This window comes from Nonomuraea recticatena, from assembly GCF_039533245.1.
In the GTDB taxonomy this organism is placed as follows: domain Bacteria; phylum Actinomycetota; class Actinomycetes; order Streptosporangiales; family Streptosporangiaceae; genus Nonomuraea; species Nonomuraea roseola.
On the sequence record NZ_BAAATE010000027.1, the window covers coordinates 1 to 56,655 of the forward strand.

Here is a 56,655-nt window from a genome sequence, read left to right on the forward strand (position 1 = left end):
CAAACACAAACAGCATGGGGTGAACGTGCAACTGCTGGCCGATCCGGTGGGCCGGCTGGTGTGGGCCTCGCCGGCGCTACCGGGAGCGGTGCACGACATGAGTGCTGCTCGGACGGTCGGCCTGATCGACGCCCTGACCAGTGCCGGCGGCACGATCCGGACACCGTTCAAACGACATCGCCATCGGCCCGGGCTCTCCCGCAGCCAGCGAGACGTCAACCGCGCCCACGCCCGCATCCGCGCCATCGGCGAACGCGCCGTCGCGACCTTGAAGAGTTGGAAGGTGCTGACCAAGCTGCGCTGCTGCCCGCATCGAGCGACCGCAATCGTGCAGGCCATCCTCGTCCTGCAGCTCATCGAAGAGGGCCGCTACTCAGGATGAAAAGGGCTCAGTGTGTTCGCGTTCCTGGCCGAGCATCGCCAGGCATTGTTCCCGGCGGAGATGTTCGCGGACATGTACCCCTCGTCCAACGGGCGTCCCAGCATGCCGCCGCAGGTCCTGGCGGCTGCGGTGGTGTTGCAGACGTTGCACGGGCTGTCGGACGTCGACACCGTAGCGGAGTTGCGGTGCGATCTGCGGTGGAAGGCGGCCTGCGGGCTTGGGCTGCACGACACCGCCTTCGATCCGTCGCTGGTGACCTACTTCCGGCGGCGGCTGGCCCGCTCCAAACGGCCGAACCGGATCTTTGAGGCTGTTCGTGAGGTGATCGCGGCGACCGGGGTGCTCAAGGGCCGGCAGCGGCGGGCACTGGATTCCACGGTGCTGGATGACGCGGTGGCCACCCAGGACACCGTCACCCAGCTGATCGCCGCGATCCGGCGGGTGATGCGCCAGGTGCCCGGCGCCGCGCAGGTCGCCGCCGCCTGCTGCACCGCCCACGACTATGCCGATCCAGGCAAACCGCGCATCGCCTGGAACGACGAGCAAGCCCGGGCCGTGCTCGTCAATGCCCTCGTCACCGACGCCATCCGCCTGCTGGCCGGTCTGCCCGAGCAGCCGCTGGACGAGCAAGCCGCTACTGCGGTGGGCCTGCTGGCTCTGGTCGCCGGCCAAGACGTCGAACCGGCCGAGGACTCCGACGGCCGCGACGGGCGCTGGCGCATCGCTCAGCGCACCGTCCCCGACCGCGTGATCTCCACCGTCGATGCGGAATCGCGGCATGTGCACAAGACCCGCAGCCACCGCCAGGACGGCTTCAAAGCGCATCTGGCAGTCGAACCCGAGACCGGCCTGTTCACCGTGGTGGCGCTGCGGCCAGGATCCGGTGCCGCCCACCACGAAGCCGCTCTGGCCGCCGATCTGCTGGCCGAGGAAGACGACGCTGTCGAGGTCTTCGGCGATGCCGCCTACTCCACAGGAACCTGCCGCCAGACGCTGACCTCGGCAGGGCATCGTCTCGTGATCAAACCCGCCCCGTTACGGCCGGCCGTGCCCGGCGGGTTCGACCTGGACGACTTCGCCATCGACACCACCGCCGGCACCGTCACCTGCCCCGCCGGACACGCCGCCGCTTTCACCGGCAACACCGACAAGAAACGCGCCACCTTCGGCCGACTGTGTGAGGGCTGCCCGATGCGACACCGGTGCATCACGGCCAAGAACGGCCGCGTCGTGCGGAGCCGTCCGAACCACGACCTGCAGGCCGCCGCGCGCCGCCAAGCCGCCACCGACCTGGACTGGCAGGCCGGCTACCGCCGCTGGCGGCCACCCGTCGAACGCGCCGTCGCCTGGCTCGCCGCTCGCGGCAACCGGCGCTTACGCTACATCGGCACCATCAAGAACAACCCCTGGCTCCACACCCGCGCCGCCGCCCTCAACCCGCGCACCCTGATCAATCTCGGGCTCACCCGCACAGACAGCACCTGGACACTGACCTCAGAGCTCAGCTGACAACACAGGTCTCACACCAGAGCCACAGGCCGTCAGAACAAGATCTTCACTGGCCTTCTAGGCAACGGCCGCGGGACGAGTCCGCTCTTCGAATCGCGACGCCGAAGATCCCTAGACGACAACCCCGCACTATGCGAATATGTGTTCGATTAGCGAAGATCGTCAGCGGAGGCGAGTCCCGTAGTCATGTCGGAGTGCTCACCTCTCCTCTTCTCCTCCAGAACGGAGTGCCTGTGCGCCCATCAACCTCTGCCCATACTCCCGTGTCTCGCCGATTAGTTGCCTGGGCGGGGACCCTGCTCCTGACGGCTGTCCTGCTCGTCACTCAGGCGCCCACCGCCGCGGCCGGCGCGACCGCCGCGACCGTCATCGACCTCGGCGTCGCCGCCGACAGGGGCGGCGACGTGGTGGGGCACAACGGGAAGATCTTCGTCGCCGCCGACGATCGGATCGTGGTCACCAAAAGCGACGGCGCGCTCATCGACACGATCAGCGGTCTGTCCGGTGCCGTGGCCCTGTCCGTGGCGGACAACGGCAGGAAGGTGTACGCGGCGCTGCGCGATTCGCATGAAGTGATCGAGATCGACATCACCACGCTCGCCATCACCAAGCGGGTCGGCCTCACCGCCTACCCGTGCCCGTCCACGCTGGCCCAGTCGTACGAGCGGCTGTGGGTCGGCTACGGGTGCGGACAGGCGGGAGAAGGAGGCGTCGTCGCCCTAGAGATGTGGAGGTCGACACCCGCCCTCGTCCCTGTCGGGTCTGGCGCAACGCAGCCTCCGCTGGTCGCCGTCGCCGGGAGCACGCTGGTGGCGGGAGAGCCGGGAGCCGACCCCACCTCGATCAGCGTGTATGACGTCAGCACCGCTCAGGCCACCCCGCGCGGTGAGATCCGCGCCGACACGTCCCTGCGGGACCTCGCCCTCGCCGACTACGGGTCAGCGGCGCTGTCGGCGCTGGCCGACACCCACCGGTTCGACGCCTGGGACACGACGACCAACGCCAAGACACGCGCATACGACAGCGGCGAGCTGAGCGAGCACGGCCTCCCCACCGCCGTCGCGGCCAGCCCGAACGGCGCCTACGTCGTGGGCGGCTGGAACTCCTCCGCGGGCGACGCGGCGGAGCTCGTGGTGTACGACCCCGCCACGGCGGAGGTGATCTACTCGGCCGACCACCAGGGGAAGACGCTGGTGGCAGGCAGCATCGCCTTCTACGGCGTACTCACCTATGCGGTGCTGAAGGAGCCCGACACCGGGCGGATGCACCTGTGGCGGCTGCCGCATTCGCCTTACCATGCCTCCACCCTGACCATGACAGCTCCCTTCGAGGCGACCGCGCTCAAGCAGCTGACCTTCAGCGGGCGGCTCACGCTGAGCACCGGCGCGCTGCCCGGCGTGCAGACCCTGGAGCTGTACCGCTGGCTCCCCGACGGCACCTCCCGGCCCTTCCAGGAGATCACCACGGCAGCGGACGGGACGTATCAATTCACCGACGCCCCGCCGTCCACGGGAGCGTTCAAGTATCAGGTGTACTGGCCGGGCAACTCATGGTTTCGGGGTAGCGGCTCCTCGGTGACCGTCACGATGGCCAAGTATCAGCCGACCCTCACCGTGACCGGACTGGCGACCGGCAACGTCGGCGAGCGACTCGAATTCAACGGAACCTTCGGCGCCGACGGCATCACCTTCCCGCAGACGATTATCACCGTCTCTCGCAAGGTCGTCAGCCCGGACGGCACCGGCACCTCGACGGGCCTGGTGAAGTTGGCCCCCGCCGCCGACGGGTCGTTCAGCTTCTCCGATACGCCGACCACGGCCGGCGAACACACGTACATCGTCAAGTTGTTCGGCAACTCGACCATCGAGCCAGCGAGCACCACCCACGTGGTCACCGTCCTCCAGCCGCCCGCGTAGCATCCCGACGCCCGGGTGACGGCGACCCGACTCGCCGTCACCCGCGTCTCCCGTCCCACCGCGAAGGACTGACAGAGGCTCCCGACGACCGGCAGAGCGATCGCTTGCCCGCGTCCGGTGCCGAGTTCCAAAGTCTCCTGACGCGATCGGCCAAGGCCTGCCCGCACGATCCACACCCACATCCACATTTACCACCTCGCATGCCCACCGCATGCGGCCAGCGTGACGGCGTGCGCGAGCGCTTGTCCGGCGTGCTGGTGCAGCACCATCCCCGCCGTCCTGGCTTGGCGACGTACCGCGCAACGGGCCGAGCGGGGGATCAGCGTGCGTGGCGGCGCCGTCGTCCTCGCCAAGGTGACTGGCCCGGTGTGACAGCCTCGCTGGTCGACCCGCCGAGGCCTTCAGTAGCGGCGTTGCCCTGGCCAACTCGTGACCCGTCGCTCGCCTCGCCGCAGCCCAGCGCTCGGACGACTGCGACCCCGAACTCCGCAACCCGACCAGCTTTGCCCGGCGTCCGCCCGTGCTTGTCGCCGACCGACCCCTGACCGGCGCCTGCCTGGCCGTCATCGACTCCTTCAGAGGGATCGGCCGGATGCTGCGTGTCTGGACGCCGGCCACCGTGCCGGCCTCTGCGGCCGCCACCAGAGGCCAGACCGGCTCCGATGTGCTGGTCGCCCCCCGGGCCACTGAAGTCGCCGCTCCTTGGGCGGCCGGTAAGAATCGCGCCACACAGCCCAAACGAGTGGCATCGCCCCAGATCACGGTGTGCGACTGCGCCACCCGTGCCCGCCCCTCTTCCCCAAAGGGACCTGTGCCGGATAGTGGTCAGCGCGGATGCGGGGGATGCGTGCGCTCAGCGTCCTTGTGGCCGGGGGTCGGCGGTCAGAGTGAGGCTGCCCGGCAGGGCGACGATGGGGTCGTGGAAGCGGGCGGCGAGCTCTGGCACGCACGGCGGGTCCCCCGCTTCGGCCGCCCACCCGTTGACCGCGACCCGCCACGCAGCCACGAGCATGTCGCCCGCCAGCCGGGTCCGCGGATCGTCCGGCAGATCGAGCTGCCGGTGGAGGAGCTCCACCACGGACCTCATGGTGGATTCGCAGAAGTGCAGGTTGTGCGCGTCCATCGAGGGCGTCTCCTGCGACAGGCGGTAGCTCAGTACGGCCCGCCCCGCCCACGCCTCGTCGGCCACCCGCTCCAGCGTGTGGGGCTCAAGAACACGATTCGTCGCCAGCGCCGGGGTTCATCGCCTGGTCGGGCCGGGCGCTCCTGGGACAGCGGGCGACTGGTGTTCGGGTTGCCTGGGATCATCTTTCGTGCTCTTGTCCACGGTGTACGCCGTCACTCGACGTCTGCTGTCCCTGCCCGCGCTGTTGTTTCGCAGTGACGTCTCCAAGGAGGCGGAATTGCTGGTGCTCAGGCACGAGAACGCGGTTCTGCGCCGTCAGGTCCCACGGGTGCGCTATGAGCCGGCCGATCGCCTGTGGTTGGCGGCGCACCTGCTTGGTGTCACCGCCAACCCCACGGGCGAATGGACCACCCAGGTTGCCCGCAACTTCCTCATGGACACCGACCTGACGAACATCAAGTTCCTGATCCGCGACCGTGCCGGCCAGTTCACCGATGCCTTCGACACGGTCTTCGCCGACGCGGGCCTGCGCGTCCTCAGGAGCCCGCCACAAGCCCCGAAAGCCAACGCACACTGCGAAAGAATCATCGGCACCCTACGTCGCGAACTCCTCGACCGCACGCTCATCCTCAATGAGCGACACCTACACCGAATCCTCACCCGATACCTGGAGCACTACAACACCGCCCGACCCCACCGCGGCCTCGGCCAGCTAAGCCCCTCTCAAGCTGAAACCGGACAGCCATCGCCAGTCGACCTGGCAAGCCATCGGGTCCACCGCAGGCCCATACTCGGCGGTCTCGTCAACGAGTACCAGATCGCCAGCTAACGCTACCAAGAATCCGCAGGTCAGACATCGGATCCTATTTTTGAGCCCCACAAGTTCTTCGACGGTGAGTCCGAGGCGATCAGCTACCCCCGCAGGCTTGTCGATCCGCAGGACCCCCGTCTCGGTCTTGCTTCGTCCGAGGATCACCCGTCGGCCAAGCCCGCAGTCCTTCACGATGAGCAACGCGGCTTCGTACTCCACCGTGTCGCCGGCAGCAGACGATGCTTTTCTGACGGCCCAAAGGCGCCGCTCGTGGGACTGTAAGAAGAACGGCTCTGTCTCGTAATCGGTGGTGGCGCTGAGTGATCACCTGCCAGCCTGAGCCGTGCTGAAGATCAACGATCTAGTGGGCGTGGTGTTCTCGGGGCTGTCTGACCTGGTCATCGAGGATGTAGTGGACGAGACCGACCTCATTCGGGTCTTGGCCCGCACTCGCGATGAGCCTGTGCCATGCCCGGTGTGCGGGGTGCTGACCGACCGTGTGCACGCCTTCTGCGGCCGGACAGTCACGGACGTCCCGGTCGACGGGCGGAGGGTAGTGGTGTCGGTGAGAGTACGGCGCCTGGTCTGCCCCGCGCTGGGATGCCCACGGCAACGTTCCGTGAACAGGTGCCGGGGCTGCTGGAGCGCTACCAGCGGCGCACCAGGAGGCTCACAAGCCAGCTGGGAGCGGTGGTGAGAGAGCTCGCGGGCCGGGCGGGCGCTCGTCTCTCACAGGCGCTGGACGTCGCGGTGTCCAGGTCCACGGCGCTGCGGCTGCTCATGCGATTGCCGCTGCCGCCACCGCGGATCCCCCGGGTGCTCGGGGTCGATGACTTCGCTCTCAAGCGCCGCCACCGGTACGCCACCATTCTCACCGACGCCGAGACCGGCGAGCGCATCGACGTTCTCCCAGGCCGTGGCGCCGATGCCCTTGAGGCGTGGCTGCGTACCCATCCCGGAGTGGAGATCGTCTGCCGGGACGGGTCAGGTGCCTACGGCGAGGCGATACGGAGAGCGTTGCCCGACGCGACGCAGGTCAGCGACAGGTGGCACGTGTGGAAAAACCTCTGCGACAAGACCCTCGCCGAGATCCGCTCCCACAGCTCCTGCTGGGCCACGGTCAACCCGGCCCGGCCCGCCGGTGTCCGGGAGCAGACCACCCGGGAACGCTGGCAGCAGATCCATCACCTGCTGGACAAGGGCGTTGGCCTGCTGGAATGCGCACGCCGCCTCAATCTGTCCCGGAACACCGTCAAACGCTACGCCCGCACCCGTGAGCCCGAGGCCCTGCGCCGCGCTCCACGCTACCGGCCCACCCTCGTCGATCCTTACCGCGATCACCTGCGGGAGCGGCGCGCCGCCGATCCAGCCGTCCCGGCCCTCCAACTGTTCTGTGAGATCAAGGAACTCGGTTACACGGGCAGCCTCAATCTGCTCTACCGCTACATCACCCAAGGGCGAGCCGAGGGCGATCGGCCCGTCATCACACCACGGCGTCTCGCTCGGCTCCTGCTCACCCGCCCCGACAAGCTGCGTGAGGCCGACACCAAGCTGCTGGAGGAACTCGCGGCTACTTGCCCCGAACTGGCCCAGCTCGTTCGCCTGGTCCGTGCCTTCGCTGAACTCCTCCTCCCGGCCGAAGGCAACGACGCCAAGCTCGCTGCCTGGCTCACCGACGCCCGGGCCGCTAACCTGCCCCACCTGCACGGCTTCGCCAACGGCCTCGAACTCGACCGCGAAGCTGTGAACGCCGGCATCACCTTGCCGCATCACAACGGCCGAACCGAAGGCGTCAACACGCGAACGAAGAGAATCATGCGGCAGATGCACGGCCGGGCTGGGTTCGACCTCCTGCGCCACCGCGTCCTGCTGCAGTGAAGATCACCCAGCGCCACCACCGATTACGAGACAGAGCCGTTAACTGGACAGACCCCTCCGTCCTAACCGGATGCGTCCTGAGGCACCCCGAGCAGGACCAGGTACTGGCCGACGTGTGCTCGGGGCCGCTAATCGGTCAGGCCGACCTTGCCGCTGCTGGCGTGCTCCCGGTCCCGGAATCAGCGACGAGGCCGCCGAAGCCAACGCAAGATGGTGCCTGGCCTCTTCCTGACATCTGATCTTAATCCGCGGGTCCGGGATTCGAGTCTGTTGCGTACCGGCTCTGCTCAGACCCGAACCCCGTCTGTGGGATCGGGACTGAACTGTGCTAGCGCCGAGACGAGGCTGGCTGGGGCGAGTGACACGGATGGTGGCTCAGCAGGGGTGCAACAGGCCGGGTAGCCCGGCATTTGAGCCGCATGTCGGCGGCTGTTGCTGCCGGGAACTGCGAGATATGCAATTGCCCGAACGACGTCATGTCTTCCTGATGCGCCCGTCTTGCAGATGAGGAGGAGGGCAAGATGGGTGAGCCGGTGGTGTACAAACGGTGTGGTTGCTCAGCTCAGGACAGGGCGTGCCCCGACCTGGCTGACGAAAGTCACGGTTTGTGGTACTTCGCGATCCAGGTGCTGGGCCCAAACGGACGTAAGGAGCGGGTGCGGCGAGGCGGCTTCCAGACAGCGGGGCACGCCACGCAAGCTGCCCACGAACTCGCTGCCGCCGATAGTCCTGGTGCGGTGAGCGCAGCGTGCACCATGGCGCAGTGGCTGCGCCGCTGGCTGACCACCCTTCAACCTGTCCGCGAACGTACAAGGCAGGGTTATGCCGATCATGTGCGGATCCACCTGATCCCGGGGTTGGGTCGGATCTCGCTCGCGGAGCTGGCACCAGTCGATCTACGGCGCTTCTTCGCCGACCTAGCTCAGCGGCGTAATCGGTACGGCAAGGCACTGTCGCCGTCCACCGTGCAGAGGATCCACGCCACCTTGCGGGCCGCACTCAACGAGGCGATCCGCGAAGGTCTGATCGACACGAATCCGGCACGCCGGTTGCGTCTGCCGCCCACCCGGCGTCCCCATGCCCAGGTCTGGACCCGGAGCCGGGTAGCGGTGTGGCGGGCCACGGGACAGCGTCCAGCGGTGACAGTGTGGACGACCGAACACCTGACGGCGTTCCTGGACTACGTCCGCGAGGACATGTTGTACCCGCTGTGGTGGCTGGCCGCGCTGCGCGGTCTGCGCCGCGGCGAGCTCGCCGGCCTGCGGTGGGTGGACATCAGCCTGGAGACCCGCGAACTCACCGTCGTCCAGCAGCTCATCCACGTCAACGGCCGGCTACAAGTCGTCCCGCCCAAAAGCGAGGCCAGCCAGCGCACGATCGCCCTGGACGCCGAAACGATGCGTCTCATGCGCTGCCATCAACAACGCCAGCGTCTGAGCGGGCTCGATGCCGCGGGCTGGGTGTTCACTCGCGAAGACGGTCAGCCGATCCGACCGGACTACTTGACCTACCGGTTCCGCAGGCTCGTGACCGCCAGCGGACTGCTTCCAGTACGGCTACATGACCTGCGCCACGGCGCCGCCTCCACAGCGTTGGCCGCGCATGTGGACCTGCGGACGGTCCAGGGCCAGCTCGGGCACGCCAGCATCGTGCTGACCTCCGACACCTACGCCTCGGTGCTGCCCGAACTCCATCACGAGGCGGCCGAGGCAACGGCACGCCTGGTAATGACCACAGCGCGGAGAACAGGTCACAGGCTACGGAAGCGGACGATTCAACTCCGGCGTCGCCCAACGACCCGCCCGCCCCGATAGGTGTTTTGTCGGGAAACGTTCGCGGTGTCGGTTTGTCCCAGGCGTGACCCAAGTATGACCCACCTCTTGATTCTTTGACCAAGGGGTGGGTGAATCTGCAGGTCAGAGTGGTAGGGCGCCCGGGGCTCGAACCCGGAACCTACGGATTAAAAGTGGATCTAGCCATTAGCGGCGAGATGTTTCGTGACCTGCGGTCCGCCCCGCTGGTGATCGGTTAGCCGAGCAGCGATTCCGCGCATATTCCGGATCTTCGTGGAGCGGCGTGGCTTACACGTAGGGGTAGAGATGCTCTGTTGAGCCGACCAGGGCAGTTTGTCCGTAACCGGCACGTGGCAAGTGAACGCCTGTGGCTCGTTCCGCGAGGGCCAGGGCGGCTGAGGTGGGCTCATTGATTCCTGGCTCGTCGCCGTCGATGGCCATCCCCAACTCAACGACGTCGGCCGCGAGGCGGTCTGGATCGGTGCCCTCACGATAGCGGTAGCTGTACAGGCCGAAGGTAGTGATCAGGCGGCCGTCCTCGTAATAGGCGAAGTCAGCTCTATTGATCGTTACGTGTACGGCTGCAGCGGATGAACCCTCAGACAGGATGTCGGATTCGTTGTGGACAATGCCTCCCCAGCCTTGTTCGATCAGGACTGTTCCGCCACGTGCTGAACATGCTGCGACGCCGAATCCCTCTCCGACCAAAGGACTGCCGGGGATGACGTTGATCCGTTGCAAGGCTTCTTCGGGGGACAGATCCCGTACGAAGCTGACGCAGAGCCAGGTCTCTCCCACGCCATCTGTGAACTCCTGATAGAGCCACTCGTAGGTCGCCGCCGTAGCCTTACTCATGGACGTGAGCCTCTCATAGCTGGGCAATCTCGACGATCTTTCCAGACGTGCACGACAAACTCGCCCGGGATCTGCCCCGACTTCACCTGTCTGATCGTCCCGTCACCGTCGTCCCACCCGTCAGGGAAGCGGGCCGGGGGCCAGAGGTGAAGGTGGAGCTCCCCACTGGAAGAACGACCTTCACCTCTGGCCCCTGGGCTGCTGGGCATGTCCTGGGGCGATGGTGACGGGACGATCAGGCTTCCACCTCAGCCACTGACAGCCTGCCGCTCGTCGCGATCATCCTTGATCTCGAGGCCCCCGCCGGAGGCATCAGGTTGAAGCTGTATCGGCTGAGAACCGAGAGGGTAGAGCGGCCGACGTCAATGCGAAGCCCTCGGAAGGGCCGCGTAGCGGTTGGGTCTGGCGGAATGCTCGACCTGACCGTGATTGCCGTTGGATCTGGACGGTGTATCTCCGTCAGCGCGGCCCGAGCACGGGCGCGCGCGAGAACGGCCCCCAGGCCGCACGCGCAGCGTGCGGCCCGCAAGCTCGGGCCGCGTGGCGGCGCGGAGCGCCGCCCTTGATTACTATGAGCTCAATTCGGCAAGTTCGCTGAGTGCGCGTTTCCACGGGTAGGTGTCGAACTGCTCCCCGCCCGTGCTCGGTGCGTGTGGCTCGAACTGGCCGGGGCCGAACAGGACGCGCACTCCTTCGGCGCGTAGGTCTTCGACGCTGCGCAGGAACGGGGCTCGCGAGGCACGTGCGCTGTTCACGAACGGCAGGACTACGACCGGGATACCCAGACCTGGCGCCTCCGATAGCAGACCAAGAGCGTAGGTGTCGGCGATGCCTTGGGCGAACTTGTTGATCGTGTTGTACGTGGCGGGGGCCACGATGATGGCGTCGGCTCGGGGCGACTTGGGCTCGGACGGCTTGCGGTACTGGCTGCGTATAGGACGGCCGGTCTGCTGCTCCAGCTCTGGCGCGTCGATGAAGTCGAGTGCCGGTGGGGTGGCGATGATCTGGACAGTCCATCCGTCGTCCTGAGCCAGGGCGACGAGGCGGCCGACATCTGCGGCCGGTCCGGCGGCGCACACGATGATGTACAGGACCTTGCCAGGCTGGGTCACGCGATGACTCCCACAGATTCGGCGTACTCACGAGCTTCGCGCCGCACACTGATGGGCGCTGTGGCCAGAATGTCACGGACCAACCGCAATGCCGCTTCCCGCCCTGAGACCTCCTCGGGCGCGATCTCTCCAGCGGCGCGCAGGATGTGCAACGCCTGCTCGTGCTTGCCGCACATCAGAAAGGCGCTGGCGGTGTCGAGGAGAAGCGTGGCCTTGCGCTCGTTGATCGGTAGCTTGTCGATCTCCACGTGTCGTGCGTGCTCGATCGCGGTTCCCGCGTCGCCCAGTCGCAGCGCGATGTTGACGCGGTGGCACAGCACGTTGTTCGGCCCGAAAGCGGTCCACATGTGGTTGCCGTCGTGTCCGAGTCGAGTGCCTGCCTGTGCGGCCTCGTCGAGAAGTTCGGCGATGTTGTGCCGATCGCCGCTCTGTGCTGCGGCGACCGCTCCACGGAGCAAGAGCGACCCGTAGATGGACAGGTCGTCGGGTGATGGGTCACTCATGTCGGCGTCCATGCGTACGGCTGCCGCACGTGTCGCTTCGGTGGCTGCCCGGTGGTGCCCGCCGTCCATCAGAGCGTGGGTGATGATGCGAGAGCTCGACCCGATCATGAGTGGGCTTCCGCTGGCATGCGCGGCTTGAATGCTGCGGTCTGCGGCGAGCCAGGCGAGGCCCTTGTCGTCTTGCTTGAGCAGGATGGAGGCGGCCACGTGATGGGCCTCGGCTGACAGGGCATGAGCCTGCAGCTGGGCGTCGCCGTCCGACTGGGCGCAAGCGACGCGGAGACTGCGGAGAAGCGCGGGCAGAGCCTCGGTGACCTGCGCATATCGGCAGGCTTGATAGTTCTGCTTCGCCGCCACGACAGCAGCGGAAAGGGATTTCAAGTCAACCGGCCCGTTCATGGGCGTGGAGTAGTCGGTCAGAACGGTAGCCAGCTTTTCGATATGGCGGCTGGTGTCCAGCGGCTTTTCCGGCTGCCCCAGGACGGCGCTGAACAAAGCGGCCCCTGTCAAGCCGACGAATTCACGGCGTCGCACGCTGTCATTCTCCTCACGATTGGCGAGGTTGACCGTAAACGAGCTGCTGCGCCGAGTCGGAACAAAACCCAGGTCTTCGGGCTTCAGTCCGGTGACCTCGGCGATCGCCTGGCGGTACGGCTCGCGAGGCCACCTGACCTCGCCGGCCTCCCAACGCCTGATGCGCTCCTCGTCGCAGGCCAGCTTGTGTTTGACCCCGCTCGCGCTGAGGATGACCATTTTTGCCATTTCGGCTCGGGTCAAACGCGCGTTCTCTCGCCATGCGCGGAGTTGAACGTTGGGCGTCGCCTCTGCCATATCCAACCTGCTTTCCGAGGGGGGCGAAAAGGGGCTAAGAGGGGGGCCGCTCGGGGGTCCTGCATATCTCTGTTTGCCGGTGGACTTGCCATCAATCAACCACGGTACGTCAAGCGGCCTCCCGCCACAGGGAACGCCGGATGGACGAGGAGATGGCGACGGTGATCCGGCCAGACGAGATGAGCGAGACACGCCCTTGCCCTTCGTGTCGGGGCGTCGGGTCCAAGCTGCGCATTTCGCGTCGTGCGCTGCTCGTGGCGCAGGACGGTACGGATCAAGAGATGGGTGGGGAGCGGGCGTGTCTCGACTGCCTCGGAGACGGCCGGGCCGAAGGGAGCGGAACGTGAATTCGATCATGGCCATGGCGATGGGTGATCTGGCGAAGCAGGACGAGACGAACAAGCTCGTTCGACTGCGGGACCACCTCATCGATCACGGCATCAATGCCGAGCTGCGAGACGGCAACAGTGCCCTGCTGGTGCACACGCCCGAGCCGGGACTGCCGGTGATGGTCTTCGTCGGATACGGCGGCCTGTACTACTCGTGGCAGAACGCCAACAAGCGCTACAGGGCCGATGACCCGAAAGGCGCGGCCATGGCTCTGGCCGACCACATCAAGAGCCACTAGGACGGGCGCGGCGAGGCGGTGTTGAGCCGCAGGGAGGGGTTCCTGCGATGTTCCGGGTGCCCGCCTCGTCGCGCCTCCTTCTCCCCGGTAGGCAGGCCGTGGCCCATCCCACGCCTGTACGGCGGTGCCTCGTCGTCTGCCTACCGGGGTTTCTTGCTCTGGCGAGGACGCCACATGGACATGCGCATCGGAGCGGGCTACGCTCGCACTTGGTAAAACAACCTGTTGGGTGCAGGACGGTCATGATGTCACTAGAGTCCGTGCCGCCGAAGTATGCGCAGCTCGTGCAGACCCTTCAACGGCGTATCGAGTCGGGGGAGTACCCTCCGGGCTCCCTCCTTCCCAGCGAGAACCAGCTGATCCAAGAGTTCGGCGTCTCGCGTCCCACCGTGGTCGCCGCTCTGCGCATGATGCGCGAGCAAGGCTGGATCGACTCCCAGCAGGGCAAGGGCCGCTTCGTGCGGGGCCGTCCGGCGATGGACTCGGTCGAATCCAACCGCCCCGGCCAGGCGTACCTCACCACTCCCGAGGCCGACACTCCCGGCGAGGTGCTCGAAGCGGGCGCGGTGGCCGTGCCGAACCGGATCGGCGCCTTGCTCGACGTGCCGCAGAAGGCCAAGGCGTTCCTGCGGCGGCGGCTGATCGCCCGTGACGGCGGGCCGACTGAGCTGGTGTCGCTGTGGCTGCCTCTGGAGCTGTCCGAAGGGACCGACCTGACCAGCGGGGAGCCGCTCACGCAGGGGTTGCGCGAGCATCTCAAAGCGCGTAAGGGTGTCCGCTTCGATCATGTCGTGGAGCAGATCACCGCGCGCATGCCGTCGGCGGATGAGGCCAGGAAGCTCGCCATGCCGAAGAACACGCCGCTGCTGGCGGTCTTCGGGGCGGTCCGGGATGCGGCCGGCCGGCCTCTCGTCGTGGTGGAAATTCTCCTCCCGGCCGACCGTCACGAGTTGGAAGACGCCTACGCGCTCACCTCATAATCGGCGCCATGAAACATGTCCGCATCGAGCCCGATGAGTTCGGCTTCAGCCTGGACCCTCAGCCATATCTTGAGGTGCTCCCCGGCCTGGCCGGCGGGATGCCTGCCGGTGCCCGGGAGTTCGCTACGGAGCCAGGTCACTACGACTTCAGTAAGTCTCGCTGTGTCAAGGATCTGGCGCTTGAGGGGATCGAGTTCGGCGAGAGTGATTCCCTGACTCTTCGCTTCCGCCACAACTGCTGGAAGCACGAAGAGGATTTGATCATTGGCTATATCGGAGTAACCGACTATCACGTAAGCGTGGAACTGGATGGCGGGCGGTCCCGCCTGCTCCTCGACGAAGTCCTTCCCGATAGCGGCGGTTGCCGTCATGAACTGGTCTTCCGGGACGGCACGATCGCGATCACTTGTGGTGACCTCGTTGCAACCTGGATCGACGCGGAGTGCCCGGACAAATAGCTCACCGGATGTGGCAACAAGGGTAGAGAGCCGTCACTCTCACCTAGGCACTTGACCTAGCAAGTTTGCCCGCCGTACTCTCAGAGCATAATCACTTGACAGGTTAAGTGCCTGTCTCTCAAGAGAGGAGCCGTCATGGCTCTGCAAGGTCCCATCCCCGTCACCTTCCCCATGGTGTTCCCGCACGGCTGCTACATCGTCGGCGAGGTCGAGCCCGTCAAGGACTTCGACGCCTCGACCAACGGCCGGTTCGTGCAGGCCCGCGACAAGCAGACCGGAGAGCTGGTCTGGCAGGTCGCGGTCATGGACGGTGACCCGACCCTCAAGCCCGCTCAGAAGACGGTCGCGGTCAAGATCCTCAGTCCTGTGCAGCCGGTGCCTCCCGCGCCGATGCCGGGACTGCCGTTCACCCCCGTCCAGTTCGACGGGCTCTCGGTCACGCCGTACGTCAACGGCAACGGCCGCCTGGCCTTCTCCATCAAGGTCCGCGAGATGCACGCCCCCCGCCACGCCGCCCCGAGCAAGGCCCAGGCCGGAAAGGACGCCGCTTAGTGACGCGCCGCCGTACCCCTCGAACCAGCGTGATCCGCCTGACCACCGGCCAGGCCGCGCGCACCCTCCGCCACCCCTACTCCCTGCACCCGCCCGTCCTGGCGCTCGACTTCGGCGCCACCTCGGTCCTGATCACCACAAGCGGACCGGTCACGGTGGACGACCTGAAGTTCGCCCGCCAACTCGCCCGCGAGGCCGCGCACTTCGTCCTCACGCTGGAGCGCCACTTCAGCCTGAGCCACTGTGAGCACCGGCACGCCGACCAGGCCACGGCCACCACCGGCAAGGCGGCCTGACAGCAAGCGGGGCCGCTGGAAGCGGCAACTTCCGGCGGCCCCTGGTTCTCCCACGACTTCCGCATCACGAGAGGTTCCAAGCTTATGTTCAAGCGGCTGCCCGGTGACGAGGCCCGCAACCTCGTCACCACCACGCCGGACACGGCCGTCGTCTTCCAACCGGCCGTGCTCAAAACCCCCGCCATCCTGACCATCCTCATCTACCTGTGGCGCGTCCTCGTCGCCCTCGTCCGTACCGTCTGGCGTCACCCGGTCGCGGTCGCCATCCCGCTCGCCCTGGGTGCCGTCTGGTACTTCTACGGCTGGCCGCTCGCCGCGAGCGTCTTCGGGTTTGTCGTCCTGGCTCTGACCGCCTGGGCGTTCGTCGATCGCGCCTCCTTCGCCCGTCTGGTCGGCTGGCGGCTGCTGGCCTGGTGGCGGCTCGTGTGGATCTACCGGCGTCACTGGCAGTCGGTCACCTTCGTCTCCGGGCTGGCCAAACGCATCAACGGCCGCGACTACCTGCCCTACCTGGTCCGCGTCCGCTGCGACGACTGGGCCGACCTGGTCACCGTCCGCATGCTCAAAGGCCAGGCGGTCAAGGACTGGACCGACCGCCTCGACAACCTGGCCCAGGGCTTCGGCGCCACCTCCTGCCGGGTGGCGCTGATCAGGGGCGGACGGCTACTGCTGACCTTCCCTCGCCGCGACCCGCTGGCCGCTCCCATCCCGGCGCTCCCGATCCCGGACGAGCCCACGGTGGGACCCGTGGAGATCGGCAAGCTGGAGGACGGGAAGCCGCTGCGCCTGAAAGTGCTCGGCACCCACGTCCTGATCGCAGGTGCCACCGGGGCGGGCAAGGGCTCGTTCCTCTGGGACACCATCCGCGGGCTGCTGGCGGCCATGCGGGCGGGCCTGGTGGAGATCTGGGCGCTCGACCCGAAGCTGATGGAGCTGTCCTTCGGCCACGAGTTGTTCACCCGCTACGCCGCTCACCCCGGCGACTGCGCCGACCTGTTAGAGGACGCGGTCGGCGTCATGCAGAAACGCGCGGCCCGCTTCGCCGGCCAGCAGCGCAACCACACCCCCACCACAGAGGACCCGTTCGTCCTGGTGCTCGTCGACGAGGTCGCGTTCCTGACCGCCTACCAACCCGACAAGCAACTACGGCAGCGCATCTCCGCCGCGCTGGCCACCCTCGCCACCCAGGGCCGTTCGGTCGGGGTCGGCGTCATGGCGGCCTTGCAGGACCCCCGCAAGGAGGTGATGAACATCCGCAACCTGTTCCCCGACAAGATCGCACTCCGGCTCGACGAATCCGAGCAAGTGGACATGGTCCTCGGCGACGGCGCCCGTGATCGCGGCGCCCTGGCCGACCACATCTCACCCGTCCCCGAACTCGGCGCCGGTGTGGCCTACATGCGGCTCGAAACGAGCCCCGAACCCGTCCGCGTTCGGGCGGCCTACGTCTCGGATGCCGACATCCGCGCCATGGTCGCCGAGTACGGGGAGGCTGCATGACAGATCGCTTCCTGCCTCGAGCAGTACGACTGGCCATGCCCCAGGCCCGCGAGGTCCTCGTCGAGGTCGCCAAGCTGCACGGCGTGTGCATCCGGCCCGTCCCGCTCAAGCGGCTGGACACCCACACCGGTCAGTGGGAGATCATCGACGTCCCCTTCGGCGCGACGATGGACAGCAAGTGCCCGCCGTGCGCCAAGCGCAACAAGCAGCTGCGGATGGCCCAGTGCCGCGAGGGCTGGCACCTCGACGAGGAACCCGCCATCACTCCCGACCCGGCCACCGAGGAGCAACGCTGGCTGGTCGAGTTCCGCGCCGACATCCAAGCCCAACGCGATCAGGCCGACCGCCTCGGCCAGGACACCACCGACCTGGACGCCGTGATCGTCGGCCTGGACGAGGAGATCAACGAGGCGGGCATGCGCGGCAACGTCCTGGGCCGCACCGCTCCGAAGCGCTCCCGCTCGACCCGACGGCGTCAGGACGCCCCAGAGCTGCCCAAGCGCACGATGACCAACACCACCCTCGGTCGCACCTTCACCGGCTCGGACGGGAAGGTCTACCGGCCGTCTCTGTTTGTCACTCTCACCCTGCCGTCCTACGGCAAGGTCATGAACGGCATCCCCGTCGATACCGAGAGCTACGACTACACGCGGGCCGCTCGTGACGCGCTGCACTTCTCCAAGCTGATCGACCGGTTCGTGCAGAACCTGCGCCGCGTGGCGGGCTACGACGTGCAGTACTTCGCCAGCGTCGAACCACAAAAGCGGCTCGCCCCGCACCTGCACATGGCCATCCGGGGCACCCTCCCACGCGCGGAGGTCAAGCAGATCGCCGCCGCGACCTATCACCAGGTGTGGTGGCCCCAGATCGACACGGTGAAGTTCGAGGGCGATCACCTGCCGGTCTGGGACGAGGAAGTCGGCTACCTCGACCCGGCAACCGGCGAGGTCCTGCCCACCTGGGATGAGGCCCTCGACCAGCTCGACGCCGATGAGGACGCCCAACCGGCGCATGTGATCCGCTTCGGCGACCAGATGGACGTCAAGGGCGTGCTCGCGGGTACCCGTGATGCCGACCAGTGCATCCGCTACCTGTCCAAGTACCTCACCAAGAGCCTCGACCAGGCCCTCGACGGCCAGGCCCAACGCGAGCACGCCGCCCGCTTCGTCGATGCCCTCCGCTACGAGCCCTGCTCGCCCACCTGCCCCAACTGGCTCCGCTACGGCGTCCAACCGAAGGGTGCCCGAGAGGGGATGGCTCCCGGCCGATGCCGGGGCAAGGCCCACAAGCCCGAGCACCTGGGCTACGCCGGTCGCCGCGTCCTGGTCTCCCGTAAGTGGAGCAACAAGACCCTCACCGAACACAAGCAAGACCGCCGCACCTGGGTCCTGGAAGCACTCGGCCAGGCCGACCAGTCAACCGACCCGCACCGCTACGTCTGGCGCCCTGTTCCGGCCGGCGACGCCAACGTGGAGCCCCTGACTGTCCGGCTCCTCAGGTCCATCCATGAACGACAGCGCTGGCGCGCACACCTACGCGAGCTGGAAGCCCAAGCAACCGGACAAGATCTTCCGGCAACTGAGGCGGTGGCGGCGTGAAGAGAGACGAACTCCTCACCGTCGCCCAGGTCCTCGACGAACTCGGCGGCATCTCCCGCCGCACCTTCTACCGCTGGCGCGAGATCGGCAAGGCGCCGCAAGGCATCCGCCTGCCCAACGGCGAACTCCGCATCTACCGCAGCGACCTCAACGCCTGGCTCGAATCCCTCCGGAGTGCAGCATGAACACCTCGTACAAGGTCAAGTTCTGGGACATCCGCACCAACACTCGCAACGACGGCAAGAGCAAGAAGCCCCGCGTCATCTCCCACACCGTGCGCTGGACGGTCGGCAACCGGGAGAGATCCTCCACCTTCAAGACCAAGGGCCTGGCCGAAAGTTTCCTGTCGGAGCTGCGGCAGGCGGCCAAGAATGGGGAGGCGTTCGACGAGGACAGCGGCCTCCCTGTGTCGATGGTCAAGGCCAAGGACCTGCGCACCTGGTACTCCTTCGCGGTCGCCTACGTCCACGCCTGGTGGCCTCACGCCGCGCCCAAGTCCCGCGAGGGCATGACCGACACCCTGGCCAACATCACCCCCATCCTGAGCACCGACGCTCCGGGCCGTCCCGAGGATGAGGTGATCCGGAAGGCGCTGCGGGAGTACGCGTTCCTCCCGCCAGATCGTCGCCCCGTCCCATCACCCGAGATCGCCAAAGCCATCCGGTGGATCGAAGCGGCGTCGCTGCCCCTGAGCGCCTTGAACGAGGCCAGGCACACGCGGGCCGTCCTGGAGGCGCTGTCGCTTCGCATGGACGGCAAGCCTGCGGCCACCTCGACCTACCGGCGCAAGCGTGCCGTCTTCCACCACGTTCTGGAGTACGCCGTGGAGCTGGAAGAGCTTTCGGCAAATCCGCTCCACAAGGTGAAGCTACGCAAGATCAAGTCAACGGGGGAGATCGATCGTCGCTCGGTCGTCAACCCGGGCCAGGCGCGCGAGTTGCTCGCCGCCGTGACCTACGTGGGGCGGTCGCGGGGTCAGATGATGATGGCCATGTTCGCCTGCATGTACTTCGGCGGCCTGCGGCCCGGTGAGGCGTCGGCACTGCGGAAGAAGGACTGTCACCTACCTGAGAAGGGATGGGGTCTGCTGACGCTGGAGAAGACTTCGCCCGAGACCAACAGCCGCTACACGGACTCGGGGGAGAGTCACGACGAGAGGGGCTTGAAGCACAGGGAGCAGAAGGCGACGCGCCCGGTACCCATCCCGCCCGAGCTGGTGAAGATCCTTCGGCAACACATCAAAGATCAGGGAGTCGGCGAAGACGGGCGGCTCTTCCGGACCAGCACAGGCAAGCCGTTCCCCGGCTCGACGGTCTCGAAGGTCTGGAGGGAGGCGCGTACGTACGCCTTCACCCCTGATCAGGTCACCTCGCCACTGGCGGGCAGGCCGTATGACCTTCGGCACGCTGCCGTCTCCCTCTGGCTCAACGCGGGCGTCCATGCACCCGAAGCGGCTGAGCGAGCCGGGCATGGCGTCGATGTCCTGCTGCGCGTCTACGCCAAGTGCATCGACGGTCAACGTGCGGTCGCGAACCAGCGCATCCTCGATGCCCTCGCCGCATGACACAGGGTGCTCGTCACCAGGACCCCGGGGAACACTCGGGGTCCTTCGTCGTTCGCGGCTGCGGAATGCGCCGTGGAAGCTTCCGAAACGCGCGGCCGACCTGGGCAAACGCCCCAAGATCCATTCCGCGTATATTCCGGGAGGCGTGGCATCCGGCTGCTTTCGGCGGCATTCAGCCGCCTACGTAGCTCATGCCGTACAGGAGAGAAACCCCAGCTCAAGCAGGGGATTCGAGGTGGAGAGTGGTAGGGCGCCCGGGGCTCGAACCCGGAACCTACGGATTAAAAGTCCGCAGCTCTGCCAATTGAGCTAACGCCCCTCGCAAGATGCAGGGTACAGAGAGTACAGCCCTGCGCGCGACGTCCGTAGCCTCACCGGTACGCCGACAGTCCCGTCAGGGCCTCTCCCAGCACCAGCGTATGGATCTCCTCCGTCCCCTCGTACGTCAGCACGCTCTCCAGGTTCGTCATGTGCCGGATCACCGGGTACTCCAGGGTGATCCCGTTCCCGCCGAGGATCGACCTGGCCTGCCTGGCGATGTCCAGCGCCGCCCGCACGTTGGAGAGCTTCCCGAAGCTGACCTGACGTGGGGAGAGCTCCCCTGCGTCCTTCAGCGACCCGAGGTGGAAGGCGGTCAGCGAAGACTGTGCCAGCCCCACGTACATCCACGCAAGCTTCTCCTGCGTCAGCTGGAAGCCGCCGATCGGCTTGCCGAACTGGACGCGCGTCTGGGAGTAGGAGATCGCCGACTCGAGGCAGGCTCTCGCGGCGCCGACCACGCCCCACAGGATGCCGAAGCGCGCCTCCGTCAGGCAGGAGAGCGGCCCGCGCAGGCCGACCACCTCAGGCAGGACGGCCGAGCCGGGCAGGCGGACGTCGTCGAAGTACAGGGAGGAGGTCACCGAGGCCCTGAGCGACATCTTCTTGTGAATCGGGGGAGCGGAGAACCCGGGCGTGTCGGTCGGGACGACGAAGCCGCGCACGCCCTCGTCGGTCTGCGCCCAGACGACGGCCACGTCGGCGACAGAGCCGTTGGTGATCCACATCTTGGAGCCGTTGAGTATCCAGTCGGATCCGTCGCGCTTGGCGTAGGTGCGCATGGAGGAGGGGTCGGAGCCGTGGTCGGGCTCGGTCAGGCCGAAACAGCCGATGGCCGACCCTGAGGCCATGCGGGGGAGCCACTCCTCCTTCTGCGAGGGTGACCCGTACTTCCAGATCGGGAACATGGCCAGGGAACCCTGAACCGAGACGAACGAGCGCAGCCCCGAGTCGCCCGCCTCCAGCTCCCTGCACGCCACGCCGTACGAGGTGGCGTCGGTTCCTGCGCAGCCGTACCCCTCGAGATGCATCCCGAGCAACCCCAGCTCGCCCAGCGCGGGCGCCAGCTCGCGCGCGGGGAAGACGGCCTCTTCGAACCAGTCGCCCACGTACGGCAGGACGCGGTCGGAGACGAAGGATTTGACGGTGTCCCTGATCAACCGCTGGTCGCCGGTGAGTCGGTCGTCGACGCGCAGGATGTCATCCATACCCCAGGGTTCTACCAGGGGGAATCCCGATGTGGAAACGCCTGGCTGAAGGGCAGTCTTGAGGCATGAGCGAATCGAACATCAAGCAGCTGCGCAGGACCCGCAACGGCAGGATCGTCGCGGGCGTCTGCTCGGGCATCGGCGACTACATCGGCATCGACGCCAACCTGGTCAGGATCGGCCTGGCCATCGCCTCGCTGTTCGGCGGGGTCGGTGTCGGCGTCTACGCGATCGGCTGGCTGCTCATGCCCGACGAGGGCAAGAACACCTCGATCGTCCAGGACCTGATCAACAACAGGCAGGTCAAGACCAACACCTGGCAGCAGGAGACGCCTGACTACAGCCCCACCGCCGGCTGGGAGCGCCAGGAGCCCACGGTTCCCGGTGACCAGAAGCCGCAGGCGTGATCAGGCGGCAGCCTGGGCGCGCACCCTGGCGACGATGTCGCCGCGAGACTCGGTCCACATCATGGCCAGCACGGCCGCGACCGTGACCCCGCTGATGCCCGCGAGCGCGACGACGGGCTCGGGGCCGAGTCTCTCGGCGGCGAAGCCGCCGATCAGGATGCCGATGCCCTGGGCCGCCATGAGCCCGGACTGCACCAGGCCGAACGCCTGGCCGCGCCGTTCAGCCGGAACGCACTGCACGAAGGCGGCATTGGCCGCCAGCTGGTAGGCGCCGCCGATCCCCGACAGGATCCACAGCGCGAGCACCACGATCAACGGTGGCCGCATCGCGCAGACGATCAGCGGTGCGCAGGTCAGCATCGACAGCCACCCCATCGCGCGCAACCGCCCCGACGGCGAGACGAACCTGCTGAACAGCAGCGCGCCGATCACCGTCCCCGTCGGCATCGCCGCCATCAACAGACCAGTGATCACCGGCACGGGCAGCGTCGTCCCGGACGCCAGCTGCGCCGCATAGGGCACCGCGATGCCCTCAGGCAGCACGTAGAACCCGCACAGCCAGGCGAAGAGCACCAGCGTGCGCAGCTTCCTGTCGCCGAAGACGAGAGAGGCGCCGGCTCGTGTCATCGTCCACATCGACGGCTTCGATCCGTCGGTACGGCCGGCGGCGGGCCTTCGCCGTACACCTGAGACGATGATCAGCGCCGAGGCGAGGAAGGTGGCCGCGTCCAGCGCCAGCGCGCGGTAGGGCCCCATGAAGGCGATCATCGCGCCGCCCGCGGCGAAGCCGAGCATCTGGATGGCCTGGTTGGTCATGTTCTGCAGCGCAGAGCCTGCCACGTAGCGGTCGCCCAGCAGGATCTCGGGCAGCAGCGCCGCCCGCGCCGCCGAGAACGGCGCGCTGAGCAGAACCACGAAGAACACCAGCACGCACAGGGCGGCGAACGGCATGCCCGGCACGGCCATGACGGCCACCAGCAGCGCGCGCAGCAGATCACACACGATCATCACGCGGCGGCGCGCGAACCGGTCGGCCAGGCCCGAGAGCAGCGGGCCTCCGACGATGGACGGCAGATAGGTCAGCGCGTAGACCGCGGCCGTGGCCAGCGGCGACCCCGTTCTGTTGAACACGAGGACGGCCAGCGCCACCTGCGCCAGCTGGTCGCCGAGCAGGGAGAGCCCCTGGCCGTACCAGAGCGCGCGGAACTCTCGTATGGCGACGACCTCGCCGTACGTGGCTTGTCGTTCGGAGGCACGTCTGTGCCGCCCCGGAAGCCTGGCCCCCATAGGTCCCCGCTGAACCTGACTCAGAGTGCTCGCTATGTCACCTAAGGTGCCTGCCGGGAACCTTCAGCGCAACCTAAAGCAGTCAGGCCTTTGCAAAGTGTAATCAGGAGCGGGGTCTACCAGCCGAGTTGGTGGAGTCGGTCGTCGTCTATCCCAAAATGGTGGGCTATCTCGTGGATGACCGTGATCCGCACTTCCTCCACCACGCGAGCTTCCGTATCGCACATCTGGCATATCGGATTGCGGTAGATCTCGATCCGGTCGGGCAGAACCGCGGAGTACCAGTCGCCGCGCTCGGTGAGGGGAACACCGGTGTACAGCCCGAGCAGATCCGGCTCCGGTGGATCGTCGACGACCACCACCACGACGTTGCTCATGACGCGCGTCAGCTCCGGAGGGATCGTGTCCAATGCTTCGGCCACGAGTTCCTCGAACTTCTGCCGGGACACCTCGATCACGGTTGCCATTCTGCCCCGTCCGTCGGGTAAGCAAGAAAGCGTATGAACTTCATAAGAACAGTCATACGGTCCCGCGCCGCGCGCATCGCTGCGGTGCTCCTCGTGTCCGCGGTCGGCGCCTGGCTCGGCATCATCCTCAGCGGGACGGTCCGCGCGCAGGTGGGGCCCGTCGAGACGGGGATGTCGCTGAGGCCCGCATGGACCGGCGAGACCGTCGTCGACGCCCACCCGCTGGGGACCCTGCGATTCCGCAGCCACGACGCCCCGCTCCAGCTGCGCATCACGCTCGAGAACATCGACCAGGAGAAGGCCAAGGCGCTCATCGACGATCCGCGCATCGCCAACAGGCTGCCCGAGATCATCGAGAACGACCTGCGCTCAGGCGTCGAGGCCCTGGTGATCCGCTCCCTGCTGTGCGCCGCGGCGGGCGCGCTCCTGGCCGGCTTCGTCGTCTTCCGAAGCCCCAGGATCGCGCTGTACGGCCTGCTGGCCGCCGCCGTCGCCCTCGCGGGGACCGGCGTGTTCGCGGCCGTCACCTTCCGCCCCAGCTCCCTCGTCGAACCGCGCTACTCGGGGGTGATCGCCGTCGCGCCGTCCCTGGTCGGCAGCGCGCAGTCGATCGTGACCAAGTTCGAGTCGTACCGCCAGCAGCTCACCAAGCTCGTCACGAACGTCTCCAAGCTCTACGACGCGGTCAACGCCCTGCCCACCTACGACGCCGACCCGGCCTCGATCAAGGTGCTGCACGTGTCGGACATCCACATCAACCCCATCGCGTGGAACGTCATCCGCTCGCTCAAGGAGCAGTTCAAGGTCGACCTCATCGTCGACACGGGCGACATCTCCGACCACGGCACCAAGGCGGAGAACGCCTTCATGGAGGAGATCGGCAAGCTCGGCGTGCCGTACGTCTTCGTCAGGGGCAACCACGACTCGCGGACCACCGAGAGGGCCGTCGCCAAGCAGAAGAACGCCGTGGTGCTCGACAACGCGTCCGCCACCGTCGCGGGACTGCGCATCTACGGCCTGGGCGACCCCCGCTTCACGCCCGACAAGTCGGTGCCGGTCAACAACGACCCTGCCCACATGCGCGACTTCGGCCGTCAACATGCCGTACGGCTGCCGCGTCCCTCGCCCATCGACCTCGTGGCAGTCCACGACCCCGACGCGGCCAAGGGCTTCTCCGGCGCCGCTCCCATGGTCCTGGCGGGCCACTCGCATCGCCGATCGACCACGGTCCTGCCGACGGGAACCCGCGTGCTCGTCCAGGGCTCCACGGGCGGCGCGGGGCTTCGCGCGCTGGAACACGCCGAGCCGACCCCCGTCCAGGCCTCGGTTCTCTACTTCGACAGAGCCAGCCACAGGCTCCAGGCCTGGGACGACATCACACTCGGCGGGCTGGGGGAGCAGTCTGTTCACATCCAACGTCACGTCGAGCCGGACCCTCGACGTATGATTTCCCCAGAGCCAACGACAGCCCCGTCGCCAACGGGAACCGTCAGCGGAACTTCCGATGGATAGCCACTTTGGCACTGGGGCCGATCGTCCCCTATGCTTCAGAGGTCTCCAACGGAAGACGTCAGGAACAGGACGCAAGTCCTGAGCCCCCATCGTCTAGCGGCCTAGGACACCGCCCTTTCAAGGCGGCGGCACGGGTTCGAATCCCGTTGGGGGCACGGCTTCACCGGAAGATCGGCAGGACGAAGTCCTCCGAAACACTGGTAAGCTAAGCGAGGCGCTCCGGCCGAAAGGCCGGAACGAAAGCAAGGTCCTGTAGAGCAGTTTGGAGTGCTCGCCACCCTGTCAAGGTGGAGGTCGCGGGTTCAAGTCCCGTCAGGACCGCTCTGGGTCAGGTAGCTCAGTTGGTACGAGCGTCCGCCTGAAAAGCGGAAGGTCGGCAGTTCGACCCTGCCCCTGACCACCCTTCTTGAACAGCAAAAACGCCCCATCCATGATCGCATGGACGGGGCGTTCGTGTGTCTGCGTGTCTAACTGCGTGACTAAGACTCCGAAGTCAGTGGAAAGATCTCATCCATCACGGTCGCTCCCTCCTGCATGACGGGCCTGATCTGCTTGCGGTAGACGGTCTCTGTGACGACCGTGTTGGTGTGCCCGACCAACCGTGAGATGTGCTCGATCGGGACATCGTGAGCGGAGAGCAAGGACACGAAGCTGTGCCGCAACTCGCGGGGCGTCCACTCCGCCGGGTTGATGCCGTCAGCGCCCTTGAGGGCGATCCGGAAGTCTCGCCGTACGTTCTCCGCCGTCATGGCGGTTCCGTTCCTGGTGCCGAACACTAGGCGCTCGCTGAGCTTCTCTGCGCGCTCACCTTCTGCTTGCTCGGCCAGCAGGGCCTTGAGGGCAGTCACACAGCGGGTCGGAATCCGCAGGGAGCGGCGCGATTTCGTCGTCTTGGTGTCTCCTGACTTCCGCACAGAGCGCCAGACGTAGATGGCGAACTGTTCGTGTTCCCACCCTGCGTCCGTGACGGCCCGCCAAGTCTTCCTGTCGGCGTCGTAGGCCACGACGTGATCCCAGCGAAGATCTCGCAGTTCCTCGGTTCGCGCGCCGGTGAGCAGCGAGACCACGATGTAGGCGCGCATGCGGCGCGTCGCGGTCTCGGCGGTCCTGAGCACCGCTTCCGCCTGATCGATTGTGAGCGCCTTGGAGGGGCGCCCTGACCGGCCTTCGGGTACCTCGCATAGCTCCACGACGTTGCGCTTGACCAGGTCACGGCGCATGGCGTTACGTACCGAGCGGTCCAGGATGTTGTGGATCAGCTTGAGTGAGCGGGTGCCGAGAACGCCAGTCTTGCTCGACAGCCAACGGTCCACGTCTTCCACCGACAGCTTGCTGAGCTTGCGCTTGCCGAGCGCTGGGATCACATGGGTGTCGGCGTACCAGGTGTAGGTCCTGATCGTCTTCTCCGATCGACCCTTGAGTCCGTTGGCTAGCCAGTACGTCACCGCGTCCTTGACGGTGCTGTCCGATGTGGCCACGGCCAAGCCGTCTTCGTAGTCCCGCAGCACCTGCTTGAGCTTGGCCAGGGCTTCGGTCTTGGTCTTGCCACTCCCGCGCTTGACGATGCGCTTGCCGTCGGGGCCGTAGCCGAGACTTGCTGTGGCGATGAACCGCTGGCGTTTAGCATCCCATGGCCCCGTCCACGAGAACACGTACGGTTTCGACGGCTCGGAGAGAGACTTGATCGAGCGTGGCCTGATCCCCGCCGGATACCTTGATCCCTTGAAGGCCCGCATCCTGCTTCGCCTGCTTCTCTCCCCTCGGGTGCTGACACCGCTCGCATCGGTGAGACGTTCGCGGCAGTCAACGGGCGCGCCTGAGCTGCAAGGAATCGAGGATCATCACCATGCGAGCCCACGAGCTGACCTTGGGGCGCACGTTCGGCGTGACGTTCGACCATGGCGACGACTTCATGACGGCGCTCTCCGACTTCTGCCGCGAGAACGGCGTCCGTCAGGGCTACATCCCCATGTTCCTCGCGGGCTTCGCTGAAGCGGAGATCGTGGGCACGTGCGAGAAGCTTGAAAACCCCGACGCTCCGGTCTGGTCTAAGGTCCACCTGGCCAATGCGGAAGCCATGGGATGCGGGACCATCGCGGCGGACACCGAGACCGGCGGCATCCTGCCGCACATCCACACCACGCTAGGGCTCAAAGAGCGGTCCGCAGTAGGCCACACGAGCCACCTGCTATCGGCTCGCGTGCAGTTCCTCACGGAAATGCTCGTGGTCGAGGTGACCTCACCATCCATGACGAGGCCCCGCCAGCCGCGCCTCTATGACGTCCCGCTCCTTACCTTCGGAGCTTGAGGGCGTGATCATCACTAGGGACTGGAGATTCATTCTTCGCACCCTTGTTGGAGGCGAGTAGGCGTCCCTGATGTCCCTCCTGTCTCTGAATGGAGGTTGACCTGCAGAAACGTCTCTGTAATCGAGGGACAGTCCAGGGACAGCCTGTCGGGAGTGTCCCTGACAGTCGTAGAAGGGTAGAGAAGCTCTGTAACAAGATTAACTTCTGTTCGGATGTAATGGATATGAGGATGTGCGCGTTGCAGCCTCTCCATCACGGCGGTGTCCTGGGGCTTCGTCTTCAACAGGTGTGATCTCAAGGTAAGTGGCCGCAAGAGGACAGTTTGAGTGCACTTACGGTTTGGGTAGGGCACTGGATACTACGTGACCGGTTGATCGTTGGCCACCTATACTTCTGTCGGTGAGATATGACAACTTCAAATTACGAGATCGGCCTAAACGCAATTACAGAGCTAGCTGCAGAGTATTCCGCCTCTTCGCCACAATCTAGAAACGAAGCTACCACTCGCCTGCAGCTTATTGACCGTATCTTCTTCGACGCGCTTCAGTGGCCGCGAGAACAGTGCCTACCAGAAGAAAGCCACGAAGGAACATATGTTGACTATGTACTTGGTCTTCCCAGGCGCCAGATTATCGTCGAAGCAAAAAAAGAGGGAATATATTTTGAGCTACCCCTTGATGCTGACTCGCGCATCATAGCACTTCCGGCTCTTACTCGTAAGAACGGAAATCTGGATAGCGCACTTCGTCAGGTGGGTTCATATTGCATGAGCCGAGGAGTGCCTATAGCAGTGGCGTGTAACGGGCATCAGCTAGTAGCTTTTAGTGGGAGCCGGGTGGATGGAGTGGCACCCACCACGGGAAAGGCGATCGTCTTTCGCACTCTAGGGGAGATGGCTAGCGATTTTATCAATCTTTGGAATTGTCTCTCTTATCCTAGCATTACACGGGGCTACCTACAGAGCCTCCTAGTAGGTGAGACACTTCCCCCTGCCCCAGAGAAATTGTCGCGTCGGCTCATTTACTTTCCCGGCGTCAAAAGGCGTAATGAACTAGAGCATGAGTTGCGGATTTTGGGCGAAATTTTCCTGCAAGATCTCGTTAAAGATCCCAATCTGGAGCGCGAGTTTCTGCGCGAATGCTACTGCAGCAGTGGTGCGCTTTCGCAATATACTCTTATAAGTAAGGAGATCCTCAAAAATCGGTACGTCGCATGGGCGGATGGCCGTTCCAAAACGGTAACCGCTGCTACCGATAAGACCGGCGCTTCCAAGGACCTACTGGATGCCGTCGCAGCGAAGAGCGTGACGCAGCGCCCAGTGATCCTCCTCGGGGACGTAGGGGTTGGCAAGACTAGCTTCATTAAGCATCTTGTGTCAGTCGAAGCGAGGGAAGAATTAAAAAAGGGCATTGTTCTTTATGTTGATTTCGGGCGAGAACCTGCTCTGAGAACTGATCTCCAGAACTATGTGCTCGACTCCTTCGAGAGACAACTTAAAATAGATCATGGTATCGACCTCCAGAGTGATGCATTCGTGCGTGGCATCTACCACGGAGATCTTCTCGCCATGAGGACAGGCATCTATGGTTTTCTTAGAGAGGCTGACCCTGTCGCCTATCGAATGAAAGAGGTGGAGCTCCTAGCCTCTAAGATGGAGAACAAAGGGGGCCACCTTAAACGTGCGGTCGAGCATCTAATTTCTGGGGAGCGTAGAACCATCGTAGCTTTCCTTGACAATATCGATCAGCGGCCGGACGATTTTCAAGAAGAGGTTTTCCTCATCTCTCAAAGTTTGGCTGAAACGTGGCCGATAACGTGCTTCGTTACACTTCGGCCTTCGACCTATAACAAGAGTAGAAGGCAAGGCTCGCTTAGCGCATATCAGAATCGAGTGTTCACTATCTCCCCTCCCCGTATTGATTTGGTTGTCCGCAAGAGGCTGGAGTATGCATTAGATAAGCTCGTCAATAGCGGAGGGCTCACATTGGGGAGCGAGGGCATAACGGTCGAAAGTCGGCTATTGCGCGAGTATATTGAAGTTATCGTACAGTCCATGCAGCGGAATGCGAGCTTGGCAGAATGTATCGATAACATCAGTGCGGGCAACGTTCGCGATGCACTCGACTTGCTCACGAACTTCGTAGGTAGCGGGCATGTTGACACTCGCAAAATCTTGGACATCAAGCAACAGACTGGCTCGTATTACATCCCCCTGCACGAGTTTCTCCGAGCCGTAATCTACGGCGACAATGAGCACTATTCACCCGATGCATCTTTTGTGGCCAACATGTTTGACATAATCAGCGTCCAAGCAGAAGAGCATTTTTTGATGCCATTTATGATTGACTATTGCTTAAGATCTTCGCAGCATCGGTCAGCCGCTCATGGATTTATCCCCGAAAGCGAAGTGGCAGATCACTTACATTCATTGGGGTATCGTGATCAGCAGATATCTGCGGCACTAGCAAGATCGGAACAGGGCAAGCTCCTCGACTTCGTACCAGCAGATCAATCCTTTCCGATTCGCGTGCGAATCACCCAACGGGGGGCGTATGTCCTCCGTAAGCTGATGCCCACTTTCGTGTATTTGGATGCAGTCGTCACCGACACTCCGATAGTAGACAGAGGCTTCAGGGAGCTACTCTGGGATAGTCGCGATATATACGAGCGGCTTGCGCGCGCACAGCACTTTCTTGGATATTTGGACACATGTTGGGAAGACGCTCCCCGAGTGTCTGGCGGCTTCCAGTGGAGTGACGCATCGCAGCAAATACAGCGCAACATCGAGAACATTGAAGAGCGACTCAGCGCTAAGGAGAAGCGGCAGGCCGAATGAGATGCGTAGGCTGTGAATGGGCTTGCCTGCAGCTATCCCTGTGGCCTCCAAGCGCCAGGTGGAGAGGTTGGACTCAACGGCGCTACGCGCGTCTCATGCGCGCTGCGCGCGATAGTGCTGCAACATGGTTAGGGGCTTCTGCGCTACACGTCAGCCCCGTGCGCGCTGCCCGCGATCGAGAGCCCCCAACATGTTGCAGCGCTGGTCCGTGCGAAGCACGCCCTGGCAGGGCGCGCGAAGCGCCTTCTTTGTCTCCATAGATGTGAGTGACCAGCTGCGTGACAACCCCAAAAATTGACCACAAACGTTGGTGGACGTCGATGGACAGCCAAGAGCAGGTCCCGAACCTCTTTGGCGTGATCCGTACACGCGTTCAGGTTGCCTGAAAAGCGGAAGGTCGGCAGTTCGACCCTGCCCCTGACCACCATTCATAAGCTGCAAAGAAGCCCCGAAGCGATTATCGCTCCGGGGCGTTTTTGTGTCCGCTGACGACAACAGGCGTGGCGGTTGTACCTGAGCAGCTGCCAGAATCACATGCGAGCCGGACCGACAACACGATGCGGTTGCGCATCCAGCAGCAGGACGGCCGCCGCTCCAGGCACGATGTTGGCGGGTCCTACGTGGGCATCGGTGCGGACACGAACGTCGCAGAGCGGAAAGCGCGACAACGCGTCAGATTATCTCTGCTACGGGGCGAGGAGCCGGAGCCGACGAGGCACCGCCACAGCGAGAAGTGGCACTACTAGGGAGCAGGAGAAGCGCCCCAGGAGATCCCGGCGGTAGGGCGTGGGTCAGATCAGCTCAGCGCGTCGCCCAGCTTTCCGAGGGCCATGCGCTTCTCGTCGAGGAAAGCGTGAGCGTCGACTTGACGGACTGGAGGCAGCCGCCGACGCGCTGAAAAGTTGTCCAGCCAACGGCATACCCCCATTTTGATCGTTATTGGGGGCTCAGGTTCAGGGATCCTCCGGCGTCTCGATGTCGTCGAAGCCTCGGGTTCGGTGGCGGGCCTCTGTCAAGATCGTCACATGGTGCGATTTACCGCGACACTTCTGGCTGTGGTGCTGCTCCTCGACGGCAGCTCTGGTCTGACTGGACCGCGCGCGTTCGAAGAGATCGCCGCACAAGCTGTCTCGACCTGGCGGACCAGCGCTGCCGCGGCAATCTGGCGCACGGGTTTCGTCCCCCTCGAGGACCTGAGCAAGATGCCCCGAAAGGTGAGCAAGCAGATCGGGCACGATGAGGAGTACGGCTGGGTTGTGGCCGGATCGCTCCCCGCTCCGCCCGCCGCGGCGCAGGTCCGCTGGGACGACGGGTCCACGATGCGGGTTCCCGTGATCGGGGCGCGAGAGGCGCTGATGGCTCTGTCCCCCTGGCCTGAGGAATACACCTTCCCCGACGGCAAGGCCTACAAGCTGACAGGCGCTACATTCACGACGATGCGGCTGAGGACTGTTCGCGGCATGGCGACCGTGCCCGCATGGCGTCTGTACTTCTCGAACCTTCCTGGCCCGATTGACCGTGTCGCGGTCGATCAGGAGGCGGTTGGTACCGTCCAAGACGCCGTCGGTGACCATCTGCCAGGCGGCGAAGAAATCACCGACTTCGAGGTGCTAGGAGACGGCCACAGGCTGCTGGTGAGCTACGAGTACGGCTCCTGTTACGGTGACCCGCTCGACGTCAGGATACGAGTCGGCGAGGAGCCGGATGTGGTGGTCCTGGGGCTCAGCCTGCCCTACCAGGGAACCGTGTTGTGTGCAGGCACCGGCCGGTTCGGCCATGATGTCGTCAGGCTCGACGAGCCGCTGGGTGATCGCGTCGTGTTGGACGCGATAAGCCGGCTTCCCGTCCTATGTCATCGTGCGCGAAACGCATGCCGTGCTGGGAACGGGTGACGCCCGGAGTGTCCGCCCCGAAGAGGTGTCGACGTGGCGGGCGCGGGGCCATGCGCAACGTGATCAAGCAGGGTAAGAGAGCCGATCAAGGCGTTGAGGAGTGAAGGCCATTGCTCAAGCTGAAGGATCATCACTCTCCGAAGGCGGATGCCGGGGTGGAGCTTGTCGATCTTGCTTGCGCGGTTGCTGCAACGGTCCCGAACAACCGTGGACGCGGGTGGACGACGAGTCGGCCGCGTGAGGTCCGGCCGGCGCCGGACGGCACAAGCGGACTCGTGTACGACCTGGAGGTCTCGTGATGAAGAGAAGCTGTCGGAGGCATGCCCGGCGCTAAGGTTCAGGTCATGAAGCGTGCGATCGTCGTCGCGGTGCTCGCTGCCGGCTGCGTCGCGGGCGGTGCTGTCGCCATAGATGTTGCGGGCGTCCGCCATTTCGTGCGAGACCGCCTTGTCTCGCTGGTGCTCCCCAAGTCGTTCTTTCCCTACAAGTGCACCGACGACGACAAGCGCTTCGCTTCCTCCCTCGCAACGCTCGCCGTCCTCGATGTGCACCCAGTCGATGCGAAGCCGTACGAGGAGCGCGATGGGGGATGCAATGACGACGATCAGCTTGCGTATGCCGGACAGTCCTACCGTCTTTCGGGCTCGCGCGCCGATGCGCTGTCCTTCTACCGTAAGGCTGTGATCAAGGACGGCTGGAAGCCCGCCCCAGAGGATATGGGGGAGGGCTGCCTCGTCAAGACCATCGATGGCCGGAAGGTGTACCTCTCAGTGGGGTTCCCAGATAGGCCGGTAGAAAAGCACGTCAATGACTTCTACGTGCAGGTCAGCTCTGCCCCCAATGGGGGCGGCCTGTGCTGATGCCCGAATGTCGTCTGCGCGGTATCGGCCCTGGGGCCTGCGGCTGATGACAACGATGACGACAACGTCGGCCACCACGAGCAACCGGCAGCGGCCGTGTGCCGGCATCTGACCTTGTGTTGGTCGATTCGAACAATACGGCTGGTCCGCCTGGCTCGAAATCGGTCCGTCAGTGGGCAGGGTTGCCGATAGCGACGATGGTGCGTTTCGTCCTCGGTGTCGGGCGAGGCGTCGGTAGCGGTCGCCGGGGAACGTGCCCGCGCGTGAGGGGGTGGCGACGATCTCGCCGACGGTGGCGGTGATCACGGGTTGCCCTTGCCGGTGGAACTACCCTTCCTGCGCCGGGTGGAGTTCTTGTCGATGGGCGCGAACTTGACCCAGGAGGCCAGGTGGGCCGCAGTGGGAATCGGCTCATGTCCACGCCGATCTCGGCGATGATCTCTTGAGCGACCGTCCCGACTCCGGTGATCTCATCCAGTTGGGCCACCGCGGCGGCGTACGGTCACCGTTCACCTGCCGGGAAGGTACGCCGCTGGAGGCGTCCACGAGGTTGGGAGCGCGGTCGGTGGCGGCGTCGTGGGAGGGGCGTGGCAGCGTCTTGGGTGGTCCGGGCGGGCGCATGCGGCTTATGTGTAATTTGGGGCCATTTCTTGATCGCTTGTACAGACAGCCTGATCGTCACGCTGATACGTTTTTTCTGTCTGTTTGATTCGTTCTGGGGGCCAGCGTGAACCAGCCATTAGTGGAGGACGATCCTCGGAGGCTGGGTCCGTATGACATCGTGGCTCGCCTTGGGCAGGGGGGGCAGGGCGTCGTCTACCTGGGGCGGACGGAGTCCGGCGAGCAGGTCGCCGTCAAGCTTCTGCATCCTGGCCTGCTGACCGACTCTGACGCGAGGAGCAGGTTCCTTCGCGAGGTGGAGATCGCCCGGCGCGTGGCCAGGTTCTCCACCGCCCCCGTGCTGAACGCCGACCTCGCCGGCCAGCGGCCGTACATCGTCAGCGAGTACGTGCCCGGACCCTCGCTGCACGCCCTCGTCACCACGGAGGGGCCGCGGCGCGGCGCCGCGCTCGACCGGCTGGCGGTCAGCACCGCCACCGCGCTGGCCGCCATCCACCGTGCCGGGGTCCTGCACCGGGACTTCAAGCCCGCCAACATCCTGATGGGGCCGGAGGGTCCCGTCGTGATCGACTTCGGCATCGCCCGCGCTCTGGACGCGCCGGGCACCGCCTCGACCGGATCGCTGATGGGGACGCCGTCGTACCTCGCGCCGGAGCACATCGCCGGGGCGACGGCGACGGAGGCGGCCGACATCTTCGCCTGGGGCGTGACCATGGTGTTCGCCGCCTCGGGCCGGCCCCCGTTCGGCGCGGACTCCACCCCGGCGGTGATCCACCGCATCCTCCACAAGAAGCCGGAGATCTCCGGGCTGGACGGCACGCTGCTCGAACTCGTCACCGCCAGCCTGTCCAAGGATCCGGCCAAGCGGCCGAGCGCCGATGCCCTGGCCGCCAGGTTGACCTCGCACCACGTGCGTCCCGCGGGGCGCGGGCGCCGCCGTACGGTGATCCTGGCGGTCGCCGCCTGCGCGGCGGCGGCGCTGGTCGTCGCGGGTGGTCTGCTGATGAACGTGGGCGGGCACCCGGTGGGGTCACCCGCGAAGGGGACCTCGACGTTTCAGCCGACGGTGCCACCCACCACGTCTCTCACCGCCGTGCCGTCACAGACCAAGAAGGCGGAACGGCTGACGACACCCCCGGCGTCCAGGCAGACGGTACCCAAGCAGGCGATACCCAAGGCGACGCCCAGCCGCAGGACGTCGTCGGTGCCGACCGCCAAGCAGACCCGCACCGAGAGCCTCGCGAACACGCAGACAGGCGACGACTCCCGGAAGGGCTCGACCCCCGACCCGACCTCGGGGACCACCCCGGAACCAGCCCCAGAGACCACCACTGCTCCGGCCCCTACGTTTGTCTCACCCCCTCCGTATTGGACCCCGCCCGAGAATCCCTACACCTGCATTCCCTCGATGTGCTGACACCGCCTGGCGATAGGGACCGGTCCCCGGTGGACAGTGCGTCCTTCGCGCGGGCCCAGCTGAGCAGATGGCGAAGCCGTGGATCGGGTACCTGGTCTGGAGTGGTCTAGTCTCTCTGGATGACGGAGACATCTGAACATCTGGCCCTTCCCGCTGCCCTGGCCGACGTCGCCAAGGTCGGCTTCGAGTGGGAGTGGGACGAAGAAGCCGACAAAGCCCGTGGTTGTGATTTCGAGCTGTACGAACGGTTCGAGGCGCCGGAGAGGACCGCGCGGTGGTTTCGCCTGTGGACCGGTAACGAAGAGGTCGACGGCAGCGAATTCCGCTTCTTCGGCACCACCGGGGCAGGCGACTACGCCGGCTTCTGGCTGGTCCGGCCTGGTGTGTCAGTCACCGAGCAACCTGTCGTCTACCTCGGTTCCGAGGGTGAATGCGGCGTGATAGCTCGCGATCTCGGTGATCTGCTCCGGTTGTTCGCGGACGGCTTCGGCCCGGCGGAGGCATTCGCCGACCCAGATCGTGAGACGCAGCCGAACGAGGCATTCCAGGCGATCGCGGAGCGGTACGCGCCGGGGAGAGGCGGTTCCGCGGCGGAGATCGTGGCGGGGGCTCGAGAGGAGTTCCCTGGCTTCTCGGAGTTCATCGACGCGATGTGCCGTTGAGTGAAGGAGCGAGGGAGAGCCGCGTAGAACTCACCCGCCGCACCAGGCTCCGGGGAAACCTCCGCTGAATCTCCACGAGAGCATTTGTGGCCGTGGCCCTCCTGCTGATGGTCGTCGGACCCGAGTGCCGTCCACATCTCACCTACACCTGGCAGAGCGATGAGCTCATGGAATGCTGGGCGCCGTCGCAACCGCCACGTGTCGCGGACATCCCGGTCCACGAGCGCAACCGGGCCTACATGTGCAGCGTGAGCAAGCCGTCCGGTCTGCAGGTCTCGGACCGGGAACTGCTCGGCAGGGGCTGGGCCGCGTGCGCCAGGTTCGCGGCCGGGGAGCAGGTCAAGGCTCGGCCCGCGCTGCTCGCGCTGCTCTGCCCGCAGGTGATCGGACGGAGATATCCGGATCTGTTGCTGTCGTCCGCTCAGATCGACAGGCAGCAGGCAGAGAAGGAGGACATCGCGCGCAGACAGCGGGAGCGCGAGGCGCGCGAGGAGGACGCCAGGTGCCGCGACCCGTGGCCCGCGCTACGTACCCGATTCCAGGCGACCGCGTCCTACTACGACTGGGACAGCCAGCCCTACGGCATCTACGACGCGGAAGCCGACAACGAGGAAGATTCCGCGGCGATCTGGAATGCGGAATCGCCCGGCATCCTGGCAGCCAGCGGTCAGCTGGCCATGATCTTCACACCCACCCAGGACTGGGCGACCTGCGTCACGGCGAAGGCGCTGCGCTCGGCCCCGCCACACCTGCGACGCAAAGGCTGGGACCAGGTGGTCGAGGCGGACATCGTCAGCGAATCGGGTCACCTGGTGATGCAGACGCTGTCGGCGAGCAAGGTGCGCTTCCCCAATCTCGCGCGCAGCGGTCCTGGCAGCTACCGGCTGCGCCTGTATACGCGTCCAGGCGTGGATCTCATCCTCATCTATCCGGCCAGGAGAGCGGCGTAGCGATGGGCGGCCGGTTACACCGATCCTTTACGGAGCACCCGCACCGAGCGCCGGCACCGCCTCGCCGCCGCGAATGATCGCGACGGCGAGGCGGCCCGTCAGTAGGTCTTGATGACGGTGGTGTTGTCGGCGTAGTTCCGCTCAACCGCCGAGGTGGTGACGGTGGCTTCCAGGTGGAACGGCCCTTCTGCAGAGTCCTGCCGCTTGACCGTCACCTCGAAGAACTGCGGGAAGGAGCCGGACGTCAGCTCGCAGGTCGCCCCGAAGTAACCGAACTGGCACAGGGACGTCCCGTTCCGCACTCCGGTGATGATCTGGCCCGGGGAGACATAGAGGTCGAGCTTCACCAGTCCTACCCGGCCTTGTGCGCCGACGCCCACGACGTAGGTGTCATAGGAGGCCGCCGAGCCGTTCACCCAGACATTCGCCTGCGTCTCGGCTTGGGCGGTGCTACTCATCATCGTCCCGGCGGCAAGAGCGGCAAGAGCGGTGATGACAATTTTCTTCATGAGAACTCCCGGTCAAGGATCCGGCCCGCACAGACCGGAATGGATTGAGTGCGCATTTCGGCAATTCGCCGGGGCTCGGAATACCGGGCACGCGGAGGCACCGGACCCCGTCCTTCATGTCTGTCTCCTCAGTGGTCGCGTTCTCTGACGACCAACAAGTTACGGAGACGGGAACGACGGGGAATCTGACGTGCTTAGGTACTTCCGCCCCACGCCTTCAGTACCTTGCCTGTCCGGAGCGGCGGGCCGAGCTGCGACGACCCCGCATCGGCTCAGGCGGGCGACGGACACTGCGGCACAACCATGACCGACACCGACGTGGATCGTCGATCGTCTGAACCATGTCCGGGAGCACGACAGGGTCAGGTCGTGCCTTTACGCAGATCCTTGGTGGCTGATCGGTAGGCCCCTGGCGGCCGCCGGGGAGGCCGGCGGCTGGTGCGACTCCTACCTCTGCCACGCGCGGACGTAGTCCACCACCAGGTTCCCCACCGACCTCGGCGCGGGAGGCACCCCGTTGTACACGAAGTTGCTCACCACCAGGTTGACCGGGCTCGGCGGTCTGCCCTCCGCGTGACACACCTGCGCTCCGTCGATGTAGAAGTCCGTCCCCGACTCGTGGATGTCCGCCCCGTAGACGTGCATGCCGGCGCTCGGATCGAAACGGGGCGTGTGGATGCACCCCTGATGGTTTCCCCAGTGCGAGGAGAGATACAGGCGCTGGTGGTTGTCGGAGAAGTACTCGAAGACGTCCGTCTCGGCCCGCTGCCGGTGACCGGCCGCGTGCCAGGTCCAGAACGACGGCCAGAATCCCCTGGAGGAGGGAAGCGTCGCCCTGATCTCGATGTACCCGTATCTGAAGGTGTAGCCCTGGTGTCCGGTGGAGGTGATCAGGCAACTGGACCACCCGTAGTGGTGGCCTGACTCGGACCGGATGTCGTCGGGCCTGGCCGTGATGGTCAGCGCCCCGCCGGCCACGGAGCAGTTGCCCGGCTGGTCGAACTCCATCTGCTTGCTGTTCGGGTTGCCGGTGCCGTACGGATTGTCGGACCAGTCCGACTCGGCCGTGGAGCGATGCTGCCACTTGGCCTCGTCAACGGCGGATCCATGGAATTCGTCCTGGAACTTGAGGGTCCATCGCCCGCCGGGCCCGACAGGCTCGACGTCCCCCGGCCCCGAAAGCAATACCGGGACCGTGTGCTCGGCAGTAGTTATGGTCAGGACCGACATCACTGCCAAGATTCGTAGCAACCACATGGTTCCCGCCTTTCTCAGGCAATTCATTGATTCATCGCCCAAGGGGGAAACCTGTGTCGGCAGTCTCCGTGCGGTCTGTTTGCCATGCGGACAAGTGCCAGCAAACCTCTTTAGCCTGTAGGTATGGCTCTTTAGTGTCCGATTGGCATCAATGCCTGGCCGATCGGGGCATGTTTCGCCCTGACGATGACAGGAAAGGAGCCGGTCATGCGAACATCTGGGCAGGGCGCCGGTCTCGCCGCCCTGCCCGTCGGCGCCGCACAGCCGTCAGCCGATCTTGGCGCCGTACACGTGGTCGACCGTCATCGTCATGAGCACCCGACGGTCGGACACCATCACCGACCGGTACTCGTCCCAGTCCGGGTGCTCACCGGAGGCGATGCGGTAGTAGTCCACCAGCGCCTCGACCTCGGGACCGTGGGGGTCGGTGCCCGGCCCGGTCAGTGTGGCCATGCCCTCGGCGGTGGCCCACGCCAGGCCGTCGGAGCTGGTGACCTCCAGCGCGGCTCGTGAGTCCCTGCGCAGGTTCGCCGTCTTGGCCGCTCCCTCGTTCGTCGAGACGTAGATGACGTCGGCCTCCTGGTCGTAGAAGGGCATGACGGGGGAGAGCTGGGGGCGGCCGTCCCTCTTGATCGTCGCGAGGACGCCGAGCCTGCTCTCCGCCAGGAGCGTGCGGGGGTCGAACGAGGCGGCGGTCACGTCAGGATGCCGGCTGGTCATGAGTGCTCGGCTGAAGGCTTGCGGAACTGCTCGATCATCGCCGCGTAGCTGTCGCCGCCGTGCCCCGCGGCCACGGCCCGGTCGGTCAGAGCCTTGACGAACCTCGGCAGCTCGGCGGTGACCCCCAGGAACTCGCTCTCGTGGATGAGATGCTCCATCGAGGCCAGGTGGGTGTCGATGGTGGCGTCCAGGGCCGGGTACGCGCCGTCGTCGATCTGCTGCGCGTAACCGGACACCCAGTCGGCCACGGTCGTGATCCCCGCCTTCGCCAGCGGGGCGAACGTGGTGGCGCTCACCCCCGCGGCACCGAGCAGGGCCGCACCCTGGAGGAAGCCGTTCAGAATGTTCCACATCAGGCTCAGAATGGCCACGTCGTACAGCGACGACAGGCCGTGGTCCTCGCCAAGGTACGTCGCTCCCTCGCCGAGGCTCCTCAGAGCCGGAGCGTGCAGGTCGAAGGCCGACTGCGGCCCGCTGTAGAGGATGAGGGCGTCCGCCGTGCCGATGGCGGGAGGGATGGCCATGATCGCGCCGTCCAGATAGGTGGCACCCCGCCGCCCCGCCCACTCGGCGCTCTCACGGGCCGCCCGCGACGTGCCCGAGGTCAGGTTCACCACCACCCGGCCGTCGAGGAGCTCGCCCAAGGGGTCGAGGAGGTCGTGCGCGGCGTCGTAGTCCGAGACGCAGACGATCACCAGCGGGCTGGCCGCGACGGCGTCGCCGACCGAGTCGGCGAGCTTCGCGCCCTGGGCGACGAGGTCTTCGGCCTTCGCGGCCGTGCGGTTCCACACGGTCGTGGGGTGCCCGCCGCGCAGGAACGCTCCAGCCAGCGCCTGGCCCATCAGTCCCAGGCCGATGACCGTCACGGGAGTGTGGTCGGCGTCGAGATCCGGCATTTTCTGCTCACTCAAGGTGTTGTTGGAGGTCATGGCAGAATCATCAACCTTCACACCGATATGAAGGTCAAGGAGGAAGTGGGCATGCTGATCGGGGAGCTGAGCCGGCGGACCGGAGTCCATGCACATCAGCTGCGTTACTACGAGGCTCAGGGCCTGCTCGAGCCCGACCGCGGAGCCAACGGCTACCGCGAGTACACCGACGACGCCGTCCTCACCGTGGGTCAGATCAGGAACCTGCTCGAAGCAGGGCTGTCGACCCAGGAGATCGCGTACATGCTGCCCTGCGCCATCGGCGCGGCTCCGGACTTCGAGTCCTGCCCCGAGTTGCTGGACCTCCTGCGAGCGCGCCTGCACGGGCTGGACGAGCACATCGACACGCTCGCCCGCTCCCGCCAGGCCCTCCATGACTACATCGCCTCCACCGAGCAGCGTGTGTCGCACCGCTATCCGGCGTGCGACGCCACCACCCTGGAGCCGGCACCCGCGTGACCGCGCCCTGGGCCTGAAGGCCTCCGCGCGTCGGGATCGTCGCCGCGGTGGTGCCCCTGACGGCACCACCGGTCCGTCATCCGGCGACCGTTCTCTTTGGGGACGGGGCCGGCCGCGCAATGCCGGACTGACGGCGGCGAGGACGAAGATCAGGGCGTGTCGTGATCGTAACGGGCCGGGGGAGGTCATCCGGACATCGTGTCCATGATCGTCCGATCACGGCAAACCATCGTGGAGATCCGCCGAACACGGCCGGTGCCCCGGCGGAACCGCTGGACCGGACGGCTGGCGGGTTCAGGCGGGCTGTCGCGGGGTGACGGTGGTCATGCGTCGCAGGCCGATGAACTCCATCGTCGCGTAGATCGCGACCACCAGCGCTCCCACCAGCAGGAAGGCGACCCCCAGGCCGGTGAGCGGGATGACGTCGGTGAAGGCGAGCAGCACGAGCGCCGCGCCCGACGCCGCGTTGCCCACGACGACGAAGGCCGCATAACGCGCAGGGATCTGCGGGTATCCGGCGATGAGGCCCAGGGCGGCCGCCCCACCCAGCATGGCGACCCCGAACGGGATGGACCAGGCGGTCGGCAGCCCGAGCGGCTCGCTGAGCGCCGTGCTCGCCACGAGCATGACCACGCCGAAGGCCGCCGTGCTCCAGCCGTCGATCCGCAGGGTGGTGCGCAGGAAGGTGTCAGCCGTCATCCCGGTCTCCTCAGTCGGTGGGCGAGCCGTACCGGCCCTGGTCACAGAACCTTTCACCGGCGAGGTCATCGACTCAATGACGTCAGAGGTCATGGTGGAGGGAACCGGAGCGGGTCGTATCCTCCAGGGCATGAAAGTGGAGCAGCCGTCCAGGGTCGGCGTCCTGCTGCGCGAGTGGCGGCAGCGCCGCAGGCTCAGCCAGCTCGACCTCGCCAACCTGGCCGACACCTCCGCGCGGCACCTGTCGTACGTCGAGACGGGTCGCGCGCAGCCGAGCCGTGCGATGGTGTTGCGCCTGTCGGAGGCGCTGGACATTCCGTTGCGCGAGCGCAACACCCTGCTCCTGGCCGCGGACTACGCGCCCGCCTACAGGGAGAGCGGGCTCGACGAGGAGTACATGTCCTCGATCAGGGCCGCGATCGACACCATGCTGACCGCGCACGAGCCGTACCCCGCCGTTCTGGTCGACCGCCTGTGGAACGTGCTGGCGGGGAACAGGGCCATGGCCGTCCTCATGGACGGCATACCGCCGCACCTCCTGGAGCCGCGGCCCAACGTGTTCCGGCTGGCCCTGCACCCGGACGGCCTGGCCTCCCGGCTGGCCAACCTGGGCGAAGTCCGTACGCTCTTCCTCCAGCGACTGCTGCGTCAGGTCAACGCCACGGGAGACGAGGCGCTGCGCTCGCTCTACGAGGAGGTGCGCCGGTATCCCGCGCCCATGGGCGAGGAGACGGAGGGGCCCGGCGAGGGTGAGCACGGGCCGAGCCCGATCCAGGTGCCGTTGAGGATCCGCACCCCTTACGGAGAGCTGTCGATGTTCAGCACCATGGCCACCTTCGGCGCACCGGCCGATGTGACGCTGTCGGAGCTGGCGATCGAGCTGTTCTATCCCCTCGACGAGTTCAGCACCAAGGCGCTCCACGCCCTGGGGGAGTGGTCCTCCTAGAGTCGTCCCGCAGGCCCGGCAGGGAAGGGACGGGCCTAGTTGTACTTGTACAGCCTGGTGGCGACCTCGTCCTCACCGTCGAAGACCGAGGCGCGGTACATGCTGACACGCAGATCACCGTGCTCTGCCTTGCCGCACGTGTTCGACCCGGCCAACTGCTGGATCTCGAAGCGCGCCGAGGGGTCGCCGTCCACGAAGTACTCCGCCCGCGCCTGATGCGTGTCAGCTCCCGTGTCACACGCGAACACGAACGTGTTCTTCCCGCCGAAGCACACGCCGGCGGCGCCCTTCGTCGAGGTGCAGACCTTCGACCGGGCCTGGGCGGCGGCCGGGGTCACGTGGGTCTCCCTCTTGACGGGGTACTTGGTGACGTCGCGGACCGTCTTCCACCGGCTGACCTTGATCAGCCGGTTGCCGTTGTACACGGCCGCCCTGAACGTGACGCTCTTGCCGATCTCCCTGCTTCCCTTGATCTCGCCCTCGCGCCCGAGGTTGTGGATGACGTACTTCGTGCCGAGGTAACCGTTCAGGTAGTACTCGACCGCGGGGTGGAGCCTGTCGTTCTTGGTGTCCTCGATCGTGACACCGGGCCTGTCGCTCTCGTCAGGGCCCACACAGGCCGTCGCGCCCTTGACGCGGACGCACTCGGCGTCCTCTTCGGCCTTCACCGGCCTCCCGCCGGCAGGCACCCCGGTAACGGCGGGCACGGCGACGGAGGGGGCGGGCGCCTTCGCGGCGGGCCTGGCCACTTTCGCCGCCGCCCCTTCGACGCTGAACGCGGCCGTCAGTGTCACGGCCACCGCTATGAGTGTGCGTCCTAGCACCACTTTGTTCTCTCCAAGCTCAGGAGTCACAGGGCTGTTGCCAGGGTGAGACGCGTCAAATGCCGCAAAGGTTCGGATTCATGGGAAATATCGCCGATATGCGAGGGCGAAAGGCCTCTTGACCTGCCGTGAGACGATAAAAAGAAGGGGAATCGGCTCCGAAGGGAGCAACAGGATGGACACCACCGTGGCGGAAGTGGCGCCAGATATATGCCGGTTGTCAACTTTCATCCCTGATGCCGGGATCATGTTCAACCAATATCTCGTCGACGCGGAAGAACCGCTGCTCTTCCACACCGGGCTGCGGGGGCTGTTCCCGCTGGTGTCGGCGGCGGTGGAGCGCGTGATGCCGGTCGAGCGGCTGCGCTGGGTCACCTTCGGTCACCTCGAGGCCGACGAGTGCGGCTCGATGAACTCCTGGCTCGCCGCCGCGCCCCACGCGCAGATCGCGCACGGTGCCTTGGGCTGTCTGGTGTCCGTCAACGACCTCGCGGACCGGCCGCCCAGGCCGCTGGCCGACGGCGAGGTCATGGACCTGGGCGGCAAGCGGATGCGGCGGATCGAGACCCCGCACGTGCCGCACGGCTGGGACGCCGGCCTGTTCTTCGAGGAGACCACGGGCACCCTGCTCTGCGGTGACCTGTTCACCTCGATGGGGGAGTCCCCCGCGGTCACCGACGTGGAGATCGTCAGCCCTGCCCTGGCGGCCGAGGACACCTTCGGCGCGACCTGCCTGACCCCGGGAACCGGCCCCACCATGCGCGCGCTGGCCGACCTGGAACCGAGCGCGCTGTGCCTCATGCACGGACCCACCTACCGTGGGGACGGCGGGGCGGCGTTGCGTGACCTCGCGGACGCCTACGAGGAGCGGCTCGCCGCCGAGGGCGTCCGCCTCCACGGCCCCGTCACGCCGTCCGTCTAGGTCGCGGGCGCAATGGAAAAGGGCACCGCCGGTGTGTCACCGGCGGTGGCCTCCACGAGAGGTGGGTTACAAGAGATTGTTCAGGTTCGGCCTGAACATGTGGCGGGCGTTCCTCGCGCGCCTGTCCCGCCTGTCCCTGTCATCCCCCTTGTCGGACCTTTCCGCCCTCGCCGGCCGCTCCACGGGCGCCGGGGCGACCCGTTCGGCGAGTGTGATCTGATGGTCCTCGACCTCACCGCTGTCGGCCCAGCCGGTCGGCCGTGCCACGTCCTCGGCGGTCGCGGACGTGCGCAGCCTCAGCCATGTGGCACCCGGCTTGACGTTCCTTGGAACGCTCCAGGTGAGTTCCCTCGTCGTGCTCGCCTCCTCAGCCGAGGCCTGCGCTCGCTCGCCCGGATCGAACTTGCCGTTGCGGTCGAAGTCGATCCAGCCCGCCAGCGCCGCCTCCGCAGGTCCGCCTACGGGGACGGCCAGCGTGTACGTCCTGGCGTTGCCCTCCACAGGCGGAGGCCCGCCCGCCGCGATGGCGTCGTCGGTGTCGGTCTCCTGACGCAGGGCGCGAGGAGTGACGCTGTCGACGGTGGTGTGGTCGGCCGTCACGGCGTTGCCGAGGTAGGTGTCGGTGAGGATGTGCGAGGCGGCGCCGTAGGAGGCGGGCGCGTCGGAGGCGTCCTCGTAGAGGGACAACTTGAAGGCGCCCCACATCTGCGGGCTGCCCGCGTCGCCGCGGTAGCGGACGTCACGAGCGCGCAGCATGATGGTGAACGAGCGCAGGGTGCCGTTCACCTGGACGGTGCCGCAGGTGTACACCACTCCGCAGGTCGTGGTCCTAGTCCTGGTGAACCGCTCGGGCACGATGCTGTCGTCCGTGACCCGGTAGCCGGGGAACCCCGCCACCTTGCTGAAGGTGGGTGTGGCCGGTGTCCCGCCCATCAGACGCAGGCCTGCCCAGTAGTCGTCCCGCTCGGTGCCCTCGGTCACCACGCCGCCCGTGCCGTACACGTGCAGGCGCGGGTCGCGCACAGGCCTCGAGAAGGTGAACGTCAGGGCGACGACGTCGCTCCACCCGTTCGGGTTGACCTCGAACTCCTCGTAGAGGTCGAGGATGCCGGCTCCCGCCTTGGCGTTAGCCGGGATGAGGAACTCGTCGTCGAGCGCCGCGGGGTCCGCGGGCGCGACCTGGGCCCAGACCACCTTGGTGCCGCCGACCGGCGTCTTCCTCACGGTGACCTGCACCCCCGAAGCGGTGCTCCCGTGGGCCTCCGTCGCCGAGTTCGTGAAGGTCTGAGGCCCGTCCGCATGCGCCATGGGAACGATTCCCGCCATCCCGACGAGTACCGCGGCCACGCCGGTGAGGACTTTACGAACATACATTTCCGCTCCCGAGAAGCCGTTTGGCTTGTCTTCCGTCACCACCGGGAGTTCTGTTCCGCTGGACACGGTCAAAGGCATGGAAAACTCGCTGCTCAAGCTGATTTACGCACCTGTCCCAATAGGCCGCGGGTCACCCTTCTCGCGGCGAAGTCGGCGCCGTGCACGAAACGCATGGCGGGTCCGAAAGTGGCGGCCGAAGCGAGCCCGACCACATAAAGTCCGCTGATCGGGCTTTCGTAGGTCCTCGTCAGCCGTGGGGTCGGGCCCTCGCTGCGGATCCCGCGGCGCAGGTCCGGGTCGAGGACGCCGATCCTGCCGAGGTCCACCTTGTAGCCGGTCGCGGCGATGACGTGCTCGGTCTCGATCGTGCTGACCTCGCCCGCCGCGTCGCGCAGGCGCAGGCGCACGGTGTCGCGGTGCTCGGCGCCCGCGAGTTTCGCGCCCAGCGTCACGGGGACGGCCCCCTCGAACCGCTCCCTCAGCCACCAGGACCCGGCAGGCCCGAGCGTGTTGCGCACGATGTGCTTCCTGGCCGCCCTCGGCAGATAGCGGACGGCTCCTGGCAACTCCGACCACACCCACGAGGGCCAGCCGGTGCCGAGACCCGAGCTGGGCGCCAGCATGCGGTCGAGCATCGATCGGTTCTCGACGGGCGTGTCGTTCCAGGCCAGGGTCTTGCACCTGGCGACGACCCGGACCATGGCCCCCGCCTCCTTCAGCAGCGTCGCGGTCTCGAGCGCGGACTGACCCGCGCCCACGACGGTCACATCCCTGCCCGCGAAGGCCGACAGGTCGTGGTGGTCGCTGGCGTGCGACGACACCTCAGGCGGCAGCCCGGCCAGCGCGGCGGGTTTGTGGGCGAACGGCAGGAAGCCGACCGCCAGCACGACGGTCCTGGCCAGCACGGAGTCCCCTGACGAGAGGGTGACGGCGAACAGTCCACCCTCGGAGCCCACGGTGGTCACCGTGGACTCGTCGAGCGCCTTCTTGACCGTCTGCGCGCTGAACCACTTGCCGTAGGCGACGAAGGTCTCCACGGGGACGGGCTCGCCGTAGGAGTACTGGCGGTAGGCGTCGAGCCCGTATCGCCGATCGGGGTCACCGAGGTGGGAGGCCTGGGGCTCGGACTTCAGCAACATTCCTCGTGGCATGTGCTGCTCCCACGCCTGCATGGGACGGCCGAACACCTGAGCGTCGAGCCCGGCGTCCAGCGCATGGGCGGCAACGGAAAGCCCGTAGGGACCCGCGCCCACAATTGCCACGTCTATCACCGGCGTCTGCAAAACGTCTCCTCCCGTTCGTGAGCGACAAAAGCCTATTTCCGACGGCTCTTGAGGCGAGTAAAGCCACGCTTTATCGTCTGTCCGGTCATTGCCACGAATGGCCAGTAATCGTCCGCCGAGAGCCATGCGAGTTCGTCCGCCTGCCGCATCGCGCGCAGCCATCCGGCGCAGGTGCGTTCGCGCCCCATCCGAAATGCGGGGAATATGTCGTAGTTCTCCACCAGGAAGGTGCGCCCGTAGACCGGGCGGGCGGCGGTCTTCCACCTCCCCGAAAGGTGCAGGTGCATGGTCCGCACCAGGTCGAGGCCGCGGTGGTCGCTGAACAGCCGGAACTGCGCGCCCAGTCTGGGGTTGAAGTCGAGCAGGCAGTAGGCGTCGCGCGCCGCGTCGTAGCGGAAGTCCAGATCGAGGATGCCGCGGTAGCCGAGCGCCGCCGCCATGGTGTTGGCCGCCTTCTCGATGGCGGGGTTGGGCACCGAACAGCCGTACGTCGTGAGGCCCGCACCCGGCGGATAGGCGCGCTCCTTGCGCCCCGTGCCGCCGAACAGGCACGTCGAGTCCTGGTCGTAGTAGCCGTGGAAGAACCAGTCGGACTTCTCTCCTCCCTGCACGAAACGTTGCAGGAGCAGGTCGCTGTCGCCGCCTCTGCCGAGCAGGCTGACGGCCTGCTCCAGGCTGTGGATCACGCTGGTGTTGCGCAGTCCCGCTCCCTGGGGGAGCAGCCACGGCTGGGCCCACTTGGCCACCAGCGGCAGCCCGAGGGCGGCGACCGCAGACCCGACCTCCTGCTCGGTGGCGACGACGCGGGTCTCGGGCTGGGCGATGCCGAGGGACGCGCACACGTCGGCGAGCCCTGCCTTGTCCGCCAGTGCGCGCGGCAGCCCGGGCGCCTGGTCGGGCAGCAGGAAGAACGGGCGCAGCTCGGCCGCGTGCTCGGCGACGGCGATGGCGCCCGCGTCGTCCATCGTGATCAGCACCGCCCTGCGGCCGATGCTTTCGGCCACCGCGGTCAGCGTCTCGACGAAGCCCCTGCCTTTCGGCCAGGTGTACATGTGGGCCAGGTATTTCGACCGGGAGACAGGCGCGTGCCTGCCCTCGATGAGCCCGTGCACCTCGACGCCCGCTCTTCCCAGCGAGCGAATCGCGCCGAGTGTCCCATGATGAAAGATGTTGTCGTCGAGCCGCAGAACCAGCGCGGGCACCGTCGAATCCAGCATTTTCTCCACCCCATTCCTTATGCCTTATGCAGGACATTCACTGCCAACTCGCGTGGTGAATATTCGGCAAGTCGGTGAGTGGGGTATATAGGGTGAGACTAGAGACAACGTGTAGGGACGTTTGCCATGACAGCCCAAAAGGAACACTTTCGCTGGCTTTTCGCAGCAGTCGCCGGATCGGCGGCGATCGCGTGGCTTGCCACCAGTACCGGCGTGAACGGTGCGACGCCGAGGACGGAGCCCAAGAAAAGCGCCGCGCTCGGCGTCTTTCTGGCCTCCGACACGCGAGGCACCAAACGCCTGCCCTATTTCGAGGAGTGGCTCGGCACGGAGGTGACGGTCGGTCGCACCTATCTGCCCGGTGAGAACTGGTCGGCCTTTCAGGGACCCGGCTTCATTCTCGAACCGTGGACCACCTGGCGCGCCGCCAAACCTGGGCGGATCCTGGCGCTGAACGTCCCCATGATCGCGCCGAACGAGTCCGAGATGCCTGACAGCACGGTCTCCGTGTTGCTGACCGCCGGGGCCCATGGCGCCTTCGACCCCTTCTTCGAGCGCCTGGCGCAGAAACTGGTGTCCGCGAAGGCGGCCGACACCATCATCGTGCTCGGCTGGGAGATGAACGGCACCACCTACTCGAGCCGTTGCGCGCCCAATCCCAAGGCGTGGAAGAGCTACTGGCGGCGCATCGTCACGACCATGCGCTCCGTGCCGGGACAGAACTTCCGCTTCGACTTCGCGCCCAGCCGCGGACGCGACGCGATCCCCTGGACCAAGTGCTATCCGGGCGACGACGTGGTCGACATCATCGGGATGGACAGCTACGACCAGGCCCCGGGGGAGCAGTTCTCCGACTACGTCAAGCAGCCGTACGGGCTGCGGGCGCATGCCGCATTCGCGAAGGCGCACGGCAAGCCCATCTCCTTCCCCGAATGGGGGCTCTTCCGCTACGGCGACCGCCCCGAGTACGTGCGCAGGATGCTGAACTGGATCGCCAGGCACGACGTGGTGTATCACTCGATCTCCGACTACTGCTCGCACGGTGTCTGGCAGTGCTCGATGAACCCGCGCTCATCGGCGGTCTTCCGCGCGATGCTGAAGCCCACTCCCTCGGCCACGCCCACCGTCACACCGGCGGAGGCCACGCCCACGCCGGGCACGCCCAGCCCGGTCACCTCCGGCTCGGCCACATCCAGCCCGGCCACATCCAGCCCGGCCACGATCGGCTCGGCCACATCCAGCCCGGCCACCTCCGGCTCGGCCACGCCGAGCCCGGTCACCCCGACCCCCGCCACGCCGGCCGCCGGGGTTTCCGCCACCGTCACACCGACGGCTTCCAAGAGACCCACACCGTCCGTGGTGATCGCCGCGACGCCGAAGCCCTCGCCTGGAACGCCGGCCACGCCGCCCACGCCGCCCACGCCCTCGGAACGTCCCGCCGTCGCCGTGCCCGTGGGCGCGGTGCTGGTGCCGAACCCGGTTCCGCAGGCCGAGCCCAGAATCCCGAGGGTGTGCTCGGCGAGCGCGTCGAACACCACGCGGTCGTCGTACGCCAAGGCGAGCAGCGCGCCGGCGCGGCCCTCGGCGGCGGCGAGCTCCGGCTGCGCGAGCCTGAGCAGCAAGGCCCCGGCGAGCGCCTCGACATCCTCAGCGGGTACGGCGGCGCCCACCCTCTCGCCGACCACCTCGGCCAGACCAGGCACGTCGGAGGCGACCAGCGCCCGCCCGGTCGCCAAGGCCTCCAGAGCGGTCAGCGGCAGACCCTCCCAGCGCGAGGGCAGGACCACCACGTCCGCGGCGGCATACCAGGATCGAGGATCGGCCACCGGCCCGGCGAAGTGAACGCCGGGCCCCGCCTGCGAGCGCAGCCCTTCGAGCAGGTCGCCGTCGCCGACGATCACCAGCCTGGCCGCCTGGCAGTCCTTAGTGACCAGCTCCCACGCGGCCAGCAGCAGGTCCTGGCCCTTCTGCCTGGTGACCCTGCCCACGCAGACGGCCAGCGGCGCGAACTCCGGGACGCCGTGACGCGCCCGCGCCGCGGCCCGCTCCTGCGGCCCCGCGGGCCTGAACCGTCTGAGGTCGACGCCGTTGCGCACGATCACGAGGTTTCCCCGCACGTCGTGCCGCAGGGCGGTCGCCGTCTCGCCCTCGCCCACGCACACGAGCACGCCGGCCCAGCGGGCCGCCGCCCTCTCCCACGCCAGCGCCATCGCGGCGACGGGCCCGCGGGCGGCCAGCCACGACCAGCCGTGCGGCTGGAACAGCGTGGGGACCCTGCCGCGGATGACGGCCCTGCCCACCAGGCCCGCCTTGGCGGAGTGCAGGTGGACGGCGTCGGGGGCGAAGTCACGCAGGAGCCTCCCGAGCCTCAGCCCCGCGGCGAGGTCGGCGGGCCCCGGCGAGCGTCCTGCGCGCCAGTCGAGCCATGGGACGCCCAGCTCGGCCAGGTGGGGGCGCAGCCGCCCCTCGCTGGGGCAGGCGACCGCGACGTGCCAGCCGCGCCGTACCTGGTCGGCCGCCACGGCCGCCACGTAGGCGCCGACGCCGCCGTCCACGGGCTGTGTCACGTGCAGGACTCGCGGTGCTCCCACCGCCTCCCTGCGGCGCGCCCTCATGCCTCGGCCCCGACCAGCGAGGGAGCTCGCTCCCCGCGCGACCCGCTCGCCACGGAAGGCGAGGCCAGGAAGACGAGCCCCGCGACGAGCACCGCCGCGGCCGTCCCGATGCCCACGTTGACCAGGAGCACGGGCGACGAGGGCGCGAGCGGCATCGACGCGCTCGCGAAGCTGGCCAGCCGCACTCCGGTGTTGGTCGCCTGCATGTTCGCGTAGGAGATCAGCGCCGTCGAGGCCTGGTCGGCCCGCGCGACGGCCTCCTGCGCGGTGGGAGCGATGGCCGTGAGCCGCACCAGCGGAGCGTCAGGAGAGGCGGAGGCGCTCAGGGTCCTGTGCGCCTGCTCGCCGCTGGTGATCAGCCCGGGCTGGACGGCGATCCTCGCGTACGCCTGGGCGAAGTTGGCCGTCCGCCCGGGATCGCCCTCGGCCACCACCACGACATAGGCGTCGGAGCTGTAGACGGGCTCCCTCGCCAGTGAGTAGAAGAGCCCGGCCAGCGCCCCGAGCAGCAGGGACAGCGGCAGCCACCATCGCCTCAGCCACCCCGTCACGCGTGCCTGCGTCCATGTCATCGACGTCATCGCCTCTCCTCGTTGCCCGGGGCGCCCAGCAGGCGCCGGTAGAGCGCTTCCAATTGGTCGACCTGGTGCCGGATGTCGTAGAGCCGGACGGCCCCCGGCGGCGTCAGCCTGGACGGCCGCGTGGACGCCATTTCCTTGAGCTCGGCGCCGAGCCGGCCGGGGGTGACGCGGCGCGCTCCGGGAGCGGCGTCACGCGGCAGGTCGTCGACGGCCGGGCAGGTGTCGTACAGGACCGGCAGCCCCGCGGCGAGCGCCTCGACGACGGCCAGCCCGAACGTCTCCTCCTGCGAGGGCGCGGCCAGCACGTCCATCGCCGACAGCATGGCGCGCGTGTCGGGCGACTCGCCCGCGAAGATCACGCGGCGGTCGACTCCCAGCGCGCGGGCGAGATTCTCGAGCTGCAGCCTGCGGGATCCGGCTCCGACCAGCAGCAGGAAGGTGTCGTCGAGCCCCAGCATCGCCTCGACGAGCAGGTCGAACCGCTTGCCGGGCTCCAGCCTGCCGACGCCGCCCACCACGAACGCCTCGCGCGGCAGGCCGAGCGCGTCGCGCGTCCGCTCGCGCAGGCGCGGGTCGTAGCGGAAGGCGCGCGCGTCGACCCCGTTGGCGATCACGACGATGCGCGAGCGAGGGATGCCCCAGGTGGCCAGCCGGTCGGCCACGGTGGGCGAGACGGCCACCGTGACGTGCCCGAGCAGCTCGCTGGCCAGGTAGAGCGCCCTGACCGGCCTGGTGATGTGACGGCCCTCGATCAGCTCCTTGCCGATCGAGTGCTCAGTCGCCACGATCGCGGGAACGTTGGCCAGCCGTGCGGCCAGCCTTCCGTACACGCACGCGCGGTACAGGTGCGTGTGGACGACCTCGTAGCGGCCCGCCCGCATCAGCCTGGCCAGCCGTCCGAGCGCCCGCAGGTCGCGGTTGCCGCGCATGTCGACGCGGTGGACGGGCACCCCTGACGCCTCGATGGCCTCGGCCACCACGCCGGACCCGGTCAGCACCGCGACCTCGCAGTCGGCGCTCATGTACGGCAACTGCGCCCGCAGCTGCTGTTCCGCGCCGCCCGCCGCCAGTCCTGTGATGACGTGCAGGACCTTCACGACCCCCACCGCATCCGGTGTCGCATCCACTTGGCGCGCAGCCTCAGGGCTCCGTCCCTGTCGCCGATGTAGGTGCGGGGCAGCGCGTGAGGGCCGGTGTGCTCGGACTTCCAGATGGCGCACGCGTAGTCGTAGCCCGCGCCCCTGGCCGCGGCGACCTCGCGGGCGCCGACGTGTCCGTACGGGTAGCAGAAGCCGGTGACCTCGGCGTCCACGATCTCTTCGAGCGCCGCCTTGCTCGCCGTCAGCTCGTGCCTGAGCTCGGTGCCCGTCAGGGAGGTCAGCGAGGGGTGCACGACCGAGTGCGAGCCGACCTCCATGCCCTGGCGCGCCACCCTGCGCAGGTCGTCGGCGTCCATGAGCGGCTTGACGGGATAGCCGGCGTCCCACTCGTTGGAGCCGCCGAGCCTGCCGGAGACCATGAACACGGTCGCGGTGAAGTGATGACGCAGCAGCGCGGGGACGACCTCGCTCACGAAGTCGGCGTAGCCGTCGTCGAAGGTGAGCCCGACCAGGCGGCCGGCCGTACCGGCTCGCCTGGCGGCCATGAGCTCTCGCATCGAGACCCCGCGCAGCCCGCGCCTGGCCAGCCAGCGCAGCTGGGCGGCGAATCTGTCGGGGGAGACGGTGATGTTCAGGGGATCGTCGTCGTATTTCGTCACCGAGTGGTACATGAGGACGAGCGGCATGGCGGTCATGCGCGACCTCGGATCCTGATCATTGTGGTGATCTCCTCTGTTCCCGTGAGTGCCGCGGCGGCGCAGAACACCGCCGCGATGGCGGCCGCGGTCAGCGCCAGGACGGCCGCAGGCGGCAGGCCCGCCAGCAGCGAATGAGTGCCCCATCCGGCCGCGGCGGCGAGCGCGCCGGCCAGGAGCAGGCAGGCGGCCGGCCGGGCGACGGAGCGCACGGGCAGGCCGATGGCGGGGCCGCGCAGCCCCGCGAACAGGATCGCCGCGCTCAGCGTGATGCCGGCCGCGTTGGCCGCGGCGATCCCCGTCGTCCCCCAGGGCGGTGTGGCCAGCGCGATCGTCGCGGCCAGCCCGGCGGCCATCGCCAGCGCCGGATACCAGGTCGGGCGGGTGCCGCAGAAGAACGCCCTGCACACGACGCCGACGACCGCCTGGCCGAGCAGTCCCAGCGAATAGACGCGCATGATCAGGGCCGTGGCCTCGGTGTCGGCGTCGGTGAACGCGCCGTGCTGCAGCAGCAGCCTGACGATCTCCGGCGCGCACACCACCAGCACCGCGGTGGCGAGCAGCACGGTCGCCGCCGCCGTCACCAGGTCGTCGGTCAGCCTGCGCCTGACGGTGGGGCCGTCGCCTGCCGTGATGGCCCGCGCGAGGTGGGGGAAGGTGACCGTGGCGACGATCAGCGACAGGATCATCGGCACCTGAGCGATCTTCTGGGCGTAGTTGAGGTGCGAGATCGACCCTTCGGCCAGCGACGATCCGGCGAACCGCTCGACGAACACCTGCCCCTGGCGTTCGAGGGTGTAGGCGGCGATCGGCAGGAAGGCCCCGAGCGGCAGCAGCATCCTGCGGGTGGACCTGCGCGGCCGTCCGAGCCTCTTCACGAAGGCGGGGGCCTGTATCAGCACCATGCCCACCGCGCCGAGGGCGACCCCCGCGGCGGCCGCGGACACGCCGTGATCCTGGAAGACCCAGAGGACGGCGATGATGCCCAGGTTGTAGGCGACGCTGATGGCGGCGGGCGGGCCGAAGGCGTGGTGCGTGCGCAGCGCCGCGCTCAGATAGCCGGCCATGCCGAACATCAGGATCGTCACGGAGGTGAGCCGCATGCACCGCACGGCCAGTTCGGGGTCGGCGATGCCGGGGGCCAGCAGGGCCACGAGCCAGGGAGCCCCCGCGGCGGTCAGCGCGGTCAGGCCGAGCAGCGCGACGCTCATGTGCGGCAGCGTCGCCGCGACCAGGTTCCTGACGTCGCCGCCCCGCTCGGCGGCCCTGCTGAACAGCGGAACCATCAGGAAGGCCATGCCCTCGATGAGCAGGGGCGCGGAGGTCTCCGGGATCATCCAGGCGACCAGGAAGGCGTCGGTGGCGGAGTCGGCTCCGAAGGTCCTGGCCAACAGCAGGTCGCGACCGAAGCCGAGCATCGAGCCGAGCCCGACGAGGACGGCGGTGAGGCTCGCGGCCCTCAGCCCTGCAGGGGCGGCCGTGGTCATCGCGGCCACCCGTTCGTGGCCCAGGTCAGAGCGAGACCCAGCGTCACGGCCATGACCAGGGTGGGCGCGCCGCCGATGTCGGAGTAGGCGAAGTCGACGACCTGCCAGGTCAGCAGCCCGGCGACCGCCACCCCGCTCCGCCTGAACGTCCAGACGAGCAGCGCGCCGAAGAAGAAGGCGAAGGCGGCCAGGCCCAGCACGCCCTGCTCACTCAGCACCAGCAGGTACATGTTGTGCGGCGACAGCAGCGGCTGCCGCGTGAACCCGTTGACGGGGTCGTCGGTGTCGCTGCCCGACGACAGCCCTGTCGGCGCGTAGGTGTCGCGCAGTTCGGCGAACCGGCGGGGCCCGACGCCGGTCAGCGGGTGGTGTGTCCACATCGCTCCCGCCGTCTCCCACAGGCTGTAGCGGTCGCTCACCGACTGGTCGGGCTGGGAGAAGGAGGAGGTGATGGAGGCCAGCCGCTGCCCGATCGTGTCCGAGCCCACCCCGAAGCCGAAGACCAGCAGGAAGGCGGCGGCCACCGTGACCAGCGCCACCCGCGCGGCGGTGCGCGCGCCGTACCTGACGAGCATGACCGCCGCGGCGCAGAGCAGCGCGAGCCAGGTGCCCCGGCTCAGCGAAAGGACCAGCGGAACGGTCAGCAGGCCGGCGCCGGCGAGGGCGGCGATCCGCTGCCTGCCGTGGAGCTCCAGTCCGAGCGCGAACAGCAGGATCAGGCCGTAGCTGACGACGGTCGCCATGCCCATGACGTCGAGCGCGCCGAACGTGCCGACGGCACGCACCCTCTCGCCTCCGTACGAGGCGCCCGTTCCGGTGAACGCCTGGTAGCAGCCGACGACCCCCTGGACGGCGGCGGCGGCGACCAGCGCCCCGCCCACCAGCCACACGTCCTCCCGCCGGCGCAGCGTGATCATGACCGCCAGCGGGATCAGCACGAAGACCTGCAGGAAACGGAGGTAGCCCGGCAGGCTCGTCAGCGCGTCGGGAGAGGTCAGCGTCGCCGCCGTGACGGCGAGCACCAGAGGGGTCAGTACCAGCGCGCGCAGAGGAAGGCGCGGGCGCCCCGCCACGAGGCAGGCCGCGGCCACGGCGACCAGCGCCACGGACGCCCCGTCCGCCATGGTCACGTGGACGGCCGAGCCGGGGTCGTCGGTGCGGGAGGGAAGGCAGGTCAGCAGCACGGTCGCGGCAGCCAGGAGACTCGGCCCGCGTGCCAGGGACGCGGGGAGCAGGACGCGCATCCCTAACTTCCACCTGGCCGGAGCAGGGACCAGGCGGTCCTGATCATGATCTTGAAGTCGGTCCTGAGTGACCAGTCGTCGATGTAGTGGTTGTCGAAGCGCGCCCTGTCCTCGATCGAGGTGTCGCCGCGCAGCCCGTGGATCTGCGCCCAGCCGGTGATCCCGACCGGCACCCTGTGGCGCAGGCGGTAGCCGGGGGTGGTGGCGGAGAACTGGTCGACGAAGTAGGGGCGCTCAGGCCTGGGACCGACGATGCTCATGTCGCCCTTGAGCACGTTCCAGAGCTGAGGCAGCTCGTCGAGTGAGGATCTGCGCAGCGCCTTGCCCACAGGGCCGAGCCTGCGGTCGTGGGCGATGCTCCAGCGGGTGGCCGACTCGTGCGCGTCCACCGGCTTGAGCGTGCGCAGCTTGATGAGCTCGATCGGCCTGCCGCCGCAGCCGACCCTGCGCTGCCTGAACAGCACGCCGGGGCCGATCTCCCAGCGCACCATGAGCGCACAGACGGCGAGGATCGGCGCGCTGATCACCAGGCCGACCAGGGCGACCGCGATGTCGAGCGCCCGCTTGAGCGGCCAGGTCAGGCGGGTCTGCGGGTCGGGGCGCATGCGCAGCAGCGGGAAGCTCCTGACCTGCTCGCGCAGCGGGGCGAAGTCCAGGACCAGATCGTCAGGCGCGGGGGCGAGGTAGACCTCGCAGCCCAGCTCCCTGGCGGCCCTGGCCAGGTCCTGCCCCTCCCTGCCCGCGATGACCACGGCG

Annotated in this window: 50 protein-coding genes, 5 tRNA genes and 3 pseudogenes (1 of these 58 only partly in view); 32 read left to right on the forward strand and 26 right to left on the reverse strand. The window is 67.0% G+C overall.

Features of this window, described 5'->3' with window-relative positions:
- From ABFX50_RS36635 to ABFX50_RS36645, 3 genes and pseudogenes are all read left to right on the forward strand, one after another.
- Positions 1-382, forward strand: a 382-nt coding sequence (locus ABFX50_RS36635; protein WP_346153055.1) for a transposase family protein, incomplete at its 5' end; no start/stop codon positions are given.
- Positions 383-1,891: pseudogene (locus ABFX50_RS36640) on the forward strand (IS1182 family transposase); the annotation flags it as partial.
- Between the two features lie 263 nt (positions 1,892-2,154).
- Positions 2,155-3,807: a YncE family protein gene (locus ABFX50_RS36645; protein WP_346153057.1), complete on the forward strand. Its 1,653-nt coding sequence runs from the start codon at positions 2,155-2,157 to the stop codon at positions 3,805-3,807.
- 853 nt (positions 3,808-4,660) lie between these two features.
- On the opposite strand, the gene ABFX50_RS36650 is transcribed toward ABFX50_RS36645, so the two are convergent.
- Positions 4,661-4,996: a hypothetical protein gene (locus tag ABFX50_RS36650; protein ID WP_346153059.1), complete on the reverse strand. Its 336-nt coding sequence runs from the start codon at positions 4,994-4,996 to the stop codon at positions 4,661-4,663.
- Positions 4,997-5,135: 139 nt separating this feature from the next.
- Here ABFX50_RS36650 and ABFX50_RS36655 point away from each other — a divergent pair, with 139 nt between their 5' ends.
- The 3 genes and pseudogenes from ABFX50_RS36655 (at position 5,136) to ABFX50_RS36665 (ending at position 9,436) form a co-directional block, all read left to right on the forward strand.
- Entirely contained in the window at positions 5,136-5,762 is a 627-nt protein-coding gene (locus tag ABFX50_RS36655) for an integrase core domain-containing protein (RefSeq protein ID WP_346153225.1), read from the forward strand.
- Positions 5,763-6,087: 325 nt separating this feature from the next.
- A pseudogene (locus tag ABFX50_RS36660) lies at positions 6,088-7,622 on the forward strand (ISL3 family transposase).
- A gap of 521 nt (positions 7,623-8,143) precedes the next feature.
- A complete protein-coding gene (locus ABFX50_RS36665) occupies positions 8,144-9,436 on the forward strand; it encodes a tyrosine-type recombinase/integrase (protein WP_346153061.1) in 1,293 nt (430 codons plus the stop codon).
- Between the two features lie 267 nt (positions 9,437-9,703).
- On the opposite strand, the gene ABFX50_RS36670 is transcribed toward ABFX50_RS36665, so the two are convergent.
- From ABFX50_RS36670 to ABFX50_RS36680, 3 genes are all read right to left on the reverse strand, one after another.
- Positions 9,704-10,270, reverse strand: a complete 567-nt coding sequence (locus tag ABFX50_RS36670; RefSeq protein WP_346153063.1) for a DUF6461 domain-containing protein — start codon at positions 10,268-10,270, stop codon at positions 9,704-9,706.
- 569 nt (positions 10,271-10,839) lie between these two features.
- Entirely contained in the window at positions 10,840-11,382 is a 543-nt protein-coding gene (locus ABFX50_RS36675; protein ID WP_346153065.1) for a flavoprotein, read from the reverse strand.
- The gene (locus ABFX50_RS36680; RefSeq protein ID WP_346153067.1) at positions 11,379-12,716 is read right to left on the reverse strand and encodes a helix-turn-helix domain-containing protein; all 1,338 of its coding nucleotides are present in this window, start codon (positions 12,714-12,716) and stop codon (positions 11,379-11,381) included. Before ABFX50_RS36680 ends, ABFX50_RS36675 begins: the two co-directional genes overlap by 4 nt.
- 343 nt (positions 12,717-13,059) lie before the next feature.
- Here ABFX50_RS36680 and ABFX50_RS36685 point away from each other — a divergent pair, with 343 nt between their 5' ends.
- The 9 genes from ABFX50_RS36685 to ABFX50_RS36725 all read left to right on the forward strand — a co-directional run bounded on the left by ABFX50_RS36685 (position 13,060) and on the right by ABFX50_RS36725 (position 20,292).
- Positions 13,060-13,344 (forward strand): hypothetical protein, encoded by a 285-nt coding sequence (locus tag ABFX50_RS36685; RefSeq protein WP_346153069.1) that lies wholly within the window; start codon positions 13,060-13,062, stop codon positions 13,342-13,344.
- A 245-nt stretch (positions 13,345-13,589) separates the two neighbouring features.
- On the forward strand, positions 13,590-14,324 hold the full coding sequence (locus tag ABFX50_RS36690) for a GntR family transcriptional regulator (RefSeq protein WP_346153227.1): 735 nt from the start codon (positions 13,590-13,592) through the stop codon (positions 14,322-14,324).
- A gap of 8 nt (positions 14,325-14,332) precedes the next feature.
- Positions 14,333-14,782, forward strand: a complete 450-nt coding sequence (locus tag ABFX50_RS36695; protein WP_346153070.1) for a hypothetical protein — start codon at positions 14,333-14,335, stop codon at positions 14,780-14,782.
- Between the two features lie 135 nt (positions 14,783-14,917).
- Positions 14,918-15,334: a plasmid replication, integration and excision activator gene (locus tag ABFX50_RS36700; RefSeq protein ID WP_346153072.1), complete on the forward strand. Its 417-nt coding sequence runs from the start codon at positions 14,918-14,920 to the stop codon at positions 15,332-15,334.
- Positions 15,334-15,630, forward strand: a complete 297-nt coding sequence (locus tag ABFX50_RS36705) for a hypothetical protein (RefSeq protein WP_346153074.1) — start codon at positions 15,334-15,336, stop codon at positions 15,628-15,630. Before ABFX50_RS36700 ends, ABFX50_RS36705 begins: the two co-directional genes overlap by 1 nt.
- A gap of 84 nt (positions 15,631-15,714) precedes the next feature.
- Complete coding sequence (locus ABFX50_RS36710) at positions 15,715-17,130, forward strand: FtsK/SpoIIIE domain-containing protein (protein ID WP_346153076.1); 1,416 nt, start codon at positions 15,715-15,717, stop codon at positions 17,128-17,130.
- A complete protein-coding gene (locus ABFX50_RS36715; RefSeq protein ID WP_346153078.1) occupies positions 17,127-18,728 on the forward strand; it encodes a replication initiator in 1,602 nt (533 codons plus the stop codon). Before ABFX50_RS36710 ends, ABFX50_RS36715 begins: the two co-directional genes overlap by 4 nt.
- A complete protein-coding gene (locus ABFX50_RS36720) occupies positions 18,725-18,913 on the forward strand; it encodes a helix-turn-helix transcriptional regulator (protein WP_346131382.1) in 189 nt (62 codons plus the stop codon). The genes ABFX50_RS36715 and ABFX50_RS36720 overlap by 4 nt, the downstream gene beginning before the upstream one ends.
- Positions 18,910-20,292 carry a tyrosine-type recombinase/integrase gene (locus tag ABFX50_RS36725; protein WP_346153081.1) on the forward strand — a complete coding sequence of 461 codons (1,383 nt, stop codon included), beginning with the start codon at positions 18,910-18,912 and terminating at the stop codon, positions 20,290-20,292. The genes ABFX50_RS36720 and ABFX50_RS36725 overlap by 4 nt, the downstream gene beginning before the upstream one ends.
- 243 nt (positions 20,293-20,535) lie before the next feature.
- Here ABFX50_RS36725 and ABFX50_RS36730 read toward each other — a convergent pair.
- Together ABFX50_RS36730 and ABFX50_RS36735 are read right to left on the reverse strand one after the other, a co-directional pair.
- Positions 20,536-20,611: transfer RNA gene (locus ABFX50_RS36730), tRNA-Lys, on the reverse strand.
- 52 nt (positions 20,612-20,663) lie between these two features.
- Positions 20,664-21,818 carry an acyl-CoA dehydrogenase family protein gene (locus tag ABFX50_RS36735; protein ID WP_346153083.1) on the reverse strand — a complete coding sequence of 385 codons (1,155 nt, stop codon included), beginning with the start codon at positions 21,816-21,818 and terminating at the stop codon, positions 20,664-20,666.
- Positions 21,819-21,883: 65 nt separating this feature from the next.
- Here ABFX50_RS36735 and ABFX50_RS36740 point away from each other — a divergent pair, with 65 nt between their 5' ends.
- On the forward strand, positions 21,884-22,225 hold the full coding sequence (locus tag ABFX50_RS36740; RefSeq protein ID WP_346153085.1) for a PspC domain-containing protein: 342 nt from the start codon (positions 21,884-21,886) through the stop codon (positions 22,223-22,225).
- On the opposite strand, the gene ABFX50_RS36745 is transcribed toward ABFX50_RS36740, so the two are convergent.
- Both ABFX50_RS36745 and ABFX50_RS36750 read right to left on the reverse strand, forming a co-directional pair.
- Positions 22,226-23,512 (reverse strand): MFS transporter, encoded by a 1,287-nt coding sequence (locus ABFX50_RS36745; RefSeq protein ID WP_183654205.1) that lies wholly within the window; start codon positions 23,510-23,512, stop codon positions 22,226-22,228.
- A 116-nt stretch (positions 23,513-23,628) separates the two neighbouring features.
- Complete coding sequence (locus ABFX50_RS36750; protein WP_183654207.1) at positions 23,629-23,979, reverse strand: metallopeptidase family protein; 351 nt, start codon at positions 23,977-23,979, stop codon at positions 23,629-23,631.
- Between the two features lie 84 nt (positions 23,980-24,063).
- Here ABFX50_RS36750 and ABFX50_RS36755 point away from each other — a divergent pair, with 84 nt between their 5' ends.
- The 4 genes from ABFX50_RS36755 to ABFX50_RS36770 all read left to right on the forward strand — a co-directional run bounded on the left by ABFX50_RS36755 (position 24,064) and on the right by ABFX50_RS36770 (position 25,891).
- Complete coding sequence (locus tag ABFX50_RS36755; RefSeq protein WP_346153087.1) at positions 24,064-25,491, forward strand: metallophosphoesterase family protein; 1,428 nt, start codon at positions 24,064-24,066, stop codon at positions 25,489-25,491.
- Positions 25,492-25,573: 82 nt separating this feature from the next.
- Positions 25,574-25,646: transfer RNA gene (locus ABFX50_RS36760), tRNA-Glu, on the forward strand.
- A 91-nt stretch (positions 25,647-25,737) separates the two neighbouring features.
- Positions 25,738-25,812, forward strand: a tRNA-Asp gene (locus ABFX50_RS36765).
- 5 nt (positions 25,813-25,817) lie between these two features.
- A tRNA-Phe gene (locus tag ABFX50_RS36770) sits at positions 25,818-25,891 on the forward strand.
- Positions 25,892-25,970: 79 nt separating this feature from the next.
- Here ABFX50_RS36770 and ABFX50_RS36775 read toward each other — a convergent pair.
- Positions 25,971-27,227, reverse strand: a complete 1,257-nt coding sequence (locus ABFX50_RS36775) for a site-specific integrase (RefSeq protein WP_346153089.1) — start codon at positions 27,225-27,227, stop codon at positions 25,971-25,973.
- A 110-nt stretch (positions 27,228-27,337) separates the two neighbouring features.
- Between ABFX50_RS36775 and ABFX50_RS36780 the strand changes: the two genes are divergently transcribed.
- From ABFX50_RS36780 to ABFX50_RS36815, 8 genes are all read left to right on the forward strand, one after another.
- Positions 27,338-27,799: a PPC domain-containing DNA-binding protein gene (locus tag ABFX50_RS36780; RefSeq protein WP_346153091.1), complete on the forward strand. Its 462-nt coding sequence runs from the start codon at positions 27,338-27,340 to the stop codon at positions 27,797-27,799.
- A gap of 407 nt (positions 27,800-28,206) precedes the next feature.
- Positions 28,207-30,636, forward strand: a complete 2,430-nt coding sequence (locus ABFX50_RS36785; RefSeq protein WP_346153093.1) for a hypothetical protein — start codon at positions 28,207-28,209, stop codon at positions 30,634-30,636.
- Positions 30,637-30,989: 353 nt separating this feature from the next.
- Positions 30,990-31,063 (forward strand) — tRNA-Phe (locus tag ABFX50_RS36790).
- Between the two features lie 598 nt (positions 31,064-31,661).
- Positions 31,662-32,528: a hypothetical protein gene (locus tag ABFX50_RS36795; protein WP_346153094.1), complete on the forward strand. Its 867-nt coding sequence runs from the start codon at positions 31,662-31,664 to the stop codon at positions 32,526-32,528.
- 344 nt (positions 32,529-32,872) lie between these two features.
- Positions 32,873-33,388, forward strand: coding sequence for a hypothetical protein (locus ABFX50_RS36800; protein WP_346153096.1), 516 nt, complete (start codon positions 32,873-32,875; stop codon positions 33,386-33,388).
- A 781-nt stretch (positions 33,389-34,169) separates the two neighbouring features.
- Positions 34,170-35,426 carry a serine/threonine-protein kinase gene (locus ABFX50_RS36805; RefSeq protein ID WP_346153098.1) on the forward strand — a complete coding sequence of 419 codons (1,257 nt, stop codon included), beginning with the start codon at positions 34,170-34,172 and terminating at the stop codon, positions 35,424-35,426.
- Positions 35,427-35,545: 119 nt separating this feature from the next.
- Complete coding sequence (locus ABFX50_RS36810) at positions 35,546-36,088, forward strand: SMI1/KNR4 family protein (RefSeq protein ID WP_346153100.1); 543 nt, start codon at positions 35,546-35,548, stop codon at positions 36,086-36,088.
- Positions 36,089-36,180: 92 nt separating this feature from the next.
- Positions 36,181-37,038, forward strand: coding sequence for a hypothetical protein (locus ABFX50_RS36815; RefSeq protein ID WP_346153102.1), 858 nt, complete (start codon positions 36,181-36,183; stop codon positions 37,036-37,038).
- Between the two features lie 98 nt (positions 37,039-37,136).
- On the opposite strand, the gene ABFX50_RS36820 is transcribed toward ABFX50_RS36815, so the two are convergent.
- The 4 genes from ABFX50_RS36820 to ABFX50_RS36835 form a co-directional block, all read right to left on the reverse strand.
- Complete coding sequence (locus ABFX50_RS36820; protein WP_346153104.1) at positions 37,137-37,547, reverse strand: hypothetical protein; 411 nt, start codon at positions 37,545-37,547, stop codon at positions 37,137-37,139.
- A gap of 447 nt (positions 37,548-37,994) precedes the next feature.
- A complete protein-coding gene (locus ABFX50_RS36825) occupies positions 37,995-38,777 on the reverse strand; it encodes a glycoside hydrolase family 16 protein (protein WP_346153106.1) in 783 nt (260 codons plus the stop codon).
- A 294-nt stretch (positions 38,778-39,071) separates the two neighbouring features.
- On the reverse strand, positions 39,072-39,524 hold the full coding sequence (locus ABFX50_RS36830; RefSeq protein ID WP_346153108.1) for a PPOX class F420-dependent oxidoreductase: 453 nt from the start codon (positions 39,522-39,524) through the stop codon (positions 39,072-39,074).
- Entirely contained in the window at positions 39,521-40,453 is a 933-nt protein-coding gene (locus ABFX50_RS36835; RefSeq protein ID WP_346153110.1) for an NAD(P)-dependent oxidoreductase, read from the reverse strand. Before ABFX50_RS36835 ends, ABFX50_RS36830 begins: the two co-directional genes overlap by 4 nt.
- Before the next feature lie 27 nt (positions 40,454-40,480).
- On the opposite strand from ABFX50_RS36835, the gene ABFX50_RS36840 reads away from it, so the two are divergent.
- A complete protein-coding gene (locus tag ABFX50_RS36840; RefSeq protein ID WP_428834720.1) occupies positions 40,481-40,912 on the forward strand; it encodes a MerR family transcriptional regulator in 432 nt (143 codons plus the stop codon).
- 294 nt (positions 40,913-41,206) lie between these two features.
- Here the strand turns inward: ABFX50_RS36840 and ABFX50_RS36845 are convergent, their stop codons facing one another.
- Positions 41,207-41,611: a hypothetical protein gene (locus ABFX50_RS36845; protein WP_346153112.1), complete on the reverse strand. Its 405-nt coding sequence runs from the start codon at positions 41,609-41,611 to the stop codon at positions 41,207-41,209.
- 130 nt (positions 41,612-41,741) lie between these two features.
- Between ABFX50_RS36845 and ABFX50_RS36850 the strand changes: the two genes are divergently transcribed.
- A complete protein-coding gene (locus tag ABFX50_RS36850; protein WP_346153114.1) occupies positions 41,742-42,557 on the forward strand; it encodes a helix-turn-helix domain-containing protein in 816 nt (271 codons plus the stop codon).
- A gap of 35 nt (positions 42,558-42,592) precedes the next feature.
- Here the strand turns inward: ABFX50_RS36850 and ABFX50_RS36855 are convergent, their stop codons facing one another.
- Positions 42,593-43,357 (reverse strand): hypothetical protein, encoded by a 765-nt coding sequence (locus ABFX50_RS36855; protein WP_346153115.1) that lies wholly within the window; start codon positions 43,355-43,357, stop codon positions 42,593-42,595.
- 271 nt (positions 43,358-43,628) lie between these two features.
- Between ABFX50_RS36855 and ABFX50_RS36860 the strand changes: the two genes are divergently transcribed.
- On the forward strand, positions 43,629-44,303 hold the full coding sequence (locus ABFX50_RS36860; protein WP_346153117.1) for an oxygen-binding di-iron domain-containing protein: 675 nt from the start codon (positions 43,629-43,631) through the stop codon (positions 44,301-44,303).
- A 66-nt stretch (positions 44,304-44,369) separates the two neighbouring features.
- On the opposite strand, the gene ABFX50_RS36865 is transcribed toward ABFX50_RS36860, so the two are convergent.
- The 4 genes from ABFX50_RS36865 to ABFX50_RS36880 form a co-directional block, all read right to left on the reverse strand.
- Positions 44,370-45,677, reverse strand: coding sequence for a GEVED domain-containing protein (locus ABFX50_RS36865; protein WP_346153119.1), 1,308 nt, complete (start codon positions 45,675-45,677; stop codon positions 44,370-44,372).
- Between the two features lie 92 nt (positions 45,678-45,769).
- Positions 45,770-46,939, reverse strand: coding sequence for an NAD(P)-binding domain-containing protein (locus ABFX50_RS36870; protein WP_346153121.1), 1,170 nt, complete (start codon positions 46,937-46,939; stop codon positions 45,770-45,772).
- Positions 46,940-46,992: 53 nt separating this feature from the next.
- Positions 46,993-48,177 carry a carboxylate--amine ligase gene (locus tag ABFX50_RS36875; protein WP_346153122.1) on the reverse strand — a complete coding sequence of 395 codons (1,185 nt, stop codon included), beginning with the start codon at positions 48,175-48,177 and terminating at the stop codon, positions 46,993-46,995.
- A gap of 380 nt (positions 48,178-48,557) precedes the next feature.
- On the reverse strand, positions 48,558-48,806 hold the full coding sequence (locus ABFX50_RS36880; RefSeq protein ID WP_346153124.1) for a hypothetical protein: 249 nt from the start codon (positions 48,804-48,806) through the stop codon (positions 48,558-48,560).
- Between ABFX50_RS36880 and ABFX50_RS51510 the strand changes: the two are divergent.
- Positions 48,796-49,077, forward strand: a pseudogene (locus ABFX50_RS51510) (glycosyl hydrolase); the annotation flags it as partial. The gene ABFX50_RS36880 and the pseudogene ABFX50_RS51510 sit on opposite strands and share 11 nt — an antisense overlap.
- Before the next feature lie 128 nt (positions 49,078-49,205).
- Here the strand turns inward: ABFX50_RS51510 and ABFX50_RS36885 are convergent.
- The 7 genes in view from ABFX50_RS36885 to ABFX50_RS36915 are tightly spaced (at most 20 nt apart) and all read right to left on the reverse strand, a layout consistent with a single transcriptional unit that may run on beyond the window.
- The gene (locus tag ABFX50_RS36885; RefSeq protein ID WP_346153126.1) at positions 49,206-50,768 is read right to left on the reverse strand and encodes a glycosyltransferase; all 1,563 of its coding nucleotides are present in this window, start codon (positions 50,766-50,768) and stop codon (positions 49,206-49,208) included.
- Positions 50,769-50,788: 20 nt separating this feature from the next.
- On the reverse strand, positions 50,789-51,373 hold the full coding sequence (locus ABFX50_RS36890; protein WP_346153127.1) for a Wzz/FepE/Etk N-terminal domain-containing protein: 585 nt from the start codon (positions 51,371-51,373) through the stop codon (positions 50,789-50,791).
- Positions 51,370-52,470: a glycosyltransferase gene (locus ABFX50_RS36895; RefSeq protein ID WP_346153129.1), complete on the reverse strand. Its 1,101-nt coding sequence runs from the start codon at positions 52,468-52,470 to the stop codon at positions 51,370-51,372. The genes ABFX50_RS36890 and ABFX50_RS36895 overlap by 4 nt, the downstream gene beginning before the upstream one ends.
- Entirely contained in the window at positions 52,467-53,168 is a 702-nt protein-coding gene (locus tag ABFX50_RS36900; protein WP_246452178.1) for a polysaccharide deacetylase family protein, read from the reverse strand. The genes ABFX50_RS36895 and ABFX50_RS36900 overlap by 4 nt, the downstream gene beginning before the upstream one ends.
- Positions 53,165-54,655 (reverse strand): lipid II flippase MurJ, encoded by a 1,491-nt coding sequence (locus tag ABFX50_RS36905; protein ID WP_346153130.1) that lies wholly within the window; start codon positions 54,653-54,655, stop codon positions 53,165-53,167. The genes ABFX50_RS36900 and ABFX50_RS36905 overlap by 4 nt, the downstream gene beginning before the upstream one ends.
- Positions 54,652-55,899, reverse strand: coding sequence for an O-antigen ligase family protein (locus ABFX50_RS36910; protein ID WP_346153132.1), 1,248 nt, complete (start codon positions 55,897-55,899; stop codon positions 54,652-54,654). The genes ABFX50_RS36905 and ABFX50_RS36910 overlap by 4 nt, the downstream gene beginning before the upstream one ends.
- Before the next feature lie 2 nt (positions 55,900-55,901).
- Positions 55,902-56,655, reverse strand: the 3' portion of a protein-coding gene (locus ABFX50_RS36915; protein WP_346153134.1) for a sugar transferase. Its footprint extends 503 nt past the window's final position; the window shows 754 of its 1,257 coding nt (coding positions 504-1,257); its start codon lies off the right edge, out of view; its stop codon occupies positions 55,902-55,904.

Bases quoted from the DNA above. Each gene is read 5' to 3' on its own strand.
- ABFX50_RS36665 (WP_346153061.1), top strand. From the start codon at position 8,144: ATGGGTGAGCCGGTGGTGTACAAACGGTGTGGTTGCTCAGCTCAGGAC.
- ABFX50_RS36670 (WP_346153063.1), bottom strand. From the start codon at position 10,270: ATGAGTAAGGCTACGGCGGCGACCTACGAGTGGCTCTATCAGGAGTTC.
- ABFX50_RS36680 (WP_346153067.1), bottom strand. From the start codon at position 12,716: ATGGCAGAGGCGACGCCCAACGTTCAACTCCGCGCATGGCGAGAGAAC.
- ABFX50_RS36690 (WP_346153227.1), top strand. From the start codon at position 13,590: ATGTCACTAGAGTCCGTGCCGCCGAAGTATGCGCAGCTCGTGCAGACC.
- ABFX50_RS36695 (WP_346153070.1), top strand. From the start codon at position 14,333: ATGAAACATGTCCGCATCGAGCCCGATGAGTTCGGCTTCAGCCTGGAC.
- ABFX50_RS36700 (WP_346153072.1), top strand. From the start codon at position 14,918: ATGGCTCTGCAAGGTCCCATCCCCGTCACCTTCCCCATGGTGTTCCCG.
- ABFX50_RS36710 (WP_346153076.1), top strand. From the start codon at position 15,715: ATGTTCAAGCGGCTGCCCGGTGACGAGGCCCGCAACCTCGTCACCACC.
- ABFX50_RS36715 (WP_346153078.1), top strand. From the start codon at position 17,127: ATGACAGATCGCTTCCTGCCTCGAGCAGTACGACTGGCCATGCCCCAG.
- ABFX50_RS36725 (WP_346153081.1), top strand. From the start codon at position 18,910: ATGAACACCTCGTACAAGGTCAAGTTCTGGGACATCCGCACCAACACT.
- ABFX50_RS36735 (WP_346153083.1), bottom strand. From the start codon at position 21,818: ATGGATGACATCCTGCGCGTCGACGACCGACTCACCGGCGACCAGCGG.
- ABFX50_RS36740 (WP_346153085.1), top strand. From the start codon at position 21,884: ATGAGCGAATCGAACATCAAGCAGCTGCGCAGGACCCGCAACGGCAGG.
- ABFX50_RS36745 (WP_183654205.1), bottom strand. From the start codon at position 23,512: ATGGGGGCCAGGCTTCCGGGGCGGCACAGACGTGCCTCCGAACGACAA.
- ABFX50_RS36750 (WP_183654207.1), bottom strand. From the start codon at position 23,979: ATGGCAACCGTGATCGAGGTGTCCCGGCAGAAGTTCGAGGAACTCGTG.
- ABFX50_RS36775 (WP_346153089.1), bottom strand. From the start codon at position 27,227: ATGCGGGCCTTCAAGGGATCAAGGTATCCGGCGGGGATCAGGCCACGC.
- ABFX50_RS36780 (WP_346153091.1), top strand. From the start codon at position 27,338: ATGCGAGCCCACGAGCTGACCTTGGGGCGCACGTTCGGCGTGACGTTC.
- ABFX50_RS36785 (WP_346153093.1), top strand. From the start codon at position 28,207: ATGACAACTTCAAATTACGAGATCGGCCTAAACGCAATTACAGAGCTA.
- ABFX50_RS36795 (WP_346153094.1), top strand. From the start codon at position 31,662: ATGGTGCGATTTACCGCGACACTTCTGGCTGTGGTGCTGCTCCTCGAC.
- ABFX50_RS36800 (WP_346153096.1), top strand. From the start codon at position 32,873: ATGAAGCGTGCGATCGTCGTCGCGGTGCTCGCTGCCGGCTGCGTCGCG.
- ABFX50_RS36810 (WP_346153100.1), top strand. From the start codon at position 35,546: ATGACGGAGACATCTGAACATCTGGCCCTTCCCGCTGCCCTGGCCGAC.
- ABFX50_RS36820 (WP_346153104.1), bottom strand. From the start codon at position 37,547: ATGAAGAAAATTGTCATCACCGCTCTTGCCGCTCTTGCCGCCGGGACG.
- ABFX50_RS36825 (WP_346153106.1), bottom strand. From the start codon at position 38,777: ATGTCGGTCCTGACCATAACTACTGCCGAGCACACGGTCCCGGTATTG.
- ABFX50_RS36830 (WP_346153108.1), bottom strand. From the start codon at position 39,524: ATGACCAGCCGGCATCCTGACGTGACCGCCGCCTCGTTCGACCCCCGC.
- ABFX50_RS36835 (WP_346153110.1), bottom strand. From the start codon at position 40,453: ATGACCTCCAACAACACCTTGAGTGAGCAGAAAATGCCGGATCTCGAC.
- ABFX50_RS36840 (WP_428834720.1), top strand. From the start codon at position 40,481: ATGAAGGTCAAGGAGGAAGTGGGCATGCTGATCGGGGAGCTGAGCCGG.
- ABFX50_RS36845 (WP_346153112.1), bottom strand. From the start codon at position 41,611: ATGACGGCTGACACCTTCCTGCGCACCACCCTGCGGATCGACGGCTGG.
- ABFX50_RS36850 (WP_346153114.1), top strand. From the start codon at position 41,742: ATGAAAGTGGAGCAGCCGTCCAGGGTCGGCGTCCTGCTGCGCGAGTGG.
- ABFX50_RS36860 (WP_346153117.1), top strand. From the start codon at position 43,629: ATGTTCAACCAATATCTCGTCGACGCGGAAGAACCGCTGCTCTTCCAC.
- ABFX50_RS36865 (WP_346153119.1), bottom strand. From the start codon at position 45,677: ATGTATGTTCGTAAAGTCCTCACCGGCGTGGCCGCGGTACTCGTCGGG.
- ABFX50_RS36875 (WP_346153122.1), bottom strand. From the start codon at position 48,177: ATGCTGGATTCGACGGTGCCCGCGCTGGTTCTGCGGCTCGACGACAAC.
- ABFX50_RS36890 (WP_346153127.1), bottom strand. From the start codon at position 51,373: ATGACGTCGATGACATGGACGCAGGCACGCGTGACGGGGTGGCTGAGG.
- ABFX50_RS36900 (WP_246452178.1), bottom strand. From the start codon at position 53,168: ATGACCGCCATGCCGCTCGTCCTCATGTACCACTCGGTGACGAAATAC.
- ABFX50_RS36905 (WP_346153130.1), bottom strand. From the start codon at position 54,655: ATGACCACGGCCGCCCCTGCAGGGCTGAGGGCCGCGAGCCTCACCGCC.
- ABFX50_RS36910 (WP_346153132.1), bottom strand. From the start codon at position 55,899: ATGCGCGTCCTGCTCCCCGCGTCCCTGGCACGCGGGCCGAGTCTCCTG.